The organism is Chroococcidiopsis sp. (assembly GCF_051657925.1).
GTDB lineage: Bacteria > Cyanobacteriota > Cyanobacteriia > Cyanobacteriales > Chroococcidiopsidaceae > Chroococcidiopsis.
On sequence record NZ_JBOFLP010000129.1, the window covers coordinates 1 to 42800 of the forward strand.

The following is a 42800-nucleotide window of genomic DNA, read 5'->3' on the forward strand; positions in this document are numbered from 1 at the left end:
CTTCATTCGGCTGGTGTGTGCAGCTTTCAACTGTTACATTTGGAAGCTGAAGTAGAGTATCAAGATGAAAGTCCATCGGAATGTCACCTTTATAAAAGTATCTCATTATACGCTTTTCACCTCGGTTCCGGAAGAACCATAATTTATCGCCGCTGATTTCGTTTGATAATTATAATGACTAAACCAATAACTAAAGTGGCGAGTACGATTTTAGAAACAGGTGCGAGGTATTCCTCTACGAGTTGGTAGTTATCTCCCAAGGCGTATCCAGCAGTGGTTAACAATCCTACCCATAATACAGTCCCCACAGTTGAGTAGATCAGGAACGGGACTATATGCATATCGCCGATTCCAGCGGGAAGGGAAATTAAGGTACGTACCCCAGGAACCATGCGACACAGAAGTACGGCTTTAACTCCGTGTCTGTCAAACCAGTGTTTCGACCTGTCAATATCTTTACCAGTGATGGTTATCCATTTCCCGTATTTATCTGCCCAATCCCTTAATCGTTCTTCACCTAAGAATTTACCTGCATAGTACCAAGGTAACGCTCCGATGACAGTTCCTAAAACTCCAGCCGCGATCGCCCCTACAATATTCAACTTACCTTGTGCTGCGGTAAAACCCGCCAATGGCATGATCAGTTCTGAAGGAATGGGGGGAAAAAGGTTTTCTAAAAACATCAACAACCCGATTCCCCAATAACCAAGGGAAGTCATGATATTTACAATCCATTCAGTCATTGAAATGCCTCGACAAGAACGTTGAATATGCAATAGGGTGGGCATTGCCCACCCTACATCTAGATCCCTAAGAGAATCTCAACTCAATTATGTTCCAGAAGTCCAAGAATTGATGTATTCAACTTGTTCTGGTGTGAGAGTATCAACGCTGATACCCATTGCTTGCAGCTTCAGACGAGCAATTTCTTTGTCAACTTCAACTGGGATGGAGTGCAAGCCAGGAGCGAGTTTACCTTTGTTTTTCACTAAATACTCGCAAGCCATAGCTTGGTTAGCAAAGCTCATATCCATGACAGCGCTGGGGTGTCCTTCTGCTGCTGCCAAATTTACAAGTCTGCCTTCACCGATGACGACAACTGATTTGCCGCTATTGAGTTTGTATTGTTCGGTGAACGGACGAACGTTTTTGACTTCTGCTGCTTTAGATTTTAAAGACTTGAGGTCAATTTCAATATCAAAGTGACCGGAGTTACAAACGATCGCGCCGTCTTTCATCACGTCGAAATGTTCGCTACGAATAACGTGCTTGTTACCTGTAACCGTGATGAAGATATCTCCTTGAGGTGCAGCCTCTGCCATTGGGAGGACGCGGAAACCATCCATTACTGCTTCAATTGCTTTAATTGGGTCGATTTCGGTCACGATGACATTAGCACCCATGCCACGCGCCCGTAGTGCCGTACCCTTACCGCACCAACCGTAACCAGCAACAATTACTGTCTTGCCAGCGAGCAGAATATTGGTAGCTCGAACGATCCCATCTAGGGTAGATTGACCTGTACCGTAACGATTATCAAAGAAATGCTTAGTATCGGCATCATTAACATTCACCGCTGGGAATGTCAGTACGCCGTCCTTTAACATCGCTTGCAAGCGAACGATACCCGTAGTGGTTTCTTCGGTTGTACCGATTAAGTCAGCGATTTGATTTTGCCGCTCTTGGATTAAAGTTGCAACTACGTCGCTGCCGTCATCGATGATAATGTTGGGGCGATGATCGAGGGCGATTTGGACGTGTTTGTTATACGTGGCGTTGTCTTCCCCTTTGATGGCAAAGACAGGAATGCCATGATCTACAACTAAGCTAGCTGCTACATCATCTTGAGTAGACAGGGGGTTGCTAGCAATTAAAACGGCATCTGCACCACCAGCTTTGAGGGCGATCGCCAAGTGTGCTGTTTCTGTAGTGACATGACAACAAGCGACCAAGCGAATTCCGGTAAAAGGCTTTTCTTGGGCAAAGCGATCGCGGATCTGCCGTAACACTGGCATCTCGCGCCCAGCCCATTCAATCCGCTGCTTACCTAAGGTTGCTAGAGCAGGATCTTTGATTTCGTACTTTAGTTTATCGAGAGCAACCGTCATGTAGTTAATTCCTAAAGAGTTAATTTAGGTGGTCTTACTTAGCTTAACTGCATTTTTCTAGAAGGGGAATTATTACCTGAACATCTGGTACAGCACGTATACCCCTGCACAAATACCAGTCCAGACTATGAAGATCGGCTAACAGCCGTCAACCCATCCATAGCTGTTATCCGTAAAATTTACATTTATTTCATACTTTAGCGAACAAACTTCATGTTTTTTTTAATCGGAAGTCGGGAGTCGGGAGTCGGCGAAGAGAGAGTCGCCCATCTGAGGAGCTGAGGAGAAATCCAAAATTCAAAATTTCCTACACCCTACACCCCACACCCTTTCTTCACATCACACTCTTTCCCTCACTCCTCACTTCTCCCAACTACCAACTACCAGCTACCAAGTAGTAATGTGTATAAGTGTGAAAAGTAGGAGGTGTGGACGTGCGCTCTCAAATTCAGGCGATCGCCAAACCAAAAAGCAGACGACGGCTAGTTATGTGTTTCACTTGTGGCGTTTTGGGATCAATCGTGCTGAATGCTTCAGTTGTTGTTCCCACTCTAGCCCAGCCGACACAACCAGCAAATTTACAGCAATCGTTACCTATTCCAGGTTTAAATTCACTCGATCTCCCAGGACTCGACAATTTTCTATCTGCTTACCAACCAACTCGCGATCGCAATAATCCCCAGAGACAGGTCTATAGTGACTGGATTACCTTAGATGGTCGCCGCTTGTTTCAGGTTACGGCATCTTCTAGGGAGGAGTTAGCCAAGCGGATAGATGAGGTGCAATCAAACTTAGAAAACATCAGTGAAGCTTACTTTGCCGACAACTCTGGAAAACTGGAAGTCAGATCTCAACGCCAAACGATCACGGATGCCAATAGCCCGACGGGTGTATCTCAAACTCTGCCAACTATTTCGATTAATCAGCAGTATCTCTTCACCCCTACCGATTTAGATGCTGAGGTTCAAGGAGAAACAAACGTTCAAAATTTGGCAAGCAAATTAGTCAAATCCCTCAAGCAAGACTTGATCGCAGCCAAACAAGAACGAAAACCTCCGGTTTTGATCCGCCGAGGTGCGATCGCCACTGGAATTTTTGTGGGTATCGTAGTGGCTAGCTGGGGAATTCGCCGTTGGCGCGATCGTTTAGATCGAGTCATCCCGATTCCGACGACTCCCATAGATCCCTCAGAGTCGGTCACGACACAATTAACGCAGCAACAGCAAAATAACTTACGGGAAGTCAGGCGAAGAATATTTCAGCTATCTCAAACTGGCGTGTGGGTTGGCGGAACGTTAGTCATTTTAGGGTTGTTTCCTTACACGCGGTTTATTCCAGTTTGGATTTTGGCGTTACTACAAATTCCAATAATTAGAGTTCCTGCGGTGATTGGGCTTGTTTCAATTGGAGCCTATGTCGCCACTCGCGCCAGCTATGTGGCGATCGATCGCTTTACTCATGCACTGGCAAATAATACTTTATTAGGCGCTCAAGACTACGTGCGCTTACAACTGCGGGTAATGACAATTTCTAGCGTAGCTAAAAGCGTAGCTACTTTTAGTATTGTCGCTTTGGGCGTACTACTGACTCTTTCTACTTTAGGTGTAGATTTAGTCCCAGTGTTAGCTGGTGCGGGGCTACTTGGTGTAGCCATATCTCTTGCATCCCAAAGTTTAATTAAAGATGCGATCAATGGCTTTTTGATTATTGTAGAAGACCAGTACGCTGTAGGTGACGTAATTAACGTCGGTACTTTTGGCGGTTTGGTAGAAAATCTCAATCTGCGAATCACTCAGTTACGCGATGCCGAAGGTAGATTAATTACTATTCCCAATAGTGAAATTAAAATTGTGGCAAACCTTTCTAGTCGGTGGTCGCGTGCCGATTTAAGTATACCCGTTGCTTACAATGCCAACCTCGACCAAGCATTGTTTTTAATTGAAGAGGTAGGTGTAGAAATGGATCGAGATCCCCAGTGGCGAGATCAAATTCTAGAAAGACCAGATGTACTAGGAGTTGATAATTTTGGCGATCGCGGTTTAATTATTCGGGTTTGGATTAAAACCCAACCCCTCAAACAATGGGATGTAGCCAGAGAATATCGCCGTCGATTGAAAAAGGCTTTCGATCTCGCCGATATTGCTATTCCCGTACCGCAACAAGCTGTTTGGGTACATACTCCTCCTGTTTTGCAATCGCACCTCGATACTAATGACACTTCTAAGGTTGGGAAGTAATTTTTGTAGAGAAGCGCTATAGCGCTTCTCTACCTATTCCCCATAATGTCCTCCTGTTACCTTGCCTCTAAACACGACATATTGATAGAGGTTGTAAAACAGCATGACAGGAATGAGAAAACCAATAAAAATAATCATGATGACTAACGAACTGGGGTCAGCCGATGCCTCGTAAATTGTGATATTAGGGGGAATAATGTAGGGAAAAACAACTAAAGCTAGTCCGATAAAAGTGAGGACGAATAGTAAAATCGTCCAAATAAATGGCGCTCGTTCCTGCTTGCGATCGAGGCTACCTAAAAGCTTAGAAATCAGAAGTATTCCCACTACAGGAATAATCCCGAAAAGATAAACAAGCGGTTGTTGAAATAATCGAGTTCTGGCACTTTCATAAAAGATAGGAGTTGAAATCGTGATAAAAATCGCTCCGATTAAAGTTGTGAAAGCAGCTATTCTCGCAGTTTTGTAATGAGTTTCCTGTAACTCTCCTTCAGTTTTCCAAATCAAATAAGTCGAACCAATTAACACGTAACCTTGAATTAACGTCAGAGCAATTAATATTGATTGCCAACTCAGCCAGTCCCAAGTGCTACCGATAAAATGTCCTGCTTCATCAACTTTAATGCCTTCTAATACGCTACCTAAAGCAAATCCCTGACCGAGAACTGCTAAAAAACTTCCTGCTCCAAACGCTATATTCCAAATCAATTTGCGCTTTGCTTGTTCCCGAAATTCAAAGGCAACCGCTCGAAAAATCAAACCAAATACCATAGCAATAATTGGGATGTAAAGCGCACTTAAAATCGTGCTATAAGCGAGGGGGAATGCACCGAATAAACCTCCTGCCATCAATACCAGCCAAGTCTCATTAGCATCCCAAATATTACTCAGACTCGTCATCAAAAGTCCTCGTCGCTCCTCATCATCGGAAGTCAGAGAGAGAATACCTACCCCCAAATCGAAACCGTCTAGCATGACGTAGAGAAATAGAAACAGTGCCAAAATTCCAAACCAAACCTGAGGAAGAAAATATGTGAGTGTCTCCATGTGGTAATTGGTAATTGGTGAAAGATAGAAGGGTAATTTCTTAATTTTGAATTTTGAATTTTGAATTTCTACTGTTGTGCTTCTACGGGGCGTTCGTCAGGAACAAATTCACCAGGAGAAGTAGCGATCGCGGGACGAATAGTTTCAACACCTGGTATTGGTAATTCTAAATTTGGTCCTTTGCGAATAATGCGGCTACCAAAATACAAAGTGGCGACAAATAACACCGCATAAACGATCGCAAAACCTGTCAGCGAAACTAGAACATTGCTAGCAGGAACGTGAGAGGCAGAATCTACGGTGCGGATTTGATTGTACAACGTCCACGGTTGCCGTCCGACACAACGCACGATCCAACCAGAGTCAATCGCAATGAAGCCTAGAGGAGCCGCAAAAATCCAGGTACGTAATAGCCATCGCTGCTGGGTAATTTTTTCGCTATTCAGCTTGCCAAGTAACCAGTAAAGCGTACTCCATAGCATTAGGAAAGCTAGGAAAAATCCAATCCCGATCATAATGCGGAAGGAATAGTAAACTAAACCAACTAAATGCGGTCGATCTTCTGATTTAAAATCTCTCAGTCCTACAACAGGTTCGGTGAGATTTTGTTTGAGTTCTAAAATGTAACCTAAAGCATTAGGAATGGTAATTTCCCAATCATTTTTTTGCGCTTTGTCGTTAGGTAATGCTACTAAACTCCAATCAGCCGGCTGTCCGGCGGGGGTCGTTTCCCATTGCGCTTCCATAGCGGCGAGTTTGGCAGGTTGATAGCGATATACCTGTTCGCCACTTAAATGTCCTATGTAAATCTGCATAGGTGCAACTGCGATCGCCGCTGCTAAAACGATTCGTAAAGACTTAGAAAAGAACGCTGGGTGGCGATTGTTGAGAATGTACCACGCACTGATCCCACCGACGAGAAACAGCGAAGTTTCTAACGTTGCAAAAAACATGTGCAGTACGCTCTTTGCCATAAATGGATTGGCGATCGCCTGAAAGTAATCCCTGACGATAAACTTACCATTTACCATCTCTCCACCCGCAGGCGATTGCATCCAAGAGTTTGCCGTCAAAATCCACAGCGTAGACAAGTTCGCGCCCAACGCCACCATAATCGTCGCCACGTAGTGAATGGTAGAGTTGACGCGCTCCCAGCCAAACAGCATAATTCCCAAAAAAGCAGCTTCTAGCATAAAAGCCCAAGCAGCTTCAAACCCGATGACACTACCAAAAAAGTTACCCACAGCCTCGGAAAATGGAGCCCAGTTAGTCCCAAACTGAAATTCCATTGGAATTCCCGTTGCTACCCCAACGCCAAAATTCAGCACGTAAAGCTTAGACCAAAAGCGGGCATGGTAGTAATACTCAGGGTTACGAGTCCTCAACCATAATCCCTCTACAATGACCAAATATATTCCCACACCTGTAGTGATTGTGGGCCAAAGCATGTGAAATAGGGCAGTCAGCGCAAACTGCATCCGCGACAGCACGACGGTATTGGAGAGAAAATCCATGAATGCTCGTCTCTTATTCAGTGCAGTGTCATTCTATCGAGACTGAGCTTTAGAGGAAATTAAAAGTTGGTAAGTAGGAAGTAGTAATGGGTAATGGGTAGTTGATGGTTGACAGTAAACGCTGCGCTACACTGCGTGAAGACAGCTAATTGATAACTGACAACTGATTCCTCACAATTTCCTCAAATTATTTTTATATATTGAACATTGACTCGATTCATAAACAATTACGAATTACGAATTACGAATTACGAATTGCAAAGGCGGTTGTTATGTTCCAGAAAATTTTGGTTGCAGTAGATACGTCAAAAAGTAGCAAACAGGTGTTCGATACAGCTTTATCTTTGGCTAAAGCAAATAACGCCAACCTGATGTTGTTGCATGTAGTGTCGGAAGAAGAACTCGGCAGCCCTACACCGATTTTACCTAGCTTGGAATACTATCCATCGGTGTATGAGAAAAATATGGAATTGTACCAACAGCAGCGAGAAGCGTTTACTAAGCAAGGTCTGGACATGTTGCGATCGCGCCATCAAGAAGCAATGGCTGCTGGGGTCAATGTGGAATTTCGGCAATTATCGGGTAGTCCTGGGCGGCTGATTTGCGATTTTGCTTTGGCTTGGAAGGCAGATTTAATTGTCACCGGACGCAGGGGACGCAGAGGTTTATCTGAATTTTTTATGGGTAGTGTTAGCAATTACGTCTTGCATCACGCTTCTTGTTCTGTCTTGACGGTACAGTCCCCAGTGCAGCCAGCAGAGAAACTACAGTCGGCTGAACGTGAAGTATCACTCGGATACAAGTCTAGCAATTGAAAATCGCGGCAAGGTTTGTATAGCCCAGACATTGTGGTGAGACGGTTTCCGCGCCCTGTAGCAACTAGCGAGCAATTTCCGATCGCTAAGGTTTTGATATATTAGGCGATCGGCTTTTCCCATGTAACAAATTCTTGCTACTTGTAAACTTAAGCGATTCCTATAAAGTAGCTTGATGAAAGATCGGCTTGATAGCAATTTTTGGATTGCCTTTCATCTATATTTTGCTCGTTAATTGCTATCTTCTATCGCCAGGGAAAAGCTAGTTAGCAATGAAAATCTTAGTTGTAGAAGATGACGAGTTAGTTGCCCATGCACTAACTACCGTCCTCACCAACCAAAACTATGCAGTTGAGGTTGCTATTGATGGTCTTGCTGCTTGGGATTTAGTCCAAGCTTTCGACTACGACTTGATTGTATTGGATGTCGTTATACCTAAACTGGATGGCATTAGTCTTTGCCGTCAAATCAGAGCTAAAGGTTTGTCAACGCCAATTTTATTGTTAACTGGTCGAGATAGCAGCCACGATAAAGCGATTGGATTAGATGCGGGTGCAGATGATTACTTAATTAAACCTTTTGACGAAGAAGAATTAGTCGCTCGGATCAGAGCGCTGTTGCGCCGTAGCGGTTTGGTTTCCCCGCCAGTGCTGGAGTGGGGTGATTTGCAATTAGACCCCAGTAGTTGTGAGGCAACTTATAGTCAAAAGCATTTGTCATTAACTCCCAAGGAATATGCACTTTTAGAGCTGTTTTTACGTAACAGTCGCCGCGTTTTTAGTTGTGGCACGATCTTGGAACATCTCTGGTCTTATGAAGACATTCCCAGCGAAGAAGCCGTGCGAACTCATATTAAGGGACTGCGGCAAAAACTCAAAGCCGCAGGAGCTAATAGCGATCTGCTCGAAACTGTCTACGGGATTGGATATCGTCTCAAGCCTTTGGAAAGTAAGGGAGCAGGGAGCGCTTCGGTGCAGGGAGCAGGGGGGAGAGGAGAGCTGAGGGAGCTGAGGGAGCTAGGGGAGAAAAAACAACTGTCTTCACGCAGTGTAGCGCCAGCGTCTACTGTCAACCAACAACCAGCCACTCCAAATCTCACATCAGAACAACAGACACTATCGGCAGTTGCAGGAATTTGGCATAAATTTAAGCCTAGGATTGCAGAACAGATTGGCGTGTTGGAGCAAGCATCTGCTGCTGTCAGCGCAAATAATACCTTATCTCTAGAACTGCTCGAATCGGCACGAAAAGAAGCGCACACCCTAGCAGGCTCGTTAGGAACTTTCGGCTTGGCGCAAGGATCGAAACTGGCGAAAGAAATTGAGCAGATGCTAAAAGGCGATCGCGCTGTCTTGCTATCTGAGGCAACAAATTTTTGCCGTCTAGTGTTGGCTCTGCGTCAAGAAATTGAGCAGAAAGGAGAAGCAGGTAAGCCACAAGCAGTGGCGCAAGCATTAGAAAATGCACCCCATGCAGAAGCTCATCTACTCGTTGTGGACGACGATCCAAAAATCCTCGCAGTGTTACCAGCATTGCTCAATCCTTGGGGATTGAAAGTGACAACTTTAGAAGATCCGCGTCGGTTCTGGGAAACTTTAGAAGCCACTGCACCGGATCTGTTGATCCTAGATGTGGAAATGCCCTATGTCAATGGCATCGACCTATGCCAGGTGGTACGTAACGAGCCGCGCTGGAGCGATCTACCAATTTTATTTTTGACAGTCCATCACGATGCCGACATTGTAGATCGGGTTTTTAGTGCTGGTGCAGATGATTTTGTGAGTAAGCCGATTGTAGGTTCCGAACTCGTAACTCGGATCGTCAATCGCTTAGAGCGGATGAAACTACTACACCGGATTAACCAAGTCAGAGCAACGAACAATGTCGAAAGCGAAAATCGCTTCAAGCTGAACGAGCAACTCCAATCAGAGTTAAACGAGCGCCAGCGCACCCAAGAAGCATTGCAAAATTCTCAAGCCTTATTTGCCGGAATCGTAGCAATAGCCGATGACGCAATTATTTCAATCGATAGCAATCAACGCATCACCTTATTTAACTCTGGAGCCGAGAGAATATTTGGCTACTCAGCAGCAGAAGCGATCGGACAACCGCTTGACTTGTTGCTACCAAAGTGTTTTGCCGCAGCACATCGTCAGTACGTAGATGAATTCGGTCAATCCCCAAATTTAGCTCGCCGGATGGGAGAACGACGCGAAATTTACGGTTGCCGCAAGGATGGGACTGAATTTCCTGCCGAGGCGAGTATCTCCAAGTTAAATTTGGGAGGAGAAACAGTATATACGGTTTACTTGCATGATGTGAGCGATCGCAAGCAAATCGAGCGGATGAAAGATGAGTTTATTTCCGTTGTCAGCCACGAACTCCGCACGCCTTTGACTTCGATTCACGGTTCTTTAGGGATGCTTGCTAGTGGTTTACTCCAGCCAGACTCACCGCAGGGACAACGCTTATTGCAAATTGCCACCGATAGCACCGAACGCTTGGTGCGCCTGATCAACGACATTCTCGATATCGAGCGGATCGAGTCGGGTAAGGTGAAGATGGAAAAAGAAAGCTGCGATGTTACCGAGTTGATAACTGAAGCAGTGAACGTGATGCAGCCTCTCGCCGACAAAGCTGGGATTACCTTATCTGTCTCTAGCCTACCGATTCAGGTATGGGCAGATCCAGACCGCATCGTTCAAACTCTCACCAATCTACTTTCTAACGCGATTAAATTCTCGCCTAGTGGTAGTACGGTTTGGTTGAGTGTGGAATTAGGGAGCAGGGAGCAGGGAACAGGGAGCAGGGGGGAGAAGAGAGCTGGGAACACAGGGGGAGAAATCCAAAATCCAAAATTCAAAATCCAAAATTCAAACATCTCCGACTCCCTCGCTCCTCGCTCCTCGCTCCTCACCCCTCATATCACATTCCAAGTTAAAGACACTGGACGCGGTATTCCAGCCGACAAACTCGATAGTATATTTGAACGATTTCAACAAGTTGACTCAACAGATTCTCGCAAGCATGATGGGACTGGTTTAGGGTTGGCAATTTGCCGTAGTATCGTACAACAGCACGACGGACGGATTTGGGTTGAAAGTGTTTTGGGTGAGGGCAGTACTTTTTACTTTACCCTGCCTGTCTTGCAAGCTAAATCTGGTATTAGATCGGATGATTTAACCAACTCTTTACTGCTCGCTCCTCAAAGCCAGGTGCTGCAAGTTGGGACTCAACACAGTGGTTCTTCCTCTCCCTTGATATTAATTTGTGACGACGATCCTGATGTTGGAGCTGAACTACAAACCCTGCTGGAAAATCAAGGCTATCGCACGGTCGTCGTGTGTTCTGGACAAGAAGCGATCGCCTCTGCTGCTACCTTACATCCTGATGCAATTTTACTAGATTTGCTGATGCCAAAAATGAATGGCTGGGAGGTAATGGCAAAGCTGAAAGAGCGATCGGATACGAAAGACATCCCCATCGTTATTTGTAGTATTTGCGCTCCTAGTCAGAGTCCGCTCAGTCAAAATTCGAGCGCTTGGGTGAGTAAGCCAGTTGATGAAAACTCGCTGTTTGACTCTCTCAAGTTAGCTCTAGCTAAAAACGCTCGACCAGTCCGCGTATTGCTGGTTGAGGATGATGCCGAGTTAGCCGAACTTTTGCTCGCACTGCTTAAAAGTCATAATATTGAAACTTTTCTTGCCAAAAATGGATGCGAGGCAATTCGCTTGAGTCAGGAAATCAAACCCGATTTACTGATTCTCGATCTGATTTTGCCTCAAGTGGATGGATTTGGTGTCGTTGAGTGGCTGCATCAACACGATCGCCTTTACAGTATTCCTTTAGTCGTCTATTCTGCCAAAGACCTCGACCAGTCGGAGCGAAATCGGCTCAAGCTAGGACATACGGAGTTTCTGACCAAAGGACGAGTCTCTCCTCAAGAATTCGAGCAAAGGGTATTGGAGTTAATCGGACAAATGACTCAAAGCAAACCGCACGACGCTAGCAACGACAAATAAGAAATTTTTGGTGCTTGAAAAGCGATCGCCATTGGCATATTTGGTAATAGTAATATGGCGATCGCTCTTTACTCTCTATTTCGTCATTATGCGCGTCATCATTCAGCGAGTTAAATCTTCTTACGTCACCGTTGGCGAACAAACTATTGGCAAAATCGGACGGGGTTTAAACTTGCTGGTGGGAATTGCCGATACTGATACGGAAGCAGAACTCGACTGGATGGCACGTAAATGTTTGGAATTGCGTCTATTCGGTGCAGAGGAAGGGAACGATCGCTGGCAAAAATCCGTCACAGAAATCGATGGCGAACTCTTAGTTGTCAGTCAATTTACTCTGTATGGCGATTGTCGTAAAGGTCGCCGCCCTTCCTTCGACCGCTCGGCTGCACCAGAAGCAGCGAAAAACCTATACAATCTGTTTGTGGAAAAGCTACGCGACAGTGGTTTAAAAGTAGAAACGGGAGAGTTTGGCGCGATGATGCATGTTTTTATTGATAATGATGGTCCCGTGACTTTGCTACTAGAGCGAGAAGCCAAGTAAGGGCGGGTTTAGCCGAAATCTTTGTCGCACTCAGAGTTGTTGAACAAACCCGCCCTTACAAAATTCAAAATTCAAAATTATTGATTCATGATGTTAAATAAAGTTATCGTGAAAAGAATGCAGATATTTTTTGCATTCTTATTTTTGTTTGCAGTTTTAACAAAATTAGAGACAAATTCTTGGAATGATGCTTCTAGGATGGCTACGATTGAATCGTTGGTAGACTTTCATACTTTTAGTATCGATCGCTCTACTTATATCTGGACTGGCGATAAATATTTCTATCAAAATCATTTTTATTCCGACAAGCCACCAATTATGGCATTGTATGGTTCGGTATTTTATTTATTTCTAAAATCTGTTTTTAACCTGACTAGTGCCACACATCAATCTGCGACTTACTTTTTGCTAACAGTACTAATTATGGGCGTTATGTCCAGCTTAGGACTAGTTTGCTTGTACGAGATTTTCAAATTTTTTCGGATTGACGAGCGGTGGACAAATATTGTGCTACTTCTGGCGGGGGCGGGAACGCTAGTTCTACCATATTCAATTGTCTTTAACAACCATGCCTTTAGTGGCAGTCTTTTACTCTTCAGCTTTTACTTTTTATTACTCAGACGACACGAAGTAAGAAATGCCGCGATCGCCGGATTTTTTATTGCTTTTGCTGGCAGCACTGATATTACAATGTTCGCTTTAATTCCGGTGTATTCTATTTTGCTATTTAATAAGAGTCATCGAGCTAAGCTTTCTTTCATTTTGGCTTGTATTCCCGTCATATTGCTGTATGTATGGTTGAATTTTTATACTTCTGGCAGTATCATTCCTCCAGCAATGAATGCTAAGTTATGGGACTATCCAGGCTCTTATTTTGGTGCGGGTAATCTTTCAGGATTGGTAGGGCACGATTTACAAAGTCTAGCTATTTATGCTTTTCATATGCTCGTTGGTAGTAGAGGACTGCTATCCTATACCCCAATTTTATTATTTGCAATTTATGGCTGGAGTAGAGCGATAATGCAACCAGGTTTTAAATATAAGAAAGAGTATTTATTCATTGCTGCGATTTGTCTAGCTTACGTGATGTTTTATATTTTTCGTAGCAATAACTATAGCGGTCATAGTTATGGAGTCAGATGGTTCGCTTCAATTATGTTATTAGCGTGCGTGCCGTTAACTCACATTCTCGAACCAATTCAAAAATCAAAGCTGCTGCGAGGAATTTTTCTAGCGATCGCCTCAGTTTCAATTCTAATTTCCCTAGTAGGTACGATCGCACCATTTGGGGGAATTAATGTCAACGGTTACAGTTCATTTTTTCTGAATTTAGAACTGTGGCAGAAACAACTATTATGGGACAAAGTAAAAGTTATCGTAGCTGCGATCGCGGTATACGCAACATTCGCTTGGTTTTGGATACAGTTTAATACAAACTTGGGTAGGCGATCGCAATCTCTGTAGGGGCAGGTTCGCAACAATTTGTGTTGTTTGATTTAAATATATCGGAAATTCGGTGTGGCGATCGGGCGGGTTGATCGAGCGTTTTGTTGTTTGCCGATTGGATCGATAAACCCACCCCTACAAATGCACTGGTCACTGGTCGCTGGTCACTGGTCACTGGTCACTGATAACTGTATACCTCGGATTGCCAAATCTAACAATTCCATCGGATGCATGACAGAAATCTTTTTCTCTTGTAATTTCAAATGCTTGCTAATTTGCAGCGTACAACCAGGATTGGCAGATGCAATCAAATTCGCACCTGTATTTAATAAATTTTGGACTTTTTGCTGACCTAATTCATCAGCAACATCTGGTTGCAGCATATTGTAAACTCCAGCGCTACCACAACACAAAGCTGCGTCGATTGGTTCGCGCAACTGCACTCCGGGGATTTGTCGCAACAACTGACGGGGTTGGACGCTGATTTTTTGCCCGTGTAATAAATGACAAGCATCCTGATAAACCAAAGTTAAAGGTTTTTCAGATAGGGGTGAAAGTTTTGTCGTTAAGCCAACAGTAGCGAGAAACTCTTGTACGTCCTTGACATTGGCTGCAAATGCTTGTGCTTTTTCCCGATATTCTGGATCGTCTTGTAATAAGTGTCCGTACTCTTTCAAAGTATGACCGCAGCCAGCAGCGTTAATAATGACAGCATCTACGCCTGTCTCGGCAAAAGCATCTATCATTTGTCTTGCTAGTGCTTTCGCCTGTTCTTCTTGTCCCTGGTGATGGGGTAGCGCCGCACAGCAGCCTTGAGATTTAGGAATAACGACTTCACAACCATTTGCTGTTAATACCCTGACAGTAGCTTCATTAATCGGGGAGAAAAATAGCCGTTGGACGCAACCTAAAATGACTCCTACTCGATAGCGCTTTTCTCCCTGTGCTGGAATAACTGTGGGTAAATCGTCCCGAAAAGATTTCAGCGTAATTTTGGGTAAGATTGATTCCATCGCCGCCAATCTAGGAGAAATGTATTTCAAGATTTTGGTAGCGCGGACGAATTTTTGCACGCCTAACAATTGATACAAAAATAAAGGCACTAGCATCCACCGCAGGCGATGGGGATAGGGAAAAAAGGAGAAAATTAGCTTTCTGTAGAGGCGATCGCCTAAACTACGAGGATAGTTGCGTTCTACCTGGGGACGAGTCGCAGAAATTAATTTGTCATACTGCACGCCTGAAGGACAAGTGGTGACGCAAGCAAGGCATCCCAAACAAGAATCAAAGTGCTCTACTGTAGCGGTATTGAGGGCAATTTCGCCTTCGTTAATTGCGTCCATCAGGTAGATTCGACCTCTAGGCGAATCCATTTCTTTGCCGATAACGCGATAACTGGGACAGGTGGATAGGCAAAAGCCACAGTGAACGCAGGTATCGATGAGTTTCGGATCGGGGGGATGTTGTGAATCGAACCCTTTTAAATTCTTAATTGACCCCGTTTCTGGATCGAGTAAATGGTTATTTAAAGGATTTTCTGAAGTTTGCATACATTTAATGGTAGTTGGTAGTTGATAGTTGGTAGTTGACGGTTGGTAATGGAGGAGATACAAGTATTTCACGCGCCACGCACCACGCACCACGCACCACTATTAAATCTCGCCGACAAATCTTTGCGGACTCAAAACATTTTTTGGATCGAACTGTTGCTTGATGCGTCGCATTAAATCTAAAGCATTGCCTCTATAACCCCAGACATCAAGCTGCTGCTTAAATACTGCTGGGGCTTCTAAAACAGACAAATAACCTCCTTGATTTTGGCAGTGAGTTCTCATACTTAAAACCGTGTTTGCCTTGACATTAGTATTGTCAAATCTGATAACTCCCAAACCGCTACCAACATGGATTGTACCGATCGCCGATTCTGGAGCAATTTGATCTAAATAGAGCAAAGTTGCAACAGCAGTTGCTGGTAATACTCCTATTTTGCAAGTAACTGCTTGCATTGGTTGAGGAGAACGTATTTGTACTTGTAATTGTTGCCATAAGTCAGCTTCATTCGCATCTGAGTAGGTGGTGCTTTGCAATCCCAATTGTTGTCCCATTTCTACTAGCCGTGCGGTTTGTTCTCGGACGCTAGCACTCAGGCTTTGGAAGCGAACCATTAATCCAAGTCCTTGACCTATTCCTATGGTAGTGACTAGATGAGAAGATAGCAGGTCGGCTTGGGTGGGAGTTAACGCCGAACTCCTGATTTTAGATGTCGCTTGGGCGATCGCCTCAGCTGTGCCTGTCAGCGTCACCGTCCCCGATGCGGGTGGTAGGGGGTAAACCCGTAGTGTTATCTGGGCGATCGCGCCTAGCGTGCCGTAAGAACCTGTAAATAGCTTCATTAAGTCGTACCCAGCGACGTTTTTCACGACTCGTCCCCCAGCTTTAACAATTTCTCCGTCAGCACGGACAAAGGAAATTCCTAGCAGTTGATCGCGCACGCCGCCGTAACGTTGTCGGAGTGAATTGGTATCAGCCGTGGCGACAATGCCCCCGATTGTAGCTGATTCTGGTGCGGTGGGGTCGAGGGCAAGAAATTGTCCAGTAGGGGCTAACACTGCTTGTAGATCGGCGAATTTCATTCCCGCTTCTACCGTTACGGTTAAATCTCCGACAGCGTGTTGGATGAGTCTGTTTAGGCGTGCGGTACTGACCAGTACCTGGATATTTTTTGCCAGTCCTCCCCAGCTGAGTTTTGTACCGCTACCATAGACTAAAATTCGCCAGTTGTTGCTGTCGGTATATGCCATCACTGCTGCTAGTTCGGCTGGCGTTTGGGGATAGACAATGCAGCTAGGTGCGATACTGGAGGCGATCGCCCCCTGGATGTGTTCTTGTCGCATCGCATCTATATCTTCCCATTCCAAGACAGATTCTGGGCTGACAATAGCTGCAAGTTGGGTCGCGATCGCTTTCATCAGTAATTTTACTCATCCTGAAAATTTCGGAACTGGACTAATCTAACAACAGTGGTTTTGCTCGTAATCTCTACGAGGCGATGCTAAAAAGCCGCAGTAACTAAAAGTTAACCATGTTACTACCCCCAATTCCTAGACGCTCGTGGTTGCCAATGGCGATTTTGCTATTGGCAGGGTATGCAGGTAATTATTTCAGCTTGCCGCTCTTTTTTGGCGTAGATTTTTTGTTTGGTAGTATTTCTGTTTTATTAGTTGTGCGCTTTTTCGGTATTCGCTGGGGAACTTTTGCAGCAGCGATCGCCTCCGTACATACTTTCTTTCTCTGGAATCATCCCTACGCCGCGATCGTTTTGATTGGCGAAGCATTGTTTGTTGGTTTACTGTGGCGCAACCAACGGCAGAGTTTGGTGCTATTAGATGTCTTTTACTGGCTGCTGTTAGGTATCCCGTTGGTGTGGCTGTTTTATTCCCGCTTGTTGCATGTCGATTCGGCTCAAACTTGGTTAGTGGTGTTGAAACAGTCTGTCAATGGCATTTTTAACTCTATTATCGCTAGCTTGGCGATTAATTATTTACCTATTTCTAGATGGGTGAGTCGTGCTCAAGTCAGGCATACTCCATCCATGCGACAGGTTTTGTTATCTCTTTGTGCCACTTCCTGTTTTTTACCTGCACTAATTTTAGTTGTTTTAGATTGTAATTTGGTTTCCCAGCAGATCCAAAACACAATTCAAGTTGAACTTAAAGATACCGCTCAAGAGGTGATAGCTGGTTTGGAAGATCGCCAGCGCGAATATTTAAATGTTTTATCTCAACTCGGTCAATTAGCTACTAATAATGCGACCGCTTCGTTAAGCTTCTCTTCGAGACGCTTCGCGAACGCTAACGCGCCTTCAACACAATTACAGCAAAGCCTGGAGTTGCTACAGCGAGTTTATCCCGAATTAATTTTATTACAAGTTATTAATGCTACCGATACTATTGTTGCCTCTGCACCCCAAATCGATCCAGCCCTAACTTCATCTGGTAAATTAGATGCACGGCACATAAAGACTTTAAAACAGATTGAAACTAGTCTCAAACCTGCTATAGGCAACGTCCACATCCATCCGACTGAACGAATTCCCCAAATCGATATTGGCGTACCGATACTAACTAACAATCGCTTGTCTGGTGTAGTATACGCTCACCTCAACCTCTCCTATTTAGAGGACTTTTTGCGATCGCAGCTTTCTCACAGAGTTCACCAAATTATTCTTCTCGACTCTCATAACCAGATCGTTGCCAGTAGCAATTCCAAATTACAACTGATGCAAAATTTCGATCGCCTGCGTGGGGGAGAAATGCGATCGCTGAGTCAAAAGACAGCTAGTGGGAATATATATTTTGAAAATACATATTTATGGTTACCACCTAAAGGCAAACTTCCGGCGATGGTACGCTGGCGACGCTCTCTATATGTTAAAGAACAGCCGCTGAGCGATCGTTCTCAATGGAAACTTATTTTAGAAATTCCGGCTGCACCTTATATTGACCACCTACAACAAACTTACATTAACGATCTTACTTTCATGCTAGTTACGGTATTGATTGTTCTAATTGGCGGCATACTACTCAGCCGTAAATTAGCAAATCCATTAACCCAGTTAGCTACCGTAACTACAGATTTATCCTCTCAATTGCCGGAAAAGAATTTGATGCGATTTCCTACTAGTTCGGTAGTAGAAATTAATTCGTTGATTGGTAATTTTCAGTTCATGACAGTGGCTTTAAATGAAAAGTTTCAAGAAGTGCAGACAGCAAACGAATCGCTACAGCAAAGAGTCCAAGAGCGTACTAAAGAACTATTGCGAACTAATCAAAAATTAGAGCGTGAAATTAATGAGCGTCAGCAAGCTGATGCGGCTCTAAGAGAAAGTGAAGAACGCTATAGAGACTTATTTGAAAATGCTAGCGATCTCATTCAAAGTGTTACACCAGACGGTCATTTAGTATATGTAAATCGAGCCTGGAAAGAAACTTTAGATTACAGTGAAGATGAAATTTCTCACTTGACAATTTTTGATATTATTCATCCCGATAATTTAGAGCATTGCCAGAAAACTTTTCGAGAAGTCATGTTAGGAAAACAAATTTCGGAAATTGAAACTGCATTTGTCACTAAACATGGTGAAAAAATTTGGGTTGCCGGTAGTATTAATTGTAAATTTATCAATGGTAAACCCATTGCTACCCGTGGTATATTTCGCAACATCACAGAACGGAAGTTAGCCGAAGCTGAGATGATTTATGCCTTAGAAAAAGAGAAACAGTTAGTAGAATTGAAATCGCGATTTATTACCACAGCATCTCATGAATTTCGGACTCCGCTAACGACAATTTTAATGTCAGCCAAGCTCCTCGAGCAATTTGGCGATCGCGCTTCAGAAGATAAAAAACGCATGTATCTCGATCGAATTCAAATTGCCACCAAACGCATGACACAATTGTTAGATGATGTTTTATTGATTGGTAAAGCTGAAGCCGAAAAACTTGAATTCAATCCTACACCAGTACCCTTAGAAAAATTTTGTCACGATTTAGTAGAAGAAATGCGGATGAGTGCCAGTAGCAAGCACTCAATTATTTTTACCAGTCAAGCACAACAGATATCTGCTAACGTCGATGAAAAATTGCTACGTTATATTTTGAGCAACTTACTTTCTAACGCAATTAAATACTCGCCCAAAGGCGGTGACATCGATTTAAGCTTATCTATTGAAGCCGGAAAAGCCATTTTTTACATCCGCGATCGAGGAATTGGTATTCCTACTCAAGATATAGAACAACTCTTCCACTCTTTTCAGCGCGGTAGTAACGTAGAAAATATCTCTGGTACGGGCTTGGGAATGTCTATTGTCAAACAGTGTGTAGACTTGCACGGCGGCGAAATTAGCGTCACTAGTGAAGTTGGAATAGGAACGACTTTTGTTGTGACTCTACCGATATAAACAGGGAGTAGGGAGTAGGGAGCTTCTGAGCAGGGGGAAGAAGAGAGCTGCTCTTGAGTTGGGGAGGCTGGGGAAGCAGGGGGAGCAAGAACCCAACAGCCAACTTACGACTTACGACTTACGAGTTATGACTTATCAATTATCTTTCTATCTGTTGCAAAATCTGCTCTACATGACTTATGCCTGTTGGGTTATTTTGTGTGGAGTAGAGATCTTTGGCTTTATGCAAAGATGCTTGTGCTTCGGGCAAATTTCCTTGACTCCAAAATGCTACACCGAGGTTTTGGTAAGAGGTTGGATCGTTGGGTTTAAGTTGAATTGCTTGTCGAAAAGCAGCGATTGCTTCTGCAAATTTGCCTTGATTCCCGAGGGCAATTCCTAAATTATTGTAGGTTTCAAAATTACGCGGATTGATACCAAGAGCATGTTTGAAGGCGTTTTCTGCTTGGATGTACTGTTGCTGATTGCCAAAAGCAAGCCCTAAATTATTGTGAGCGTTTTCGTACTGAGGATAAATTTCAATTGCTTGATTGAAAGCCGCGATCGCTTCTGAGAATTTTCCCTGTTCGGCTAACTCTACGCCTCGATTGTTGTGCGTTGCTGCTACCTGTAAGTTTTCTTGCGGTTTGACTTGCCTTGGTAACGTTTCTACAGCATAGCTAGGTTGCATCCCTAGCATCAGTATGCTGACACCGACAAATGCAGCTCGGAATTTTGTCAAGAAAGCCTGTGGTACTCTCATCGCTACCTTCCTAGCAACTTCTCACCAATTCCATTGTAGGCTTAGACAGTTATCAGGGAGCAGGGAGCGCACGAGCAGTTATCAGTGACCAGTGACCAGTGACCAGTTAACAATCCATTACACCCCACACCCTACAACGCCAGTCACGGGATTCGGAGGGAACCTCACCGGACAGTTTGACGCGACGTGCTACAACGGGGGAAACCCCTGCACGCAACTGTCCTCCGCAACGCACTGGCTCCCCTACACCCTTTCTTCACTAGCCACCAACCACTCCCGACTTACGACTTACGACTTAGAAATTTGTGGCTTTTCTACCGAAGTTTGGGCTTTACCGTTCTTAGCATTACCGTGCGTGTGTCCGTTGCCGTTGCGGGGCTGAATTACGCCATAACCACCATGATTGCGTTCGTAAATGACGTTTATTTCTCCAGTTTCGGCATTGCGGAACATATAAAAATCGTGATCGACGAGTTGTAGTTGTTCTAGGGCTTCATTCAGTGTCATTGGTGGCATAGCGAAGTATTTCGTACGAACGACTTCGCTGGGTAATTCGGGAGTGCGATCGCCAATCAAATCGTTAACAACGGGTGGTTCTACTGCCTCTAAGCTAGTTTTTGGCTGAGTTTTCTTGTCTTGCAGTCTTTCTTTATACTTGCGTAGCTGTCGGGCAATTTTATCGGCAACTAGATCGATGCTGGCGTATAAGTTCTCGCTACTTTCCTCTGCCCGAATTACAGTTCCGTTGGCGTAAATTGTGACTTCCGCTGCTTGTTTTGGGTTGATCCTGGGATTGCGGGCTACTGACAAATGAACATCTACTTCAGTGGTTAGAGTTTGAAAATGATTGACTGCCTTTTCTATTTTCTGATTCACGTACTCGCGAATGGCATCGGTGATTTCGATGTTTTTGCCATGGATCACAAGCTTCATATTTAATTCTCCCGATGGATACGAACCAAATTTGTGTTAGGTTAAATACAAAGCAGCAACAATTTGCTGTCAGTGTCTACTTACTAAAAGCCCGAATTCTGGTGTTTTAAGTACTCCAGAAATCAATCGATTGGTACGCGCTCTTTGTCACCATTTCACCACGCTTTAGTTTATCAACTTTGCTATTTTGCGCTGAAAATTTACCAGTCTCACTTCCTGCCGAAAAGGGTTTGTTCCTGCTGATAAACTACAGGTCTTTCCCAGTTGGAGGGCGATCTGGGATTTTTCCTAGTAGAATCTCGACTTCCACATCGAGTCTGGCGTGGTGGTAAAGCCTTCCTCCCTGCTGTGTTTGTGTTTCTACTTTCAAGTTAGCACTTTGTATTCTGGAAAACAGAGAGGTTTTAGTTCTTTTTAATATCCTTCGCATTCCTTGACATTTCTTGATGTAGTTAATCGCAAATGCAATAAAATTTGGTAAAAAATACGCTTGAATTTTTCTGCGATCGCTTGTAAACATCTCCATGAAACGCCGTCAATGCTATCTTTATAATTACGGACTCGTCTGTTATGCTGAGGCTTGGAATTGGCAAAAACATCTGTTGCAACAGCGCCGTCAAGATCCCAATTTACCTGATGTCTTAATTTTGTTGGAACACCCGCCAGTCTACACTTTAGGACATGGAGCTAGTTTAGATTTTCTGCAATTCGACCTTGACAAAAGTGCAGACGAAGTATATAGGATAGAAAGAGGTGGAGAGGTAACTTATCACTGTCCTGGTCAACTGGTAGGCTACCCGATTTTAAATCTGCAATTCCACCACAAAGATTTGCACTGGTATTTGCGGCAGCTAGAAGAAGTCTTAATTCGCGTATTAGCAGTTTACGGGTTGCAGGGCGATCGCGTACCTGGATTAACTGGGGTATGGTTGGAAGGATACAAGGTAGCAGCGATCGGGATTAAAGTCAGTCGCTGGGTGACAATGCACGGTTTTGCTTTGAATGTCTGTCCCGATATGGCAGGTTTTAGTAAAATTGTCCCCTGCGGTATTCCCGATAAACCCGTGAGTAGTTTAGCTCGGTGGGTACCAAATATTCAACTAGAGCAGGTGAAATTGCAAGTTGCGCGATCGTTTGCAGAGGTATTTGAGGTAGATTTGGTAGAGTAGATTACTCATTTCTCATACCGTCAGGTAAATAAACACCTTTAAGATCTGCACCGCGCAGATTAGTTCCTGCTAATTTTGCCCCTTGCAAATTTGCATCTTGTAGAGAAGCATTTCGTAAATCGGCATTTCTTAAATTCGTATTTCCCAAATAAGCATCATCGAGTACAGCATCTCGGAGAATAGCCCGTTGAAAATTAGCATCCTGAAGATTAGCATTTGCTAATATTGCTAGTTGTAAATCGGCATCTCGAAAATTAACACCTCTAAGATAAGCAGTCTCAAGATTTGCACCTCGAAGATTACTTCCTTCAAGATCGGCATTTTCTAAATTGACTTTTTTTAGGTTGGCATTATTTAAGTTAGCATTGTCTAAATCGACAGATCTCAGGTAAGAATTTTCTAATTCCGCACCTCGAAGATTGCTACTTGCTAAATTAGCATTTTCTAAATTTGTATTTTCTAAGTCAGCATTTTCTAAGTTGGCATAGCTAAGGTCGGCATTTCTCATATTTGCTCCTCTCAGTTTCGCTCCCCTCAGTTTTGCACCTTGAAGATCGGCATTCTCTAAGTTACATCCTTCGCATTCATTAGTAGATAGTAACTGTTCGATCGCACTATTTTGTCGTTTGGCTAATTGAACGCTGCGATCGCTATGTAAAATACTGAGATTGTCTAGCTCGCTCGGCGTTGTGGCAATATAAGTCAAGAAACTGTAAGTTAAGAAACTTAGTATAGGAGCTAACATTGCAGGAAAATCCTGAGGCGATGGTTGGTATTTTTAGTCTAATCTTTTCGGAAATAGACGGTGTACTTTTCCTGCCAAATATTATTTTTATGATTTTTCGCTTTACTCCAACAATCATTTAGCTTGCATACATAGAAAAAAATTAATTAACTTAAAAATTAACAAACTGCGGCTAGGTAGAAGTGATACAATCGACAACCATAGCTAGGGGTGTCTGGGAAACCAGGCTGAGACAGTCCCTTAGAACCTGAGACTGGGTAATACCAGCGGAGGGAAGCTGTTTATGCGAGGAACTCGAAATGCGTACAGAATGGATCGCGAAGCGTCGCGAGCAAGATAACGTGTCTCAAATGCACTTTGCCCGTAAAGGTGTGATAACCGAAGAAATGCATCATATCGCCCGACGGGAAAATTTACCCGTGGGGTTGATTCGAGATGAAGTAGCACGGGGCAGAATGATTATCCCTGCCAATATCAATCATCCCAATTTGGAACCGATGTGTATTGGCATCGCCTCCAAATGTAAGGTGAATGCTAATATTGGTGCTTCGCCCAACTCTTCCAATTTAGATGAAGAAGTTGCCAAACTCAATCTAGCGGTAAAATACGGAGCCGATACCGTCATGGACTTATCCACAGGCGGCGGTAACTTAGATGAAATTCGCACTGCAATTATTAACGCTTCTCCCGTGCCAATTGGCACTGTACCAGTCTATCAAGCTTTAGAAAGCGTCCACGGTAGTATTGAAAAGCTTACTGCGGAAGATTTTCTCCACATCATCGAGAAACACGCCCAGCAAGGTGTAGACTACATGACAATCCATGCTGGGATTTTAATCGAGCATTTGCCATTAGTCAAAAACCGAATTACTGGAATTGTCTCCCGTGGTGGAGGTATTTTAGCGCGGTGGATGTTGCACCACCACAAACAAAATCCACTGTACACGCACTTGCGCGACATTATCGAGATTTTTAAGAAATACGACGTGTCTTTTAGTTTAGGTGACTCTTTACGCCCTGGCTGTCTCCACGATGCATCTGACGAGGCACAGTTGGCAGAGTTGAAAACTTTAGGACAACTGACTCGTAAAGCCTGGGAACACGATGTCCAAGTCATGGTAGAAGGACCAGGACACGTCCCGATGGATCAAATCGAGTTTAACGTGCGCAAGCAGATGGAAGAGTGTTCGGAAGCACCCTTTTACGTGCTGGGACCACTGGTAACGGATATTGCTCCAGGCTACGACCATATCACTTCTGCGATCGGGGCAGCAATGGCAGGTTGGTATGGTACGGCAATGTTATGCTACGTCACGCCTAAAGAACATTTGGGTTTACCCGATGCTGAAGACGTGCGGAATGGTTTGATTGCCTACAAAATCGCCGCCCATGCTGCGGACGTGGCAAGACACCGCATCGGTGCTAGAGATAGGGATGACGAGCTTTCAACCGCCCGTTACAATTTCGACTGGAACCGTCAATTTGAATTATCCCTCGATCCAGACCGGGCAAAGGAATATCACGATGAAACCCTGCCAGCAGATATTTATAAAACTGCTGAATTCTGCTCGATGTGCGGTCCCAAATTCTGCCCGATGCAGACAAAAGTTGATGCTGATGCGCTGACGGAACTAGAGAAGTTCTTGGCGCGAGAAATTGTGAAAGGATAAGAAAACAGAGTCCCCAAGGAGACAGGAGACAGGAGATAGAATGTCTGATTGTTCTCCTGTCTCTTCTCATTTTGGCTATTGTTTCCTGTCTCCTCAGATATAAGACAAGTTTGCCCTCGTCGCTTTAAGATCTTTGCAGAACATAGGGTAGGATTGTTTGACTCGCCCTAATTGTTGCTCGTTAAATTAACTAAAAATGCTTTCTTTATCCGAACAAGTTGTATTAATTACTGGTGCTTCTACTGGCATTGGGGCAGCGTTGGCAAAAAATTTAGCAGAACGATTTAATACGATTCGCTTGGTCTTGGCAGCTAGAGATGCAGACAAGCTGGAGAAAGTCGCTAACCATTGTCGGCAATTGGGAGCAGAAGTTCTCGTCGTTCCCACAGATTTAGAACAGACTGACCAAGTTGAAGCCCTAGCCCAAGCTGCGATCGCCCAGTTCGGTCGCGTTGATGCTTTAGTTAATAATGCTGGCTACGGACAAATGGGACCAATAGAACTCATTCCCCACCAAGCTGCTGCCAGACAATTTCAAATCAACGTGCTAGCACCCTTAGCGCTGATCCGCAGCTTAATCCCGTTGATGCGCGATCGCGGTGGTGGCAGAATTATCAATATCAGTTCGTTGGGTGGCAGGATGGCTTTCCCGTTTGGCGGCTTGTATAGTGGCTCAAAGTTTGCTCTCGAAGGACTCAGCGATGCTTTGCGGATGGAACTAGCACCATTCAATATTAAAGTCAGCGTCATCGAACCAGGACCAGTCAGCACGGATTTTTTTGTCGCCGCCGCCCACGCTGTAGAATCAACCGTAGCCACCCCCGAACGCACGCCCTATCGCGCTGCTTTTGAAAAATTAAAAGATTTAGAGAAACACACCAGCAACCGTGCTTGGAGTGCCGAACGAGTTGCAGAAGCAATTGTTAAAGCACTGACAGACGCTCATCCCCGCCCGCGCTATATTGCAGCAACAGGGGGAAATTTTTTGGTGTTTATGATGACGAAAGTTTTATCAACTAAAGTTGTCGATCGCTTTTGGCAGCGATTTTATGGTATCAACCTCGTAGCGCAAGATTGGCAAAAGCATCGTTTAGGCTTGAAGGATGAAGTATAAATGAAGTAGCTGGTGGCTAGTGAAGAAAGGGTGTGGGAAGTGTGGGAAGTGTGGGAAGTGTGGGAAGTCGTAAGTCGCAAGTAATTCTCTCAGCTCCCTCAGCTCTCTTCTCCCCCTTTGCCCCCTAATTCCCACTCCCTCCGGTCGCGGGGTCCCCGAGTTCCCCCTTGTCCCCCTTGTCTCCCCTGCTCCCTTGTCTCCCCCCTCGCTCCTCACTCCTCGCTCCTCACCCCTCAAAAGATGGATCTCCTAGAGTATCAAGCTAAAGAATGGTTTCGCGAGATTGGTATTCCAGTTTTACCTTCCCAAAGAATTGACCGTCCCCGCGATTTGAAGGGGTTGAAGATTCCCTATCCAGTGGTACTCAAATCGCAAGTGCGGACGGGAGGTAGGGGAAAAGCTGGGGGAGTAAAGATCGTCACGAACACGATCGACGCGATCGCTGCGGCACAAACGATCTTCAATTTACCAATTTTAGGGGAATTTCCTGAAGTTTTACTAGCGGAGGCAAAATACAACTCCGATCGCGAGTTTTACCTAGCCATAGTTATCGATGCAGTTGCTCGCCGTCCGTTGCTTCTGGGTTCTACACAAGGGGGAGTCGATGTTGAATCCAATCCAGAAGCTTTACAACAAGTCATAGTCGAACGAGATTTTTCGCCCTTTTATGCCCGCCGATTAGCAGTCAAAATGGGCTTGCAGGGAGATGCACTGGCATCGGTCAGCGCTATCGTGGAAAAAATGTACGGTTTATTCGTGCAGAAAGATTTGGATCTGATCGAAATCAATCCTTTGGGGGTTAGTTCGACTGGGGAGTTAATGGCATTAGATGGTAAAGTTACTGTCAACGACCAAGCGATCGCCCGCCATCCCGATATTTTGATGATGGCAGAAAAAAAAGCTAGTCGTCCCAACGGTTATCCCTCAGTCGCTCAAGTTGGCAAGTGGAATGAAGTAGACAAGTCAGGAAATATTGCGATTTTGGGCAATGGCGCGGGGTTATTGATGGCAACTTTAGATTTGATCGCCACCGCCAGTCACCGCAAACCATCTGTTTGCTTAAATGTGGGACATGGGAGAATTGGCGCAAATGGAGGGTTGAATTTTTGCGATCGCGTCATCCAAGGTCTAGAATTGATCGCTCAAGATAAATCTATCCATGCGATCTTAGTTAACATTCTTTGTAGCGTGCCGACAACTGTAGAAGTAGCTGAGGCGATCGCGACTTTCGTACAACAGCACGAAAATAAGACGCACAAAACCCGTTCTCATGCCCAATACCCTAGACTAGTCGTGCGCTTGGCAGGAACGGATTTAGCAGATGCGAAAGCAAAGCTAGATACGGTACAAGTCTCATCAATGGAAGATTTAGACGAAGCGATCGCCCAAGTCGTCCGTGTTGCGAAAAGTTCGTTGCCTAGAAGAAGTGAGTGATGAAATTAAAGCCTGATAGTAAAGTTTTAATTCAGGGCATGACAGCATCGCTCTGGTCGCCCTACATTGCTCGTATGCAAGCCTACGGGACGCAGATTGTTGCCGCAGTTAGTCCCGGTCAAACGATATCTATTGACGATTTACCCGTGTTCGATTTGGTCGAACAGGCAGTAGCGGCGGTTGGGGCGATCGATACGACGATTATTTTCGTCCCTCCCTTTCAAGCTTTAGATGCTGCTTTAGAGGCGATCGCTTCTGGGATCAAACAAATTATTATCATCTCTGCTGGTGTACCTCCTTTGGATATGGTGCGCCTGTTGCGTAAAGCAGAGGCAAACGAAACCATAATTTTAGGACCTAACAGTCCAGGTATTATCATTCCAGGCAAATTACTCTTGGGAACCCATGCTAGTGAGTTTTATACCCCAGGTTCGATTGGTATTGTCAGTCGCAGCACGACTCTGACTTACGAAATTGCCTTGGGGTTGACTAAAGCAGGGTTAGGGCAGTCAATTGCTGTCAGTATTGGCAGTGATGCAATTATTGGTTCTTCTTTTCTACAATGGCTGCAAATTCTCGATGAAGACGACACCACAGAAGCGATCGTTTTAGTCGGGGAACCAGGCGGAAATAGCGAAGAAGCTGCGGCGCGATATATTGCGGAGGCGATCGATAAACCAGTTATTGCATACATTGCTGGTTGTCATGCGCCAGCTGGCAAACACTGGGGGCATACTGGGACGCTAGCAGCCGTGGTTGGCAGAGGGGATAATGTCGGTACGGCAAAAAGCAAGTTAGAAGCTTTCAAAGCGGCAAAAGTTCCAGTCGCAGAACGCCCTTCGCAAATTGCTGAATTGGTGAAAAAGGCATTAAAGAAAAAATAAGATGTGAAGTTAGATAATTATGAATCTATGCGAAGTTGTTGAGTGATGAAATGCGATCGCATTTATGCTTGCCGTTTTGTCATCAATGTGCAACAAAACTGATGAAATTTAGATGACTCAACCCACACTAAACACCCAAGGCTTGATGGCAGCTCTATGCGCCGCAACTACTTGGGGTATGGTAGGTGTATTTATCCGTTGGCTTCCAGGATGGTCTGCTTTTGCAGTGTTGGCAGGTCGCTTTCTGGTTGCTACTGTTGCAATGCTGCCAATACTTTTTCTAGTGCCGAGTGTCCGACACGATCTGACTCGTTCCCTTCGCACTTCAACGATCTGGTGGTTGAGTTTGCCAGCTATTGGGGGTTATGTCTTGGGCACGACAGCATTTCAGCTAGCACCTGTGGGAGAAGTGACATTATTATTCACAACCTCACCCTTATTTATTATTGCTTACAAATATGTTGTGCGCTTACACGTTAAACGAAGTGAGGGCTGTGGAATGCTGCTGGCTATGGCTGGAGTCAGTGTTATCATGCTCCCTCAGCTATCTACCGATCGCGCTGTCTCTTGGGCAACTCTAGCAGGCTACCTTTTGGCATTAGGTGCTGCTGGTTTGGTTGCAATTTATACACTTTGGTTTAGTGCATTTGCTAAGCAAAAGATTGCTCCAAAATCGATAAATGTGGTTTTTCTCACCTGCTTACTAGGAAGTATTCTATCTTTTTTGTGCGCGGTTCTCTTCCAAGCGTCAATTGGAATCGAAATCGATCGACAAGTTATTCTCGTATTATTAGGGTTAGGAATTTTTTCCACTGCTTTACCATTTTTGTGCTACACAGTGGCGGCGCAGCGTTTACCAGTGGTACTGACAACTGCAATATTACTGCTAGAGCCAATGTTTGCAGTGTTATTTGCATCTGTAGTTCTACAAGAAATTCCGTCGCTTTGGTTTGGCATTGGCAGCGTACTAGTTTTCTGGGGATTGCTGTCGATCGCAAGTGGTGCTAATTCTTCATAACAATCCCTTGGCAAGCTGATTGTAACAGCATGATTGCCTATCTGAGTAAGGTCGTCTCGATCGCCGCTCGCATTCCCTAACTATCCTGCGGCTTCTGCTCAATTGCGGTAACAATCGTAAAAGAGCGATCGCAATAGAGCAATTATCAGGAGGCAAGTATGGTGACAACAACAGCTAGTCAACCTCAAACTCAACTACCACCATTGATTCCGCGTGAAATTCTGTTTGGCAACCCAGAACGCGCCCGTCCTCAAATCTCCCCAGATGGCAAGTATTTGGCATATATTGCTCCAGATAAAAACAATATCCTTCAAGTGTGGGTGCGTACTGTAGGACAACAAGACGATCGCCAACTGACCCAGGATAAAAAACGGGGTATCCGCATGTACTTCTGGACGTTTGATGGCGAACAGCTAATCTACCTTCAAGATGCCGATGGCGATGAAAACTGGCACTGTTATGCAGTCAATATCAATACGAATATCGTCCGCGACCTGACTCCGTTTCAAGGGGTACAGGCGCAACCCCTCGCCTTAGACCATAACTTCCCGCATGAATTTTTGGTGGGGTTAAATTTGCCAGATTTAAGCAAGCACCATGTTTACCGCGTTAACCTCAAAAATGGGGCAGTAGAGTTTGACACGGAAAACCCAGGTAACATTGTCTCTTGGACTGTGAATACTCAATTTCAAGTTCAAGCTGCGATCGCGGCTACTGCTGATGGTGGGTACGACCTACTTTACCGCGAATCCCAACAGGGAGCTTGGGAAAATTTACGCCATTGGAGTTCCGAGGATGAAGGCTACGCTGTTAGTTTTTCTGCTGATGACAAAACTTTGTATATCGTCGGCAGTCACGATGCTAACGCCCAACGCCTCTTCGCTTTAGACTTAGCGACTCGTCAAGAGACTGTTATTGCTGAAGATCCAGAATATGATATCGATAGTGTTATCGTTCACCCAACCGATCGCATTCTGCAAGCGGTTTCCTTTTACCGCGACAAACAAGAGTGGCAAATTCTCGACCAAAGTATAGCCGCCGATTTAGAAGCAATTGCCCAAGTCCGTTCTGGAGAATACAACATTACTAGCCGTGACTTGGCGGATAAAACTTGGTTAGTGGCTTACATCACTGACAATGGACCAGTCTACTATTACACATACGATCGCGCGACCAAAAGTAGCACTTTACTTTTTAGCAACCAACCCAAACTCGAAGAATTGCAATTAGCAACTATGCAACCCGTTTCTTACCCTGCTAGAGATGGGTTAACCATTCACGGCTACCTCACAACACCTGTAGGAATTCCAGCTAAGAACTTACCAACTATTCTTTTAGTTCATGGAGGTCCTTGGGTGCGGGATACTTGGGGTTACGATCCAGAAGTGCAATGGCTGGCGAACCGAGGTTATGCGGTATTGCAAGTCAATTTTCGCGGTTCTACTGGCTACGGTAAGGCGTTTCTGAATGCGGGAAACCGCGAATGGGGCGCAAAGATGCACGACGATCTGATCGATGCAGTCAATTGGTTAGTAGAACAAGGTATTTCTGACCCTCAAAAAGTAGCGATTATGGGTGGTTCCTACGGTGGCTATGCGGCGCTAGCGGGGTTAACTTTCACGCCAGAGGTATTTGCAGCTGGAGTTGATATCGTCGGTCCCAGCAATTTAATCACGCTGATGCAGAGTATTCCGCCTTACTGGGAACCGATGAAAGCTATGTTTGCCCATCGCCTGGGAGATTTAGAGGCAGAACCAGAATTTCTCAAATCGCGATCGCCCTTATTTTATTGCGATCGCATCCAAAAACCTTTGTTAATTGGACAGGGAGCCAACGATCCGAGGGTAAAACAAGCAGAAAGCGAACAAATTGTGGCAGCAATGCGGCAATCCAATCGACCAGTTGAATATCTGCTATACGCGGATGAGGGACATGGTTTTGCCCGTCCCGAAAATCGCTTGCATTTCTATGCTAAAGCCGAGGAATTTTTAGCAAAATACTTAGGCGGGCGATTTGAACCTGTGGGCGATCTTGTAGGGCATTCAGGAGTGGAGAAATGAGAGTGGTAATTGGTTTTAGACGCGCTTCGCTACACTGAGTGAAGGTTGTTGGTTGTTGGTGAGAGGTACATATTAGCTTCTGAATTCCAACTTCCAACTACCGATTTCTTAATGACAGCCAAATCAATTTTCTAACAGCACTCGCGCTTGTTTTAATAAATTTTCACAAACTTTATAGCTAGTAATTTTCCCCTGTATAACTGTGTCTCCCACCCATTCGGCAAATAGAATTACACCTGCACCCAATACAGCTATAACTGCTACGATAGAATTGAGTATTGCTAGGTTATTTAACAAAATTGAGTTTAGTAAAAGCTGCAAAGGCATAGAAGTATAAACCAAGCTTAGAATGAGAAAGATTGCAGCTATTTTAATAATTTTATTTGCTAGATTTGCCTGTTGCGTTTGAAATGATAGTTCAGAGTGAATTTTATTTTCTACATACTGAATCACTTGTTTGCTAAAATTTGCCGTTTTAATAATTCTATTGACTAAATCTAATTCATAGCCGATTGCTTGCGCTCTAGCTACTTCAAAATCTAAACAGGCTATTTCTTTTGGATTGTGAATTACCTGTTGAACAGATAGCTGTCTTAGCCATCTAACTTCCCAGAGGATGGCAAATAACAAGCCAAAAAAACCAAAAAGATAAATATATATTCTGATAGGTGCTGTTGCTGTTGGACTGAATAAACCTAAACCAACAGCAGCCGAGATAAAAAAACTCGCTCCAATTAGGGATAGCTTCATCCAAATTGTTGGCGCAAGGCTATCGAATAGATTTGTGACTCGTTGCCGATAGGAAAACTTCGGTATAGAAACGTAGATTTCTTGTTGAAAAATGATATGTCTTAGCAGTAGGTTAAATACATCTTCAATAGCCCGCCGATCTAGTGTTTTCTCTGCTTCTGGTAAAGCAGAATATTCTGGGGTTGCCAAATTGAGATTTCTAGCTAACTCTTCTATTAGTTGGTTATCCTCAAAAGGATAGGAGCTATCCATCATAATTAAGATTGTGGTAACGATTATAGATTCATATATAACAGTCTTCTTTTGAATTCAAGTATAATTAATCAATATTAATTGTTGATTTCTGAAAAATTTATTTAGTAATTTAGCTGAGGATTTAGTAGAAAGCTCAGCTTTAGGTTAATCGTTAACCGAGAGTCGCAGCCAAAATTTGTTTTGTCATCTCAATCTGCTGCTGACTGAAACCAGCTTGCTGGAGATGGTTGAGAAAAACGCGATCGCGATACCGCCCATCTAGATTGTATGCTTGTCGGTAAGCAGCTTGAGCCGCAGCGCGATCGCCCTTCTGCCAATGGGCGAGACTGAGAGCAACTAAAGGATGAGGGTTGGTTGGTTCTAGCTGGGCGGCGCGTTTTGCTGCACCAATCGCAGGTTCGTAGGACTGCAATCGCTCAAAAGCTAAGCTGAGATTGTAATAGGCAATCTCATTTTTTGGTTGTAAAATTGCTGCCCATGTGTGAACGAATACAGCAGCATTCAATTTACCACCGACTAAATAGACAATTCCCAAAGCGTTGAGAGCTGGAATAGAATTCGGAGCGCGGTATAAAACTTGAATTAAAGACTCAGCCGCCGCTTCTTTTTGTCCGGCAAGGTGTTGCGTCCAGCCTAACAAAATTCGTCCAGAGAGATTTTGCGGTTCGAGTTCTACAGACTTTTGCAAAGCCGCGATCGCCTGTGGATATTTTGCCGCTGCACGATAGGATAATCCCAAGGCACGGTATTCGCTCGCAGGGATTGCTAATGCGGGTTGAGCGACAAACAAGCTGCTAGCTGTTAATACAGTTATGACATGACGGGCGATCGCTGCACCCATAATTTGGCAGCCCCAATTCTGACCAAGATTTTCTTTCGTCAGCAGCATAACATAGGACTAGTCTCAGCAGCGAGCAGATAATCTCTTATTGAATCTCCAAGAGTATGTACATTGTGATAAATACATCATTATTGCTATTAACTTTCGATAGAAGCTAGCTGTTGCACGATGAGATATTCTTTCCTCATAAATCTTTACATAATATCTCAATGACTGAGTTTGCAGTATTCATCAGCTTGGAGCAACACGCGCTAGAGTTCCAAAAATATGGACTCAAAATAGAGCAGTTAGGTAAGGAAATACAACAAAATAGTGACCAAATAGCAATGAAGCACGGTCAACTGATTGGAGAGTGTGGTAGGGTGATTCGACAGAAACTAGAAGAGGCAAAGTTCTATCTCCAAGTAGCGATAGAGCTGACAGAAGAAGCACAAACCTGCACCCAAGCAGCGGTAAAATTGGACGAATATCATACAGAATTGATAACGCTCATTTCACGGTTGCAATTGAAAGCAAGAAATGCATTTATTTAGGCACTTGCTATTTTTGCTGGGATGATGCAGAAAAGAAAGAATCTTGTCGGGAAGTATCTCTAGGATCGCCACCCAAATTGATATCTGGGTGTTGACTTCGGTGCGAAACCTATTGACATTAAACTGCGATCAAGGGGTTGACACAATGAGCCTTAGAGACGCTTCTATCAAGCTCACAATAGGTGATTTTTGACCTAATGGACTATAGTAGATGTGCCATAATATACTGCTGACCTAATAGCTTAAACCTATCTGTTGATGTATTGCTTTAGATAGAGGATTTAGTTATTTTCATGTCAGGAGGGTGCGTCTTTAATTGGCAATTTTCAACATGAAGAAAAATTGCAATTTACAATGCTATCTAAAGCATCCTATAGTCTTAGCAGTTGACGATGATGAAGATAATTTAGAGTTACTTACTCAACTACTTCAATTCGTTGAATGTTCTTTCATCACTGCTGAGGATGGTGAAACAGCAATAAATCTCGCACAACAATACCACCCAGACATGATTCTGCTGGATATGATGTTACCTGACATCAGTGGTGTAGAAGTTGTCAAAAGCCTTCAACAAAATCCTCAAACCAAGGATATTCCCATCGTTGCTGTTACTGCTATTACTAGGGCAGAATGTCAACAACGATTTCTAGAAGAAGGTTGTCTAGAATGCGTTACCAAGCCTTACAGGATTGATGAGTTAGAAAATATTATTCGTTACTATCTCTCCAGTAAAAACTAGGCAATAAAGTACATACTGTAAAGATTAGTATGTATTCTAATTAACAACCACTTGTGACAAATAGTTCAGCCTATTGGTTAATGAAAATTGCATATTAGTAAATAAATATTAGATAAGGTAACAATATAGGTTTTTCATGTCCTTCCTACCAGCCGTTCCTACCGCAACGCTAGTTGGTGGGAATTTTATTAGTACATATCAAAAATCAGCCGATTGCCGGATGAGCAGAAGCAGACACCAGGGCTACACTAGGCAAACTTAGTTATCTGTAGGTAGGTTATGTCTGGGGTGTCAGAAGAGAATGCAAAGGCTGCTGAGGAACGCGCCATAGCCTCACAGAAACAGGCTAAGTATACCAAGGAAACTGGCAAGCTCTTACAAAACATTGGAGAGCCACAGAGTACACACGGAGAGCTAATTGAAAAATCAGGTAAGGCGGCTCAAAAACACGCTGATGCTTCGCTGAAACACTCCCAGGCTGCTCGGAAACAAAATGAAAACTCAAAAGAGGAGTTTATCAAAGCCTCGCAGGAACACGTCAAGGAAAATCAGGAACACTTAAAAGCAACAAAGGAATGCATGAAGGTAGTGAAAAATTGGAAATCTCATGGGTGAAAGCATATTTGTTTTCCACCAGCGGTTGCCATAAATCTGATTCTCAGAGAATTCCCGACAGCTTCTATATGTACACCGCCTCTTGGACTTCTTTTCTTCTTGCCTATTGAGTATTTTTTGAGTACGATATACAGATATATATGTGTTGAAAAGCTAAGTTGCGGGTGTAGTTCAGTGGTAGAACGCTACCTTCCCAAGGTCGATGTCGTGGGTTCGAGTCCCATCACCCGCTTACTAAACTTTAGAATTATATTGTTTTTTCACCCGTCCTACTTATTAAAAAAACTATCCTTCGAGTCGTACTCTTTACACCAGCAACGTTCTAAAAGCTGAATTCTGTGTTGCGCCTCAAACTGTTGAGGATGGAGAACTAATTTCCTATTGGCATCAAATATAGGCTGAGTCAAATATTGCCACAGGGGAAACTTTAACAAGTTAAATTGGAAATTCATAGAAATTCTCAGACGCGAAATAATACAGTAAACTTCAGACAAGTTCTCATAGCTGACGAACCCAGTACAATTAGCAGTACTAGTCAAGACCGCTCGCAAGTCTGCTAGATTAACATTGCCACAAGCAACAGCTAATCTTCTTGGTGAAGATTGCGGAAATAATTTAGGACGCTGTTGGGAAAAATCTGTATTATTGCGGTGGCGATCGCACCAACATTTGATATTTATGGTTACGCCAAAAAACTACCCACCCGGAATTTAACTTCAAGGTGGGTAGCTTAGTTTTGGTTTTTAAGTGGAGCTTACGGGAATCGAACCCGTGTCCAAATTGGGTATTAACCCCCCACTCGTTCACAGGCTTAGCCTTTTTGACCCTCAAGGCGGGGATCGTGCATTATCCCGCACGTAGGATGCTTCGATTAAGTCTTAGCTAGCAAGTAAATCGAAGAAACCTTGCTAGAGCATCCGTTGGGGTTTGCCTGTAGTCCTTAACGGAGTCAAACTACAAGCGCTCGAATCTTTGAGAGATTATTAGGCAGCTACAGGAGCAGCCTTACGAGCAAAAGGAACGATGTTGTTCGCAGTTACGTTTTTTTGAGCCTTTGATTTACGAGAGGAGACTCACTCTCGACCTGTATCACAGAGCAGCTTTCGCCAACCTGTCGAAACCTTGAAAGCCCCATGAACTTCTTATCTCATTATAATTCGTCGTGGAGATTTTGGCAGGCAGATCCAAAGAACGATCCCCCCAACCCCCCTTTTTTAGGGGGGCAAAGAAATACCCTCTCGGTAAGGAGATAGTAGACGAGTGGCTTGGTAAGGGGGGCGAAAAAATACCTCCTTGGTAACGAAGGCAAATAAATAAACATCCCCCTTGTTAAGGGGGACAGGGGGTATCTTATTTCAAAGCTTCCGCACCGCCGACAACTTCCAGAATTTCCTGGGTAATGGCAGCTTGCCGTGCTTTGTTGTAAGACAGCGTGAGGGTATTGATCAATTCGCTAGCGTTGTCGCTGGCGTTGTTCATGGCTGTCATGCGTGCTGCTAATTCGCTGGCAGCAGATTCTTGTAATGCACGCAACAGTTGGTTATTCAGGTACAAAGGCAACAGAGCATCGAGAATTTGTACGGGATCTTGCTCGAATAGCATATCCTTGGGAAAACTCCGTGCAGTGGCAGAAACTTTCTGTCTTTCCACTTCAAATTCACCACCACGGGTAGTCAGCCGGAAAACTTCATCGTCTGCGGCTTCAAAACCTTGAGCGTCTAATGGTAACAGAGTTTGTACCACTGGGCGAGAACTAACTAACGAGACAAATTTGGTATAAATTAACTCAACTCTGTCTACGCTTTCCGACAAAAACAGGGAAAGCAACTCGTCAGCAATATTAGAAGCTTCTGCCGCTGTAGGAATTTGCTCTAAACCCGTATACGTTGCATCAATGGGTTGGTTGCGGCGTTGAAAATACTGGATGGCTTTGCGTCCGACAAGGATGTATTTGTATTCCAAGCCTTCAGCTTGAAGTTCTTTAGCGCGGTTTTCTGCCCGTTTAATCACGTTGGTATTATAAGCACCGCACAAACCGCGATCGCCTGTAATTACCAGCAAACCAATGGAGCGAATGTCTCGTTTTTTGAATAGCGGTAGGTTAACATCTTCAAACTGCAAGCGAGTTTGTAGATTATACAGTACTTGTGCCAAGCGATCGGCAAACGGACGAGTAGAAAGTACCTGTTCTTGAGCGCGACGCACCCGAGCCGCTGCCACCAGACGCATCGCTTCTGTAATTTTTTTCGTATTTTTGACCGACTGAATGCGATCGCGGATTAGTTTGAGATTAGCCATCGTCTTTTGGTAATTGGTAGTTGGTAGTTGGTATTCGTTGATAGTTAATAGTCAATAGTTAATTGCCATTAACCATTAACTATTAACCATTAACCATTAACCATTACCTAAGCAGTCGCCAAGAAGGTTTGTTTGTATTCGGTAATTGCTTCTTTCAACAACTTTTCGGCTTCATCGGTAAGTTGTCGTTCGCTGCGGATGATTTCGCCATACTTGGGTTTACTGGTTTTCAGGTATTCCCGCAGTCCTTTGGTGAAGGTGGTGACTTTATCTACGGCGATGTCGTCCATGTAGCCGTTAATCCCAGCGTAGAGGATGGCAACTTGCTCGAATACCGATAGTGGCGAGTTTTGTGGCTGTTTCAACAACTCCCGCAAACGCTGACCCCGTGCCAACTGGTCTTGGGTGGCTTTATCCAAGTCGGAGGCAAATTGCGAGAAAGCTTGCAATTCGTCAAACTGTGCCAACTCCAATTTCAGCTTACCGGCAACTTTTTTCATTGCCTTGGTTTGAGCTGCCGAACCTACCCGCGATACGGAAATACCAGGGTTGATGGCAGGACGAATACCAGCATTGAACAGGTCGGAAGTCAAGAAGATTTGACCGTCGGTAATGGAAATTACGTTGGTAGGAATGTAAGCCGATACGTCCCCTGCTTGGGTTTCGATAATTGGTAGGGCTGTCATGCTGCCTTCACCTAGTTCGGTGCTAAGTTTTGCCGCACGTTCCAACAAGCGGGAGTGGAGGTAGAATACGTCTCCAGGGTATGCTTCCCGTCCTGGTGGACGACGTAGCAACAATGACATTTGGCGATAAGCAGCAGCTTGCTTGGACAAGTCATCGTAAATGATTAGAGTTGCCTTGCCTTTGTACATGAAGTACTCTGCCAATGCTGCCCCCGTGTATGGCGCGAGGTACTGGAGGGTAGCGGAGTCGCTGGCGTTAGCTGCAACGACGATGGTGTAGTCCATTGCGCCCTTCTCTTGTAAGGTCTGGACTACGTTAGCAACGGTGGAAGCTTTTTGTCCGATCGCGACGTATACACAGATTACATCTTCTGATTTCTGGTTGATGATCGTGTCAATGGCGATCGCGGTTTTACCTGTTTGTCTGTCACCGATGATTAATTCCCGCTGTCCTCTACCTACGGGAATCATCGCATCGATCGCGGTAATTCCTGTTTGCATTGGTTCGTATACCGAACGCCGCGCTACGATACCAGGTGCGCCAGACTCGATCAAACGGAATTCCGAGGTGTTTATATCTCCCTTACCATCAATCGGACGACCAAGGGCATCTACTACACGTCCGACAGTGGCTTCTCCAACTGGAACCTGAGCGATTTTACCTGTAGCGGTAACGGAACTGCCTTCTTGGATGTCGCGACCTTCACCCATCAATACCGCACCTACGTTGTCTTCTTCTAGGTTGAGGGCGATACCAATGGTTCCATCTTCAAATTCCAGGAGTTCGCCAGCCATAGCTTTTTCTAAGCCATAGATCCGGGCGATACCATCTCCTACTTGCAATACCGTACCAACGTTAGCAACTTTAACTTCTTGGTCGTATTGCTCGATTTGCTGCTGAATAATACTGCTGATTTCGTCAGGTCTGATACTGATCATGGTGTGTTTTTAAGGGGTGAGGGGTGAGGGGTGAGGAGTGAGGGAAAAGGTTCAACTTCCTTCTTCCTCTTTCATCCTTTTTAAGTGCCGCTAGTAAGACGTAAAGAAAGGCGGCGCAGTTGTCCTCTGATACTAGCGTCGATCACTTGAGAACCAACTTTGACGATCGCACCACCGATTAAGCTCCGGTCGATTCTTGTTTCTAGTTCTACCTGACGGGCGTTGGTCATGGCAATGACTTTATCCCGCACAGCTTGCTTTTGTTCTTCAGTCAGTTCGACAGCAGAAATGACTTCGGCTAAAACAGTTTGATTCAGTTGCCGCAGGAGGGCGAGATACTGTTGGCAAATCCCTTCTAACAAAATAATGCGGCGGCGGTCTACCAACAGCATTAAGAAGTTACGCAAGTAGGGGTTGACATTATCGCCGACAACTCGCCCCAATACTGCCTTCTTGTCGCTGATGCTGACGAACGGGTTAGCGAGAAAGTTACGAAATTGCTCTGATTCCCGCAACAAATTAGTTAAAGTACGGGCATCTTCGCCGAATTGTTCCGTGAGGTTATTACTACGCGCCACAGACATCAATGCCTGGGCGTAAGGCTGCACTACCTGTTCGTTCATGGCATTGCTGCTCATTTACTGCCTCCTAGTAGTGCTATGCTTTGAGCGATCGTTCTTTGTTGGATATTTTCGTCTAATCCCGATTTCAATTGGGATTCCACTTTTTCTAAAGCCATTGCAACTACAGAAGCTCGCAGTTGAGCGATCGCTCGATCTCTTGCTGAGTTTAAATCTTGAGTTGCTGTCTCTTTTAAGCGTTGAATGTCTACTCCCACCTGAGCCAAGATTTGCTCTTTGGCTTGCTGAGCATTTGTTGTGGCGCTTTGGCGAATTCTTTCTGCTTCCGCTTGGGCTTCTGTCAATCTTTGCTGCTGTTTTTGCAGTGCTGCTGCTGCTTCTTTAGCGCGGTTTTCTGCCGCTACAATTTCTGTTTCTATGCGTTCGCGGCGATCGCTCAAGGTTTTTCCTACTACCTTGCTGCCAAAATATACTAGTACGCCAACAAGAATAGCCAGGTTAATTAGGTTTGTTTCTAAAATATCAAAATTAAGACCAAACCCGCCTGCTTCTGCTTCTGCTTCTGCCGCTTCAGCAAGTAGTGGGCTACCTTGTGTCACCAACCAGATAAAACTTCCCATCATACCCATCCCAAGTTGTCATTTGTCATTTGTCATTTGTCATTTGTCATTTGTCATTTGTCATTTGTTTGAACCAACAACTCATGACGAATAACTCATAACTAATGACTATTTAGCTACAAGCTCCGAACCTAAGAGCTTTTCTACGATTTGGCGACTGAGGGCATCTACCTGTTGCTGCAACGAAGCCATAGCTGCTTGTTGTTGTTGCTCAATTTCTTGAGCTGCTTGTTCTCGTTGTGCTTGGGCTTCTTTCTGTGCCTCTGCTATTTTTTCCGCCGCTATTCTTTGTGCATCTGCTTGAGCGTCTGCAACAACTTTTTGCGATTGTCTGCGAGCATCTGCTATTTGCTGCTCGTATTCTTTTGCTAATCGCTCTGCTTTTGCCAAACGTTCTTTTGCTTCAACATTATTCGTGCGGACGTAATTATCGCGGTCGTCCAGTGCCTTTGTTAGTGGCTTGTAGAAAATGACATTCAATACAGATGCCAACAGTAGGAACTGCAACGCCATTAAGGGCAAGGTAGCATCAAAATCAAACATTATTTCTCCCCTTTGGCTTGAATGGCTGTTTTCATGCCAAGCAACATCATCCACCCTTTCATATTCTAAAAATCCTCTGTTGTTTGAGAGGCAATTTACACGCGATTCTGATTGAAAAAAGTTCTCACTCAGTTGTAGAGACGCTCTTAAGAACGTCTCTACAAAGATAAGAATTTAGGTTTTAGGAAAAGGGGTTAGCAAACAGTAATACTAGGGCAATTACCAGACCGTAAATGGTTAGCGATTCCATGAATGCTAGAGTCAACAGCAGAGTACCGCGAATTTTTCCTTCTGCTTCGGGTTGACGAGCAATACCTTCTACTGCTTGACCCGCAGCATTTCCTTGACCGATACCAGGACCGATTGCAGCTAAACCGATTGCTAATGCGGCAGCTAGAACTGAAGCAGCAGAAACTAATGGATCCATCTTGATTTTCCTTACTTTGAGTACACAACAAACTTTCTTTTCAGTTGTCAGTTATCAATTAACTCTGACTTCCGACTTCTGACTTCATCATGAGTTGCTCTAATGAGCCTCATGTTCTTCACCACCATGACCCTCCATCGCCTCATGAATGTATGCTGCTGCGAGGGTAGCAAAAACCAGGGCTTGGATCGCACTAGTAAACAAACCTAATGCCATCACTGGCAGAGGTACAAACAGAGGTACGAGTAGAACTAAAACCGCTACTACTAATTCATCCGCTAAAATGTTACCAAATAGTCGGAAGCTTAGAGAAAGAGGTTTGGTGAAATCTTCCAAAATTGCGATCGGTAACAGAATTGGCGTTGGCTCAATATACTTTTTAAAGTACCCTAAACCGCGTTTGCTAAAACCCGCGTAAAAGTACGCTAAAGAAGTTAACAATGCCAGCGCTACTGTTGTATTAATATCGTTAGTTGGAGCGGCTAATTCACCTGATGGCAGCTTAATCAACTTCCAGGGAATTAAAGCACCCGACCAATTCGATATGAAAATAAACAGAAATAGCGTGCCAATAAATGGAACCCAAGGACGATACTCTTTCTCTCCAATCTGATTCTTGGTCAAATCCCGAATGAATTCTAGCGCATATTCCATTAAATTTTGGATACCACTAGGGACTTTCTGGATGTTCCGAGTAGCTGCTATAGAAGCAACTACTAGAATGCCAATCACAAACCACGAGGTGAGAAAAACTTGCCCATGAATTTTGAGATTGCCCAATTGCCATAAAAAATGTTGACCTACTTCCAACGAGGCAAGAGGGAATAAATTAAAGGTGTTTGTGACGCTAAGCATTTGCATTCAAGCAGTTTTCCCAAAAAGCGAGAATGGGGCGATTAATTTTGCGGGTTCCTAACTTATTTAGAGTTAGGAATGAAAGCAGATTGAATCGTATAGACGATGAGTGTGGCTTTGTAAGTCAGAAATCCTAAGAATATCGGCAGAATCTGTAGTTGACGCAATTGAGTTGCGACTACAATCACACCAATAAATAGGGCAAACCGAGATTTACTCAGTTGTCTTTTTTCTTGACCTAGCCGCTCAACGTCTCTAGCCAACATTTTTAAGTAAACCATACCTGTGACTGCTCCGAGCAAATAGTTCAGGGCAGTGTTGAGGGAATAGAAAATCCACACGGAGACAAAAATAACCCCCGTCAATCCAAGGGTGATTGACAATAATCCTTGGAAGAGTTGATAAAACTCTTGCATTGAGGAAGTCTTTTCTTGTGTGGTAGTAGAACCAGGTTGAGATTCCTCAATTGCAGGTGTTGGTGTTGTTGATTCGTCTGACAAGTTCACAAAAACTCGCAAATGACGCTGACGCTAATGTTTCGACTCTAATGAGCCACGTAGAATCATACCACGTTGCGGTAACAATACTTAAAAAAGAGTTAACCAGGCGAAAGTACGATTAGTTGTTGGGAAAGGAGCGATCGCACTCCTTCTAAGCCCA

The 42800-nt window shown here is 44.3% G+C and carries 39 protein-coding genes, 1 tRNA gene, 1 other RNA gene and 1 riboswitch; of the genes, 19 read left to right on the forward strand and 22 right to left on the reverse strand.

The features are described from left to right. Positions 1-143: 143 nt before the first annotated feature. Both ACRC32_RS09655 and ahcY read right to left on the reverse strand, forming a co-directional pair. Entirely contained in the window at positions 144-743 is a 600-nt protein-coding gene (locus tag ACRC32_RS09655; protein WP_438553793.1) for a DedA family protein, read from the reverse strand. Positions 744-830: 87 nt separating this feature from the next. Continuing rightward, positions 831-2108, reverse strand: a complete 1278-nt coding sequence (ahcY, locus tag ACRC32_RS09660; protein ID WP_317108776.1) for an adenosylhomocysteinase — start codon at positions 2106-2108, stop codon at positions 831-833. A gap of 434 nt (positions 2109-2542) precedes the next feature. On the opposite strand from ahcY, the gene ACRC32_RS09665 reads away from it, so the two are divergent. Next, entirely contained in the window at positions 2543-4345 is a 1803-nt protein-coding gene (locus tag ACRC32_RS09665) for a mechanosensitive ion channel family protein (protein WP_438553794.1), read from the forward strand. A gap of 33 nt (positions 4346-4378) precedes the next feature. Here ACRC32_RS09665 and cydB read toward each other — a convergent pair whose 3' ends face one another. After that, a complete protein-coding gene (gene cydB, locus ACRC32_RS09670) occupies positions 4379-5392 on the reverse strand; it encodes a cytochrome d ubiquinol oxidase subunit II (protein WP_438553761.1) in 1014 nt (337 codons plus the stop codon). Between the two features lie 68 nt (positions 5393-5460). Next, on the reverse strand, positions 5461-6906 hold the full coding sequence (locus ACRC32_RS09675) for a cytochrome ubiquinol oxidase subunit I (protein WP_438553762.1): 1446 nt from the start codon (positions 6904-6906) through the stop codon (positions 5461-5463). 272 nt (positions 6907-7178) lie between these two features. On the opposite strand from ACRC32_RS09675, the gene ACRC32_RS09680 reads away from it, so the two are divergent. From ACRC32_RS09680 to ACRC32_RS09695, 4 genes are all read left to right on the forward strand, one after another. Beyond that, on the forward strand, positions 7179-7721 hold the full coding sequence (locus tag ACRC32_RS09680; RefSeq protein ID WP_438553763.1) for a universal stress protein: 543 nt from the start codon (positions 7179-7181) through the stop codon (positions 7719-7721). 272 nt (positions 7722-7993) lie between these two features. Beyond that, on the forward strand, positions 7994-11743 hold the full coding sequence (locus ACRC32_RS09685; RefSeq protein ID WP_438553764.1) for a response regulator: 3750 nt from the start codon (positions 7994-7996) through the stop codon (positions 11741-11743). An 88-nt stretch (positions 11744-11831) separates the two neighbouring features. Continuing rightward, positions 11832-12284, forward strand: coding sequence for a D-aminoacyl-tRNA deacylase (gene dtd, locus ACRC32_RS09690; RefSeq protein WP_438553795.1), 453 nt, complete (start codon positions 11832-11834; stop codon positions 12282-12284). Positions 12285-12401: 117 nt separating this feature from the next. After that, a complete protein-coding gene (locus tag ACRC32_RS09695; protein ID WP_438553765.1) occupies positions 12402-13748 on the forward strand; it encodes a hypothetical protein in 1347 nt (448 codons plus the stop codon). Here the strand turns inward: ACRC32_RS09695 and ACRC32_RS09700 are convergent. The 3 genes from ACRC32_RS09700 to ACRC32_RS09710 form a co-directional block, all read right to left on the reverse strand. Further along, the gene (locus ACRC32_RS09700) at positions 13711-13884 is read right to left on the reverse strand and encodes a hypothetical protein (protein ID WP_438553766.1); all 174 of its coding nucleotides are present in this window, start codon (positions 13882-13884) and stop codon (positions 13711-13713) included. The genes ACRC32_RS09695 and ACRC32_RS09700 overlap by 38 nt on opposite strands. 10 nt (positions 13885-13894) lie before the next feature. Further along, positions 13895-15280, reverse strand: a complete 1386-nt coding sequence (locus ACRC32_RS09705; protein WP_438553796.1) for a (Fe-S)-binding protein — start codon at positions 15278-15280, stop codon at positions 13895-13897. Positions 15281-15382: 102 nt separating this feature from the next. Then, positions 15383-16699: an FAD-binding oxidoreductase gene (locus tag ACRC32_RS09710; protein WP_438553767.1), complete on the reverse strand. Its 1317-nt coding sequence runs from the start codon at positions 16697-16699 to the stop codon at positions 15383-15385. A 113-nt stretch (positions 16700-16812) separates the two neighbouring features. On the opposite strand from ACRC32_RS09710, the gene ACRC32_RS09715 reads away from it, so the two are divergent. After that, on the forward strand, positions 16813-19689 hold the full coding sequence (locus tag ACRC32_RS09715) for an ATP-binding protein (protein WP_438553768.1): 2877 nt from the start codon (positions 16813-16815) through the stop codon (positions 19687-19689). 139 nt (positions 19690-19828) lie between these two features. Here the strand turns inward: ACRC32_RS09715 and ACRC32_RS09720 are convergent, their stop codons facing one another. Beyond that, positions 19829-20431, reverse strand: coding sequence for a tetratricopeptide repeat protein (locus ACRC32_RS09720; RefSeq protein WP_438553769.1), 603 nt, complete (start codon positions 20429-20431; stop codon positions 19829-19831). Between the two features lie 91 nt (positions 20432-20522). On the opposite strand from ACRC32_RS09720, the gene ACRC32_RS09725 reads away from it, so the two are divergent. After that, positions 20523-20813 carry a hypothetical protein gene (locus ACRC32_RS09725; RefSeq protein ID WP_438553770.1) on the forward strand — a complete coding sequence of 97 codons (291 nt, stop codon included), beginning with the start codon at positions 20523-20525 and terminating at the stop codon, positions 20811-20813. Here ACRC32_RS09725 and hpf read toward each other — a convergent pair. Both hpf and ACRC32_RS09735 read right to left on the reverse strand, forming a co-directional pair. Then, positions 20720-21364 (reverse strand): ribosome hibernation-promoting factor, HPF/YfiA family, encoded by a 645-nt coding sequence (gene hpf, locus ACRC32_RS09730; protein ID WP_438553771.1) that lies wholly within the window; start codon positions 21362-21364, stop codon positions 20720-20722. The two genes, ACRC32_RS09725 and hpf, sit on opposite strands and share 94 nt — an antisense overlap. 247 nt (positions 21365-21611) lie before the next feature. Next, entirely contained in the window at positions 21612-21890 is a 279-nt protein-coding gene (locus ACRC32_RS09735; RefSeq protein ID WP_438553772.1) for a hypothetical protein, read from the reverse strand. On the opposite strand from ACRC32_RS09735, the gene lipB reads away from it, so the two are divergent. Then, the gene (lipB, locus tag ACRC32_RS09740; RefSeq protein ID WP_438553773.1) at positions 21889-22533 is read left to right on the forward strand and encodes a lipoyl(octanoyl) transferase LipB; all 645 of its coding nucleotides are present in this window, start codon (positions 21889-21891) and stop codon (positions 22531-22533) included. The genes ACRC32_RS09735 and lipB overlap by 2 nt on opposite strands. 1 nt (position 22534) lies before the next feature. Here the strand turns inward: lipB and ACRC32_RS09745 are convergent, their stop codons facing one another. Then, the gene (locus ACRC32_RS09745; RefSeq protein ID WP_438553774.1) at positions 22535-23278 is read right to left on the reverse strand and encodes a pentapeptide repeat-containing protein; all 744 of its coding nucleotides are present in this window, start codon (positions 23276-23278) and stop codon (positions 22535-22537) included. A gap of 196 nt (positions 23279-23474) precedes the next feature. Then, positions 23475-23570: riboswitch (TPP riboswitch) on the forward strand. Positions 23571-23577: 7 nt separating this feature from the next. Here ACRC32_RS09745 and thiC point away from each other — a divergent pair. The 6 genes from thiC to ACRC32_RS09775 all read left to right on the forward strand — a co-directional run bounded on the left by thiC (position 23578) and on the right by ACRC32_RS09775 (position 31458). Continuing rightward, positions 23578-24948 carry a phosphomethylpyrimidine synthase gene (gene thiC / locus ACRC32_RS09750; RefSeq protein WP_438553775.1) on the forward strand — a complete coding sequence of 457 codons (1371 nt, stop codon included), beginning with the start codon at positions 23578-23580 and terminating at the stop codon, positions 24946-24948. A 196-nt stretch (positions 24949-25144) separates the two neighbouring features. Further along, positions 25145-26062, forward strand: coding sequence for an SDR family oxidoreductase (locus tag ACRC32_RS09755; protein ID WP_438553776.1), 918 nt, complete (start codon positions 25145-25147; stop codon positions 26060-26062). 240 nt (positions 26063-26302) lie between these two features. Then, positions 26303-27496 carry an ATP-grasp domain-containing protein gene (locus tag ACRC32_RS09760; protein ID WP_438553777.1) on the forward strand — a complete coding sequence of 398 codons (1194 nt, stop codon included), beginning with the start codon at positions 26303-26305 and terminating at the stop codon, positions 27494-27496. Further along, on the forward strand, positions 27496-28380 hold the full coding sequence (locus tag ACRC32_RS09765) for a succinate--CoA ligase subunit alpha (RefSeq protein ID WP_438553778.1): 885 nt from the start codon (positions 27496-27498) through the stop codon (positions 28378-28380). Before ACRC32_RS09760 ends, ACRC32_RS09765 begins: the two co-directional genes overlap by 1 nt. Before the next feature lie 112 nt (positions 28381-28492). Further along, on the forward strand, positions 28493-29398 hold the full coding sequence (locus ACRC32_RS09770; RefSeq protein ID WP_438553779.1) for a DMT family transporter: 906 nt from the start codon (positions 28493-28495) through the stop codon (positions 29396-29398). A gap of 158 nt (positions 29399-29556) precedes the next feature. After that, the gene (locus tag ACRC32_RS09775) at positions 29557-31458 is read left to right on the forward strand and encodes a S9 family peptidase (protein ID WP_438553780.1); all 1902 of its coding nucleotides are present in this window, start codon (positions 29557-29559) and stop codon (positions 31456-31458) included. Between the two features lie 123 nt (positions 31459-31581). On the opposite strand, the gene ACRC32_RS09780 is transcribed toward ACRC32_RS09775, so the two are convergent. Together ACRC32_RS09780 and ACRC32_RS09785 are read right to left on the reverse strand one after the other, a co-directional pair. Further along, positions 31582-32463, reverse strand: coding sequence for a hypothetical protein (locus tag ACRC32_RS09780; protein ID WP_438553781.1), 882 nt, complete (start codon positions 32461-32463; stop codon positions 31582-31584). A gap of 151 nt (positions 32464-32614) precedes the next feature. Continuing rightward, on the reverse strand, positions 32615-33352 hold the full coding sequence (locus ACRC32_RS09785; protein ID WP_438553782.1) for a tetratricopeptide repeat protein: 738 nt from the start codon (positions 33350-33352) through the stop codon (positions 32615-32617). Positions 33353-33513: 161 nt separating this feature from the next. Here ACRC32_RS09785 and ACRC32_RS09790 point away from each other — a divergent pair, with 161 nt between their 5' ends. From ACRC32_RS09790 to ACRC32_RS09810, 5 genes are all read left to right on the forward strand, one after another. Further along, positions 33514-33837: a hypothetical protein gene (locus ACRC32_RS09790; protein WP_438553783.1), complete on the forward strand. Its 324-nt coding sequence runs from the start codon at positions 33514-33516 to the stop codon at positions 33835-33837. Between the two features lie 331 nt (positions 33838-34168). Then, positions 34169-34576 (forward strand): response regulator, encoded by a 408-nt coding sequence (locus ACRC32_RS09795; RefSeq protein ID WP_438553784.1) that lies wholly within the window; start codon positions 34169-34171, stop codon positions 34574-34576. 279 nt (positions 34577-34855) lie between these two features. Beyond that, complete coding sequence (locus tag ACRC32_RS09800) at positions 34856-35191, forward strand: hypothetical protein (RefSeq protein ID WP_438553785.1); 336 nt, start codon at positions 34856-34858, stop codon at positions 35189-35191. 160 nt (positions 35192-35351) lie between these two features. Further along, positions 35352-35423 (forward strand) — tRNA-Gly (locus tag ACRC32_RS09805). A gap of 335 nt (positions 35424-35758) precedes the next feature. Further along, a complete protein-coding gene (locus ACRC32_RS09810; RefSeq protein WP_438553786.1) occupies positions 35759-35905 on the forward strand; it encodes a hypothetical protein in 147 nt (48 codons plus the stop codon). A 31-nt stretch (positions 35906-35936) separates the two neighbouring features. Here ACRC32_RS09810 and ssrA read toward each other — a convergent pair. From ssrA to ACRC32_RS09855, 9 genes are all read right to left on the reverse strand, one after another. Continuing rightward, positions 35937-36324: a transfer-messenger RNA gene (gene ssrA, locus ACRC32_RS09815) on the reverse strand. 217 nt (positions 36325-36541) lie between these two features. Further along, on the reverse strand, positions 36542-37489 hold the full coding sequence (locus ACRC32_RS09820) for a F0F1 ATP synthase subunit gamma (protein ID WP_015156235.1): 948 nt from the start codon (positions 37487-37489) through the stop codon (positions 36542-36544). A 107-nt stretch (positions 37490-37596) separates the two neighbouring features. Further along, entirely contained in the window at positions 37597-39114 is a 1518-nt protein-coding gene (atpA, locus tag ACRC32_RS09825) for a F0F1 ATP synthase subunit alpha (RefSeq protein ID WP_438553787.1), read from the reverse strand. Positions 39115-39194: 80 nt separating this feature from the next. Beyond that, positions 39195-39752 carry an ATP synthase F1 subunit delta gene (gene atpH, locus ACRC32_RS09830; RefSeq protein WP_438553788.1) on the reverse strand — a complete coding sequence of 186 codons (558 nt, stop codon included), beginning with the start codon at positions 39750-39752 and terminating at the stop codon, positions 39195-39197. Then, the gene (locus ACRC32_RS09835) at positions 39749-40324 is read right to left on the reverse strand and encodes a F0F1 ATP synthase subunit B (protein WP_438553789.1); all 576 of its coding nucleotides are present in this window, start codon (positions 40322-40324) and stop codon (positions 39749-39751) included. Before ACRC32_RS09835 ends, atpH begins: the two co-directional genes overlap by 4 nt. A gap of 99 nt (positions 40325-40423) precedes the next feature. After that, positions 40424-40858: a F0F1 ATP synthase subunit B' gene (locus ACRC32_RS09840; protein ID WP_438553790.1), complete on the reverse strand. Its 435-nt coding sequence runs from the start codon at positions 40856-40858 to the stop codon at positions 40424-40426. A 181-nt stretch (positions 40859-41039) separates the two neighbouring features. Next, positions 41040-41285, reverse strand: coding sequence for an ATP synthase F0 subunit C (atpE, locus tag ACRC32_RS09845; protein ID WP_008233924.1), 246 nt, complete (start codon positions 41283-41285; stop codon positions 41040-41042). Positions 41286-41384: 99 nt separating this feature from the next. Beyond that, positions 41385-42146 carry a F0F1 ATP synthase subunit A gene (gene atpB, locus ACRC32_RS09850; protein ID WP_438553791.1) on the reverse strand — a complete coding sequence of 254 codons (762 nt, stop codon included), beginning with the start codon at positions 42144-42146 and terminating at the stop codon, positions 41385-41387. Positions 42147-42202: 56 nt separating this feature from the next. Continuing rightward, the gene (locus ACRC32_RS09855) at positions 42203-42646 is read right to left on the reverse strand and encodes an ATP synthase subunit I (RefSeq protein ID WP_438553792.1); all 444 of its coding nucleotides are present in this window, start codon (positions 42644-42646) and stop codon (positions 42203-42205) included. Positions 42647-42800 lie beyond the last annotated feature (154 nt).

What these genes read in the sequence shown, in the direction of transcription:
- ACRC32_RS09655 (WP_438553793.1), bottom strand. Translation starts at nt 743, where the DNA reads ATGACTGAATGGATTGTAAATATCATGACTTCCCTTGGTTATTGGGGA.
- ahcY (WP_317108776.1), bottom strand. Translation starts at nt 2,108, where the DNA reads ATGACGGTTGCTCTCGATAAACTAAAGTACGAAATCAAAGATCCTGCT.
- cydB (WP_438553761.1), bottom strand. Translation starts at nt 5,392, where the DNA reads ATGGAGACACTCACATATTTTCTTCCTCAGGTTTGGTTTGGAATTTTG.
- ACRC32_RS09675 (WP_438553762.1), bottom strand. Translation starts at nt 6,906, where the DNA reads ATGGATTTTCTCTCCAATACCGTCGTGCTGTCGCGGATGCAGTTTGCG.
- ACRC32_RS09680 (WP_438553763.1), top strand. Translation starts at nt 7,179, where the DNA reads ATGTTCCAGAAAATTTTGGTTGCAGTAGATACGTCAAAAAGTAGCAAA.
- ACRC32_RS09685 (WP_438553764.1), top strand. Translation starts at nt 7,994, where the DNA reads ATGAAAATCTTAGTTGTAGAAGATGACGAGTTAGTTGCCCATGCACTA.
- dtd (WP_438553795.1), top strand. Translation starts at nt 11,832, where the DNA reads ATGCGCGTCATCATTCAGCGAGTTAAATCTTCTTACGTCACCGTTGGC.
- ACRC32_RS09695 (WP_438553765.1), top strand. Translation starts at nt 12,402, where the DNA reads ATGCAGATATTTTTTGCATTCTTATTTTTGTTTGCAGTTTTAACAAAA.
- ACRC32_RS09705 (WP_438553796.1), bottom strand. Translation starts at nt 15,280, where the DNA reads ATGCAAACTTCAGAAAATCCTTTAAATAACCATTTACTCGATCCAGAA.
- ACRC32_RS09710 (WP_438553767.1), bottom strand. Translation starts at nt 16,699, where the DNA reads ATGAAAGCGATCGCGACCCAACTTGCAGCTATTGTCAGCCCAGAATCT.
- ACRC32_RS09715 (WP_438553768.1), top strand. Translation starts at nt 16,813, where the DNA reads ATGTTACTACCCCCAATTCCTAGACGCTCGTGGTTGCCAATGGCGATT.
- ACRC32_RS09720 (WP_438553769.1), bottom strand. Translation starts at nt 20,431, where the DNA reads ATGAGAGTACCACAGGCTTTCTTGACAAAATTCCGAGCTGCATTTGTC.
- hpf (WP_438553771.1), bottom strand. Translation starts at nt 21,364, where the DNA reads ATGAAGCTTGTGATCCATGGCAAAAACATCGAAATCACCGATGCCATT.
- lipB (WP_438553773.1), top strand. Translation starts at nt 21,889, where the DNA reads ATGAAACGCCGTCAATGCTATCTTTATAATTACGGACTCGTCTGTTAT.
- ACRC32_RS09735 (WP_438553772.1), bottom strand. Translation starts at nt 21,890, where the DNA reads ATGGAGATGTTTACAAGCGATCGCAGAAAAATTCAAGCGTATTTTTTA.
- ACRC32_RS09745 (WP_438553774.1), bottom strand. Translation starts at nt 23,278, where the DNA reads ATGTTAGCTCCTATACTAAGTTTCTTAACTTACAGTTTCTTGACTTAT.
- thiC (WP_438553775.1), top strand. Translation starts at nt 23,578, where the DNA reads ATGCGTACAGAATGGATCGCGAAGCGTCGCGAGCAAGATAACGTGTCT.
- ACRC32_RS09755 (WP_438553776.1), top strand. Translation starts at nt 25,145, where the DNA reads ATGCTTTCTTTATCCGAACAAGTTGTATTAATTACTGGTGCTTCTACT.
- ACRC32_RS09760 (WP_438553777.1), top strand. Translation starts at nt 26,303, where the DNA reads ATGGATCTCCTAGAGTATCAAGCTAAAGAATGGTTTCGCGAGATTGGT.
- ACRC32_RS09765 (WP_438553778.1), top strand. Translation starts at nt 27,496, where the DNA reads ATGAAATTAAAGCCTGATAGTAAAGTTTTAATTCAGGGCATGACAGCA.
- ACRC32_RS09770 (WP_438553779.1), top strand. Translation starts at nt 28,493, where the DNA reads ATGACTCAACCCACACTAAACACCCAAGGCTTGATGGCAGCTCTATGC.
- ACRC32_RS09775 (WP_438553780.1), top strand. Translation starts at nt 29,557, where the DNA reads ATGGTGACAACAACAGCTAGTCAACCTCAAACTCAACTACCACCATTG.
- ACRC32_RS09780 (WP_438553781.1), bottom strand. Translation starts at nt 32,463, where the DNA reads ATGATGGATAGCTCCTATCCTTTTGAGGATAACCAACTAATAGAAGAG.
- ACRC32_RS09785 (WP_438553782.1), bottom strand. Translation starts at nt 33,352, where the DNA reads ATGCTGCTGACGAAAGAAAATCTTGGTCAGAATTGGGGCTGCCAAATT.
- ACRC32_RS09790 (WP_438553783.1), top strand. Translation starts at nt 33,514, where the DNA reads ATGACTGAGTTTGCAGTATTCATCAGCTTGGAGCAACACGCGCTAGAG.
- ACRC32_RS09795 (WP_438553784.1), top strand. Translation starts at nt 34,169, where the DNA reads ATGAAGAAAAATTGCAATTTACAATGCTATCTAAAGCATCCTATAGTC.
- ACRC32_RS09800 (WP_438553785.1), top strand. Translation starts at nt 34,856, where the DNA reads ATGTCTGGGGTGTCAGAAGAGAATGCAAAGGCTGCTGAGGAACGCGCC.
- ACRC32_RS09820 (WP_015156235.1), bottom strand. Translation starts at nt 37,489, where the DNA reads ATGGCTAATCTCAAACTAATCCGCGATCGCATTCAGTCGGTCAAAAAT.
- atpA (WP_438553787.1), bottom strand. Translation starts at nt 39,114, where the DNA reads ATGATCAGTATCAGACCTGACGAAATCAGCAGTATTATTCAGCAGCAA.
- atpH (WP_438553788.1), bottom strand. Translation starts at nt 39,752, where the DNA reads ATGAGCAGCAATGCCATGAACGAACAGGTAGTGCAGCCTTACGCCCAG.
- ACRC32_RS09835 (WP_438553789.1), bottom strand. Translation starts at nt 40,324, where the DNA reads ATGGGTATGATGGGAAGTTTTATCTGGTTGGTGACACAAGGTAGCCCA.
- ACRC32_RS09840 (WP_438553790.1), bottom strand. Translation starts at nt 40,858, where the DNA reads ATGTTTGATTTTGATGCTACCTTGCCCTTAATGGCGTTGCAGTTCCTA.
- atpE (WP_008233924.1), bottom strand. Translation starts at nt 41,285, where the DNA reads ATGGATCCATTAGTTTCTGCTGCTTCAGTTCTAGCTGCCGCATTAGCA.
- atpB (WP_438553791.1), bottom strand. Translation starts at nt 42,146, where the DNA reads ATGCAAATGCTTAGCGTCACAAACACCTTTAATTTATTCCCTCTTGCC.